General features: G+C 71.4%; 52 protein-coding genes, 1 tRNA gene and 1 pseudogene (2 of these 54 running past the window's edge). 20 read left to right on the forward strand and 34 right to left on the reverse strand.

Going from position 1 to position 56711, the window contains the following annotated elements; translation table 11 throughout:
- The 3 genes in view from DSM26151_RS14455 to DSM26151_RS14465 are tightly spaced (at most 52 nt apart) and all read left to right on the forward strand, a layout consistent with a single transcriptional unit that may run on beyond the window.
- Positions 1-441, forward strand: partial view of an ABC transporter permease gene (locus DSM26151_RS14455; RefSeq protein ID WP_234660220.1) — the final stretch only. 483 nt of this gene lie to the left of the window's left edge; only the last 441 of its 924 coding nucleotides appear in the window; its start codon lies off the left edge, out of view; it ends in the stop codon at positions 439-441.
- Entirely contained in the window at positions 438-1322 is an 885-nt protein-coding gene (gene cobA / locus DSM26151_RS14460) for a uroporphyrinogen-III C-methyltransferase (protein ID WP_234660221.1), read from the forward strand. Before DSM26151_RS14455 ends, cobA begins: the two co-directional genes overlap by 4 nt.
- 52 nt (positions 1323-1374) lie before the next feature.
- Positions 1375-2799 carry an FAD-dependent oxidoreductase gene (locus DSM26151_RS14465; RefSeq protein WP_234660222.1) on the forward strand — a complete coding sequence of 475 codons (1425 nt, stop codon included), beginning with the start codon at positions 1375-1377 and terminating at the stop codon, positions 2797-2799.
- A gap of 151 nt (positions 2800-2950) precedes the next feature.
- On the opposite strand, the gene DSM26151_RS14470 is transcribed toward DSM26151_RS14465, so the two are convergent.
- Positions 2951-3622 (reverse strand): TetR/AcrR family transcriptional regulator, encoded by a 672-nt coding sequence (locus DSM26151_RS14470; RefSeq protein ID WP_234661910.1) that lies wholly within the window; start codon positions 3620-3622, stop codon positions 2951-2953.
- 77 nt (positions 3623-3699) lie between these two features.
- Between DSM26151_RS14470 and DSM26151_RS14475 the strand changes: the two genes are divergently transcribed.
- On the forward strand, positions 3700-4638 hold the full coding sequence (locus DSM26151_RS14475; RefSeq protein WP_234660223.1) for an alpha/beta fold hydrolase: 939 nt from the start codon (positions 3700-3702) through the stop codon (positions 4636-4638).
- On the opposite strand, the gene DSM26151_RS14480 is transcribed toward DSM26151_RS14475, so the two are convergent.
- Positions 4608-5774 carry a glycosyltransferase family 4 protein gene (locus DSM26151_RS14480; RefSeq protein ID WP_234660224.1) on the reverse strand — a complete coding sequence of 389 codons (1167 nt, stop codon included), beginning with the start codon at positions 5772-5774 and terminating at the stop codon, positions 4608-4610. The two genes, DSM26151_RS14475 and DSM26151_RS14480, sit on opposite strands and share 31 nt — an antisense overlap.
- Positions 5771-6499, reverse strand: a complete 729-nt coding sequence (locus tag DSM26151_RS14485) for an arsenate reductase/protein-tyrosine-phosphatase family protein (RefSeq protein ID WP_234660225.1) — start codon at positions 6497-6499, stop codon at positions 5771-5773. Before DSM26151_RS14485 ends, DSM26151_RS14480 begins: the two co-directional genes overlap by 4 nt.
- 78 nt (positions 6500-6577) lie before the next feature.
- Here DSM26151_RS14485 and DSM26151_RS14490 point away from each other — a divergent pair, with 78 nt between their 5' ends.
- The 5 genes from DSM26151_RS14490 to DSM26151_RS14510 are packed head-to-tail and all read left to right on the forward strand — an operon-like array spanning position 6578 to position 13080.
- On the forward strand, positions 6578-8581 hold the full coding sequence (locus DSM26151_RS14490; RefSeq protein WP_234660226.1) for a glycosyltransferase: 2004 nt from the start codon (positions 6578-6580) through the stop codon (positions 8579-8581).
- A complete protein-coding gene (locus DSM26151_RS14495) occupies positions 8578-9747 on the forward strand; it encodes a glycosyltransferase family 4 protein (RefSeq protein WP_234660227.1) in 1170 nt (389 codons plus the stop codon). The genes DSM26151_RS14490 and DSM26151_RS14495 overlap by 4 nt, the downstream gene beginning before the upstream one ends.
- A complete protein-coding gene (locus DSM26151_RS14500) occupies positions 9744-10910 on the forward strand; it encodes a glycosyltransferase family 4 protein (RefSeq protein ID WP_234660228.1) in 1167 nt (388 codons plus the stop codon). Before DSM26151_RS14495 ends, DSM26151_RS14500 begins: the two co-directional genes overlap by 4 nt.
- Complete coding sequence (locus tag DSM26151_RS14505; RefSeq protein WP_234660229.1) at positions 10907-11950, forward strand: glycosyltransferase family 4 protein; 1044 nt, start codon at positions 10907-10909, stop codon at positions 11948-11950. Before DSM26151_RS14500 ends, DSM26151_RS14505 begins: the two co-directional genes overlap by 4 nt.
- Complete coding sequence (locus tag DSM26151_RS14510) at positions 11947-13080, forward strand: glycosyltransferase (RefSeq protein ID WP_234660230.1); 1134 nt, start codon at positions 11947-11949, stop codon at positions 13078-13080. Before DSM26151_RS14505 ends, DSM26151_RS14510 begins: the two co-directional genes overlap by 4 nt.
- Positions 13081-13096: 16 nt before the next feature.
- On the opposite strand, the gene DSM26151_RS14515 is transcribed toward DSM26151_RS14510, so the two are convergent.
- The 5 genes from DSM26151_RS14515 to DSM26151_RS14535 form a co-directional block, all read right to left on the reverse strand.
- On the reverse strand, positions 13097-14248 hold the full coding sequence (locus tag DSM26151_RS14515) for a glycosyltransferase family 4 protein (RefSeq protein ID WP_234660231.1): 1152 nt from the start codon (positions 14246-14248) through the stop codon (positions 13097-13099).
- 94 nt (positions 14249-14342) lie between these two features.
- Positions 14343-14894 (reverse strand): hypothetical protein, encoded by a 552-nt coding sequence (locus tag DSM26151_RS14520; protein ID WP_234660232.1) that lies wholly within the window; start codon positions 14892-14894, stop codon positions 14343-14345.
- Positions 14895-15041: 147 nt separating this feature from the next.
- The gene (locus DSM26151_RS14525; RefSeq protein ID WP_234660233.1) at positions 15042-16193 is read right to left on the reverse strand and encodes an ATP-binding protein; all 1152 of its coding nucleotides are present in this window, start codon (positions 16191-16193) and stop codon (positions 15042-15044) included.
- Between the two features lie 44 nt (positions 16194-16237).
- Positions 16238-16525 carry a PqqD family protein gene (locus DSM26151_RS14530; RefSeq protein WP_234660234.1) on the reverse strand — a complete coding sequence of 96 codons (288 nt, stop codon included), beginning with the start codon at positions 16523-16525 and terminating at the stop codon, positions 16238-16240.
- Positions 16522-17400, reverse strand: coding sequence for a hypothetical protein (locus DSM26151_RS14535; RefSeq protein ID WP_234660235.1), 879 nt, complete (start codon positions 17398-17400; stop codon positions 16522-16524). Before DSM26151_RS14535 ends, DSM26151_RS14530 begins: the two co-directional genes overlap by 4 nt.
- Before the next feature lie 141 nt (positions 17401-17541).
- Here DSM26151_RS14535 and DSM26151_RS14540 point away from each other — a divergent pair, with 141 nt between their 5' ends.
- On the forward strand, positions 17542-18603 hold the full coding sequence (locus DSM26151_RS14540) for a glycosyltransferase family 4 protein (RefSeq protein ID WP_234660236.1): 1062 nt from the start codon (positions 17542-17544) through the stop codon (positions 18601-18603).
- Positions 18604-18614: 11 nt separating this feature from the next.
- Here the strand turns inward: DSM26151_RS14540 and DSM26151_RS14545 are convergent, their stop codons facing one another.
- The 6 genes from DSM26151_RS14545 to DSM26151_RS14570 form a co-directional block, all read right to left on the reverse strand.
- On the reverse strand, positions 18615-19520 hold the full coding sequence (locus DSM26151_RS14545; RefSeq protein ID WP_234660237.1) for a polysaccharide pyruvyl transferase family protein: 906 nt from the start codon (positions 19518-19520) through the stop codon (positions 18615-18617).
- The gene (locus DSM26151_RS14550) at positions 19517-20701 is read right to left on the reverse strand and encodes a glycosyltransferase family 4 protein (RefSeq protein WP_234660238.1); all 1185 of its coding nucleotides are present in this window, start codon (positions 20699-20701) and stop codon (positions 19517-19519) included. Before DSM26151_RS14550 ends, DSM26151_RS14545 begins: the two co-directional genes overlap by 4 nt.
- Positions 20702-20764: 63 nt before the next feature.
- A complete protein-coding gene (locus tag DSM26151_RS14555) occupies positions 20765-22291 on the reverse strand; it encodes a polysaccharide biosynthesis tyrosine autokinase (RefSeq protein ID WP_234660239.1) in 1527 nt (508 codons plus the stop codon).
- A 60-nt stretch (positions 22292-22351) separates the two neighbouring features.
- A complete protein-coding gene (locus DSM26151_RS14560) occupies positions 22352-23728 on the reverse strand; it encodes an O-antigen ligase family protein (RefSeq protein ID WP_234660240.1) in 1377 nt (458 codons plus the stop codon).
- Positions 23729-23858: 130 nt separating this feature from the next.
- Positions 23859-24953: a polysaccharide pyruvyl transferase family protein gene (locus tag DSM26151_RS14565; protein ID WP_234660241.1), complete on the reverse strand. Its 1095-nt coding sequence runs from the start codon at positions 24951-24953 to the stop codon at positions 23859-23861.
- 65 nt (positions 24954-25018) lie between these two features.
- Positions 25019-25963: a glycosyltransferase family 2 protein gene (locus DSM26151_RS14570; RefSeq protein WP_234660242.1), complete on the reverse strand. Its 945-nt coding sequence runs from the start codon at positions 25961-25963 to the stop codon at positions 25019-25021.
- A 193-nt stretch (positions 25964-26156) separates the two neighbouring features.
- Here DSM26151_RS14570 and DSM26151_RS14575 point away from each other — a divergent pair, with 193 nt between their 5' ends.
- Entirely contained in the window at positions 26157-27032 is an 876-nt protein-coding gene (locus tag DSM26151_RS14575; RefSeq protein WP_234660243.1) for a glycosyltransferase family 2 protein, read from the forward strand.
- Here DSM26151_RS14575 and DSM26151_RS14580 read toward each other — a convergent pair whose 3' ends face one another.
- The 5 genes from DSM26151_RS14580 to DSM26151_RS14600 form a co-directional block, all read right to left on the reverse strand.
- Entirely contained in the window at positions 27033-28841 is a 1809-nt protein-coding gene (locus tag DSM26151_RS14580; RefSeq protein ID WP_234660244.1) for an ABC transporter ATP-binding protein, read from the reverse strand.
- Between the two features lie 119 nt (positions 28842-28960).
- Positions 28961-30028, reverse strand: coding sequence for a glycosyltransferase (locus tag DSM26151_RS14585; RefSeq protein ID WP_234660245.1), 1068 nt, complete (start codon positions 30026-30028; stop codon positions 28961-28963).
- Positions 30025-31245, reverse strand: coding sequence for a hypothetical protein (locus tag DSM26151_RS14590; RefSeq protein ID WP_234660246.1), 1221 nt, complete (start codon positions 31243-31245; stop codon positions 30025-30027). The genes DSM26151_RS14585 and DSM26151_RS14590 overlap by 4 nt, the downstream gene beginning before the upstream one ends.
- 5 nt (positions 31246-31250) lie before the next feature.
- Complete coding sequence (dcd, locus tag DSM26151_RS14595) at positions 31251-31856, reverse strand: dCTP deaminase (RefSeq protein ID WP_234660247.1); 606 nt, start codon at positions 31854-31856, stop codon at positions 31251-31253.
- Positions 31857-31876: 20 nt separating this feature from the next.
- The gene (locus DSM26151_RS14600) at positions 31877-33040 is read right to left on the reverse strand and encodes a polysaccharide pyruvyl transferase family protein (RefSeq protein WP_234660248.1); all 1164 of its coding nucleotides are present in this window, start codon (positions 33038-33040) and stop codon (positions 31877-31879) included.
- A 44-nt stretch (positions 33041-33084) separates the two neighbouring features.
- Here DSM26151_RS14600 and DSM26151_RS14605 point away from each other — a divergent pair, with 44 nt between their 5' ends.
- A complete protein-coding gene (locus DSM26151_RS14605; RefSeq protein ID WP_234660249.1) occupies positions 33085-34476 on the forward strand; it encodes a Coenzyme F420 hydrogenase/dehydrogenase, beta subunit C-terminal domain in 1392 nt (463 codons plus the stop codon).
- Positions 34477-34570: 94 nt separating this feature from the next.
- Positions 34571-34641: transfer RNA gene (locus DSM26151_RS14610), tRNA-Gly, on the forward strand.
- Positions 34642-35199: 558 nt separating this feature from the next.
- Here DSM26151_RS14610 and DSM26151_RS14615 read toward each other — a convergent pair.
- The 6 genes from DSM26151_RS14615 to DSM26151_RS15215 form a co-directional block, all read right to left on the reverse strand.
- Entirely contained in the window at positions 35200-36318 is a 1119-nt protein-coding gene (locus tag DSM26151_RS14615) for a class II histone deacetylase (RefSeq protein WP_234660250.1), read from the reverse strand.
- Positions 36315-37415, reverse strand: a complete 1101-nt coding sequence (locus tag DSM26151_RS14620; protein ID WP_234660251.1) for an ABC transporter permease — start codon at positions 37413-37415, stop codon at positions 36315-36317. Before DSM26151_RS14620 ends, DSM26151_RS14615 begins: the two co-directional genes overlap by 4 nt.
- Positions 37412-38866: an ATP-binding cassette domain-containing protein gene (locus DSM26151_RS14625; RefSeq protein ID WP_234660252.1), complete on the reverse strand. Its 1455-nt coding sequence runs from the start codon at positions 38864-38866 to the stop codon at positions 37412-37414. The genes DSM26151_RS14620 and DSM26151_RS14625 overlap by 4 nt, the downstream gene beginning before the upstream one ends.
- 98 nt (positions 38867-38964) lie before the next feature.
- Entirely contained in the window at positions 38965-39945 is a 981-nt protein-coding gene (locus DSM26151_RS14630) for a sugar ABC transporter substrate-binding protein (protein ID WP_234660253.1), read from the reverse strand.
- A 155-nt stretch (positions 39946-40100) separates the two neighbouring features.
- Positions 40101-41054 carry a helix-turn-helix transcriptional regulator gene (locus DSM26151_RS14635; RefSeq protein WP_234660254.1) on the reverse strand — a complete coding sequence of 318 codons (954 nt, stop codon included), beginning with the start codon at positions 41052-41054 and terminating at the stop codon, positions 40101-40103.
- A 512-nt stretch (positions 41055-41566) separates the two neighbouring features.
- Positions 41567-41800 (reverse strand): TraR/DksA family transcriptional regulator, encoded by a 234-nt coding sequence (locus DSM26151_RS15215; protein ID WP_234660255.1) that lies wholly within the window; start codon positions 41798-41800, stop codon positions 41567-41569.
- Between DSM26151_RS15215 and DSM26151_RS14645 the strand changes: the two genes are divergently transcribed.
- Positions 41778-41924 carry a hypothetical protein gene (locus tag DSM26151_RS14645; protein ID WP_234661930.1) on the forward strand — a complete coding sequence of 49 codons (147 nt, stop codon included), beginning with the start codon at positions 41778-41780 and terminating at the stop codon, positions 41922-41924. The genes DSM26151_RS15215 and DSM26151_RS14645 overlap by 23 nt on opposite strands.
- Positions 41925-42027: 103 nt before the next feature.
- Here the strand turns inward: DSM26151_RS14645 and DSM26151_RS14650 are convergent, their stop codons facing one another.
- The 5 genes from DSM26151_RS14650 to DSM26151_RS14670 form a co-directional block, all read right to left on the reverse strand.
- A complete protein-coding gene (locus tag DSM26151_RS14650) occupies positions 42028-43197 on the reverse strand; it encodes an NAD(P)/FAD-dependent oxidoreductase (protein ID WP_234660256.1) in 1170 nt (389 codons plus the stop codon).
- Between the two features lie 41 nt (positions 43198-43238).
- Positions 43239-44294, reverse strand: a complete 1056-nt coding sequence (locus DSM26151_RS14655; protein WP_234660257.1) for a Gfo/Idh/MocA family protein — start codon at positions 44292-44294, stop codon at positions 43239-43241.
- Entirely contained in the window at positions 44294-45064 is a 771-nt protein-coding gene (locus DSM26151_RS14660; RefSeq protein ID WP_234660258.1) for an amino acid ABC transporter ATP-binding protein, read from the reverse strand. Before DSM26151_RS14660 ends, DSM26151_RS14655 begins: the two co-directional genes overlap by 1 nt.
- Entirely contained in the window at positions 45061-45855 is a 795-nt protein-coding gene (locus DSM26151_RS14665) for an amino acid ABC transporter permease (protein ID WP_234660259.1), read from the reverse strand. The genes DSM26151_RS14660 and DSM26151_RS14665 overlap by 4 nt, the downstream gene beginning before the upstream one ends.
- Before the next feature lie 88 nt (positions 45856-45943).
- Complete coding sequence (locus DSM26151_RS14670) at positions 45944-46798, reverse strand: ABC transporter substrate-binding protein (RefSeq protein ID WP_234660260.1); 855 nt, start codon at positions 46796-46798, stop codon at positions 45944-45946.
- Positions 46799-47008: 210 nt separating this feature from the next.
- Between DSM26151_RS14670 and DSM26151_RS14675 the strand changes: the two genes are divergently transcribed.
- The 3 genes from DSM26151_RS14675 to DSM26151_RS14685 all read left to right on the forward strand — a co-directional run bounded on the left by DSM26151_RS14675 (position 47009) and on the right by DSM26151_RS14685 (position 49369).
- Positions 47009-48070 carry a LacI family DNA-binding transcriptional regulator gene (locus tag DSM26151_RS14675; RefSeq protein ID WP_234660261.1) on the forward strand — a complete coding sequence of 354 codons (1062 nt, stop codon included), beginning with the start codon at positions 47009-47011 and terminating at the stop codon, positions 48068-48070.
- 298 nt (positions 48071-48368) lie between these two features.
- On the forward strand, positions 48369-49040 hold the full coding sequence (locus tag DSM26151_RS14680) for a nucleotidyltransferase domain-containing protein (protein WP_234660262.1): 672 nt from the start codon (positions 48369-48371) through the stop codon (positions 49038-49040).
- A 20-nt stretch (positions 49041-49060) separates the two neighbouring features.
- Positions 49061-49369 (forward strand): hypothetical protein, encoded by a 309-nt coding sequence (locus DSM26151_RS14685; protein WP_234660263.1) that lies wholly within the window; start codon positions 49061-49063, stop codon positions 49367-49369.
- Between the two features lie 84 nt (positions 49370-49453).
- Here DSM26151_RS14685 and DSM26151_RS14690 read toward each other — a convergent pair whose 3' ends face one another.
- Together DSM26151_RS14690 and DSM26151_RS14695 are read right to left on the reverse strand one after the other, a co-directional pair.
- On the reverse strand, positions 49454-50623 hold the full coding sequence (locus DSM26151_RS14690) for a M14 family zinc carboxypeptidase (protein ID WP_234660264.1): 1170 nt from the start codon (positions 50621-50623) through the stop codon (positions 49454-49456).
- A 45-nt stretch (positions 50624-50668) separates the two neighbouring features.
- Positions 50669-51817: a M14 family zinc carboxypeptidase gene (locus DSM26151_RS14695; protein WP_234660265.1), complete on the reverse strand. Its 1149-nt coding sequence runs from the start codon at positions 51815-51817 to the stop codon at positions 50669-50671.
- 327 nt (positions 51818-52144) lie between these two features.
- Between DSM26151_RS14695 and DSM26151_RS14700 the strand changes: the two genes are divergently transcribed.
- A complete protein-coding gene (locus DSM26151_RS14700) occupies positions 52145-52804 on the forward strand; it encodes a fasciclin domain-containing protein (RefSeq protein ID WP_234660266.1) in 660 nt (219 codons plus the stop codon).
- A 181-nt stretch (positions 52805-52985) separates the two neighbouring features.
- Positions 52986-54551 carry a molybdopterin-dependent oxidoreductase gene (locus tag DSM26151_RS14705; RefSeq protein ID WP_234660267.1) on the forward strand — a complete coding sequence of 522 codons (1566 nt, stop codon included), beginning with the start codon at positions 52986-52988 and terminating at the stop codon, positions 54549-54551.
- Here DSM26151_RS14705 and DSM26151_RS14710 read toward each other — a convergent pair whose 3' ends face one another.
- A complete protein-coding gene (locus DSM26151_RS14710) occupies positions 54552-55457 on the reverse strand; it encodes a DMT family transporter (RefSeq protein WP_234660268.1) in 906 nt (301 codons plus the stop codon). It abuts the gene before it with no gap.
- Here DSM26151_RS14710 and DSM26151_RS14715 point away from each other — a divergent pair.
- Positions 55425-56608: pseudogene (locus DSM26151_RS14715) on the forward strand (aminotransferase-like domain-containing protein); the annotation flags it as partial. The gene DSM26151_RS14710 and the pseudogene DSM26151_RS14715 sit on opposite strands and share 33 nt — an antisense overlap.
- Positions 56609-56661: 53 nt before the next feature.
- Here DSM26151_RS14715 and DSM26151_RS14720 read toward each other — a convergent pair.
- A protein-coding gene (locus tag DSM26151_RS14720) for an AI-2E family transporter (protein ID WP_234660269.1) crosses the window boundary here: on the reverse strand, positions 56662-56711 show its final stretch. 1084 nt of this gene lie beyond the right edge of the window; the window shows 50 of its 1134 coding nt (coding positions 1085-1134); the start codon falls outside the window, past its right edge; the stop codon is at positions 56662-56664.

A 56711-nucleotide genomic window follows, 5' to 3' on the forward strand; every position in this document is an offset into this window, starting at 1 on the left:
TTCGGGCTGTCGGATGCCACGGTGTACTTCGTCGTGCTCATGGGCGCGATCCCGTCGATCGTGAACGGGCTCGTCGCGGGCGTCGCGCAGGTGCCGCCGCAGCTGCGCCGGGTCGGCACGGTGCTCGGGGCGTCACGGCTCGAGCTCGCGGCATCCGTCGTGCTGCCGGCCGCCCTGCCCGGCTACCTCGCCGGACTCAAGCAGGGCTGGGCGTTCTCGTGGCGCTCGCTCATGGCCGCCGAGATCATCGTGATGGGCGGCTCGATGGGCTTCGGCGTCGGCTCGCTGCTGCAGCAGGGCCGCGACCTGGCCGACCTCGCGAGCGTGCTCGGCACGATCCTGGTGATCCTCGCCATCGGCGTCGTGATCGAACTGCTCGTCTTCGCACCGGTCGAGCGCGGGATGCTGCGCCGCCGCGGACTCACGGGAGGAACCCGATGACCGAGAACCCGTCCGAGAACCGGCCGACGGATGTCGCGGGGCGCGACGCTCACGCGGGCCGCGCCGCCCACGGCCGCGCCGCCCACGGCCGCGCCGACCAGGGCCGCCCCGACCAGGGCCGCGTCGCGCTCGTGGGCGCCGGCCCGGGCGACCCCGGGCTCATCACCCTGCGCGGGCTGCGCGCGCTGGAGACGGCGGACGTGATCGTCGCCGACCGTCTCGGCGCGCGCGCGGTGCTCGACGGCCTCGCCGCCGAGGGTGTGGAGCTCCGCGCCGAGGTCGTCGACGTCGGCAAGCTGCCCGGCCACCACGCCGTCCCGCAGGACGCGATCAACGAGCTGCTCGTCACACTCGCGGAGAGCGGCAAGCGGGTCGTGCGCCTGAAGGGCGGCGACCCGTACGTCTTCGGGCGGGGCGGTGAGGAGCTCGCGTACTGCCGCGAGCGCGGCGTCGACGTCGAGGTCGTGCCGGGCATCACGAGCGCCGTCTCGGTGCCCGCGATCGCCGGCATCCCGCTCACGCACCGCGGGCTCGCGACGACGTTCACGGTCGTCACCGGCCACGACCAGATCCGCGCGCTCGGCGGCGGCCGCGACCACACGGTCGTGCTCCTCATGGGCGTCGGCACGCTCGCGAACTCGGCGATCACGCTCGCACGCGGCGAGCGCGGGGGCGAGTGCCCGGTCGCGATCGTGGAGGATGGGTACGGCCCTCGCCAGCGAGTGACGATCGGCACCCTCGACACGATCGCCCACCAGGCGGCGGTGCGGGGCGTCCGCTCGCCGGCGGTCGTGGTCGTCGGCGACGTCGTGCGGCTCAGCACGTACGCGCCCGCCGAGCTCGCGGCATCCGCTCTCACGGCACCGCCGGCCATCGACTGAACCGCCGCAGACGCCGCCCAGACCTCCCCTGCTCTCCTCCGAAAGGCCCCTCATGACCCTCTCCCTCCGTGTCGCGATCGTGGGCGCCGGCCCGGCCGGCATCTACGCGGGCAACATCCTGCGCCGCCAGGTCGACGAGGCCGGCGGGCAGGTCGCGATCGACCTGTTCGAGTCGCTGCCCGCGCCGTACGGCCTGATCCGCTACGGCGTCGCGCCCGACCACCCGCGCATCAAGGGCATCGTGAACTCGCTCCACGAGATGCTCGACGAGGGCACGATCCGCCTCATCGGCAACGTCGAGGTCGGGCGGGATGTCACGGTCGACGAGCTGCGCGAGCGCTACGACGCGGTCATCTTCGCGACGGGAGCCCTGAAGGACGCCCCGCTCGACATCCCCGGCATCGACCTGCCCGGCTCGTACGGCGCGGCCGACTTGGTCGCCTGGTACGACGGCCACCCCGATGTGCCGCGCGACTGGCCGCTCGAGGCGCAGTCCATCGCGGTCATCGGCAACGGCAACGTCGCGCTCGACGTCGCGCGCGTGCTCGCGAAGCACCCGGCCGACCTGCTCTCGACCGACATCCCAGCGAATGTGCACGCGGGCCTGCTCGCCTCGCCCGTCACCGACGTGCACGTGTTCGGTCGCCGCGGCCCGTCGCAGGTGAAGTTCACGCCGATCGAGCTGCGCGAGCTCGGCGAGGTACCCGACGTCGACATCGTGGTGTACGACGACGACTTCGCGCGCGCCGAGGGCGACGCCCACGCCGAGCACCTGCTCGCGACGAACAACCAGGTCAAGGTCATGACGCGCACCCTGAACGGATGGCGCAAGCCCGCCGACTGGGTTCCGACCGCGTCGCGTCGCCTGCACCTGCACTTCTTCCACGCGCCCGTCGAGGTGCTCGGCGAGGGCCGCGTCGAGGCTGTGCGCTTCGAGCGCACCCGCCCGGTCGGCGACGGCTCGGTCGTCGGCACGGGCGAAATCGTCGACGTGCCCGTGCAGGCCGTGTACCGCGCGGTCGGCTACGCGAGCTCGCCCGTGGCGGGCGTGCCGTTCGATGAGTCGGCCCGCGTGATCCCGAACGAGGGCGGTCGGGTGACGGATGCCTCCGGCGCCCTCGTCGCAGGCGTGTACGCGACGGGCTGGATCAAGCGGGGCCCCGTCGGGCTCATCGGGCACACCAAGGGCGACGCGCTCGAGACCGTCACGAACCTGGTCGCGGATGCCGCGGCCGGCGTGCTCGCCGCGCCCGGCGTCGCGCCGACGGTGGATGCCGCCGGCGGCGACGAGGTGCTCGAGCTGCTCGAAGCTCGCGGCATCCGCTTCACGACCTGGAACGGATGGCTCGCGCTCGACGCGCACGAGCGCGCGCTCGGCGAGGCGTTCGAGGGGCCGGTCGCGCGCGAGCGCGTGAAGGTCGTGCCGCGCGACGAGCAGGTCGGCCTCTCGCGCGACGGCGCGCTCGTCGCCGGCTGAGGCGGCACCCCACCTTGTGACGACAGTCGTTGCGGGTTCGGCGCCGCCCGGACCCGCAACGACTGTCCAGACGAGCGTGGCGGGCGACGGGCGCGGGCGACCGGCGCGGGCGTCCGGCGCGGGCGACCGGCGCGGGCGTCCGGCGCGGGCGTCAGCCGTCGGCGTCGGCGACGGCGGTGAACGCCTCGATCGCGGCGGGGTCTGCGCCCGCGGCGCGCAGGCGGGCGGCGATGCCGCGCCGGGCTCGCGCGTAGGAGGCGTTCGTGCCGCGCATGACCGAGTCGCGGTTGGCGAGGTCGAGGAGCGCGGTGAACTCGAACGCGAGCTGGTCGGCGTCGTCGAGCCCGGGCAGTTCGCCGAGTGAGCGGGCGTGCGCGAGGGATGCCGCGAGGTATCCGCTCCAGTCGGCGAGCGCGCGGTCGATGGCGTCGCGCACCGGTCCGGGCTTGGCGTCGAAGTCGGCGGCGGCCTCGGCGAAGAAGCATCCGCCGGGGAACACGCGATCGCGGGAGTAGGCGAGCCACCGGTCGGCCAGCTCGAGCACCCGACCGAGCCCGCGCGGCAGTTCGCGCGCAGGAGTGATCACGGTCTCGACGAAGCGCAGGCGCGCGGCCTCGACGGTCGCGAGCTGCAGCCGCTCCTTGCTGCCGAACAGCGTGGCGACCCCGCTCTTCGACACGGATGCGGCCTCGGCGATCCGCCCGATCGAGAGCTGGTCGAGCCCCTCGACCGACGCGAGGTCGACCGCCGCGGCGAGCACCTGGCGACGCGACGCATCGCCGCGGACGCGCCGGCCGTCGACGGCTTCGCTCGAGATTCCCATGCTCACGCACTCGATTTTACGCACGAACGTTCGTATACTCAACGCACGACCGTTCGTATTCATTGATCGGAGTCACCGTGACCACCATCGCCGAGGCGGCGACCAGCGCAGCACTCCTGAGCCACGTCGCCGCGATCCGCGCCGCCGAACTCGTCTCCCCCGAAGCATCCGCTGCCGCGGCCCTGCCGCTCTTCATGCGCGTCGGCAGTCGCCTGCCGGTGAGGTCGGCCGATCGTGCGGTGCACGAGGCGGCGCGGCGCGGCGTCATCCGCGTGCGGGGGCGCGACCTCGCGACCTACGAGTGGGGCACCGGGCCCGACACGATCCTGCTCGTGCACGGATGGCGCGGCCGCGCCTCGCAGTTCGCGCCGATCGTGCGCGAACTGCGCGCCGACGGGTACCGCCTGCTCGCGTTCGAAGCGCCCGCCAATGGCGCCTCGCCCGGACGCCGGACCGACATCCGCGACTGGCTCGGCGCGATCGCAGCCCTCCAGGCCCGCGAGGGCCGCTTCCACATGATCATCGGGCACTCGTTCGGCGCGATGGCCGCACGTGCCGCCCTCGCCGAGGGCACCTCCGCCGGAGGGCTCGTCGCGATCGCCGGCCCGTCGCGCGCCCGCTTCCTCATCGACGCCTTCACGCGGCGCGTCGGCCTGAGCCCGGCCACCGCCGACGCCCTCGCCGCGCGCTTCGCGCGACGCATCCTCCCCGACGTCGCCGATCCGTGGGCCCGGTTCGACGGGGCGGCGAACCCCCTGCCCGAGCGGATGCCGGTGCTCGTCGTGCACGACCGCGGCGACCGAGAGGTGCCCGCGAGCGAGGGGGTCCGGCTGCACGACGCGCACGGCGCGCGCTCGCGACTCGTGCTCACCGACGGCGCCGGGCACAACCGCGTGCTCGGCGCCGACGCGACGCTCGACGCCGTGACCGCCTTCGCGACCGGCGGCCCTCACGGCGTGGATGTGCTGGGCAGCGCCGCGGGCCGTCAGTCGCGAGCGGCGAGCACGCGCTCGTAGACCGCGAGGTGCGCGCGGGCGACCGCGGCGTCATCGAGCAGGCCCGGCGTCGCGGCGGCGGCCCCGGAGAGATGCGCGCGAAGCGCGGAATCCCGGTCGAGGCGGCGCAGCACACCGGCGAGTGCGTCGACGTCGCGCGGCGGCACGAGGAGCCCGTTCACGCCGTCCGAGACCCACTCGGCGGGCCCGCCCTCGTCGGCCGCGACGACCACCCGCCCGGCGGCGAGGTACTGCAGCACGTTCTGCCCGAGCGGTTCGGGGCGGGTCGAGTACTGGACTCCGACCTCCCAGCCGTCGAGGAGGCGCGGGACCTCGTCGACGTGCCCGAGCACGTCGACCTGCGACCCCACGCCGAGCCCGTCGGCGCGACGCTGCAGCTCGGCCAGGTACCCCTCGTGGCCGAACGGCGCACCGCCGGCGAACTGCAGGCGGATGTCGCGACCCGCGAACACGCGCGCGAACGCCTCGAGCAGCTCGGCCTGCCCCTTCCAGGGGTCGATGCGCGCGAGCATGCCGATCGTCTTCAGCGGTGTGTCGGCCCGGACGAGCAGGGCGGCGCCGACCGTGAGGCCGGACGCGCTCGGTACGACCTCGGCGATCGCCTCCGGCCGGAGGTAGGGCTGCGCGGAGTCGAGCGTCGCGCGCGAGTTCGCGATGACGCCGTCGGCGCGCGGCAGCACCACGCGCGTCATGAGCGCGTGCCCGGCCCCGCCGAGCGCCTCGGGCTCGACGAGGTCGCGCAGGTGCACGACGAACGGCGTGCGCGAGACTCGCGCGGCGAGCGCGCCGTAGGCGGCCGCGCGAGCGGTGTTGGCGTCGACGAGATCGGCGGATCGGAAGGCGGCGGAGGTGCGCGTCGCGACGGCCTGCACCGCGAGCCGCACCCCGAAGCCGAGCGCGGCGAGCGCTCCGCCCGAGCTCGCTCCGGCCGGCTGCCGGATGCCGGCGACCCGCCGTGCCACGCGCGGAGGCACCGCGTCCCACACGTTCGGGCCGGGCCCGAGCGGCGGCGTCTGCAGCGCCGCCGCCCAGTCGGGCCGAACCTGCAGCATCCGGATGAGCGCGAGCTCGGCGCCGCCCGCGGCATCGGTGTGGTCGAGGTGCAGCACCCTCAGGCGGCGCTCCTGCCCGATCACGTTCCGCGCCCGCCGAACCAGCGGCGGCGCCGGCGTTCGGGCTGCGGCGGGCCGCCTCGCGAAGCTGCGGAGTGGGCGCCGCCGATCCCCTCGAACGAGAACGCGTCGGGATCCGCCACGGTCGCCAGCACGGCGTCGACCTCGCTCGGCGGCAGCCCGAACAGGGTCGCCGCGATCGCAGCCAGCGGCGGCACCTCCTCACGGGCCATCGCGCGGTACGCCTCGTCTTCGCGGCCCTGCGGGTCGGTGATGTCGCCGTCATCGGTCGCGCCGAGTTCGCGCCGACCGCCGAACGCCGCGACGCGCGCCCGGAGTTCGTCGGCCGACGCCGGCGCCGGCGACGGCCCGAGCCGTCGGGCGATCCCGCCGGCCTCGCGGATCGTGAACGTCGAGCGGAGCATCGACGGCACCATGCCGAGCACCGCGTCGCGATGCGCGACATCCGCCGTCAGCACCAGGTCGGCGGCCCGGATGTCTCGTTCGTCGATCTGCACCGCGCGATGCGCGCGCCCGTCGGCCCCCAGGCGCTCCGCGATCGCGCGCGTGCGGCGGCGCATGGGCTGGCCCGCGGGCGCCGCGAGGCCGGCGCTCGTGACGACGACGCGCGGCGCGGCATCCGCCGACCGAGCCTGCTCGACCCAGGTGCGCAGGAGCGCGGCCGCGAGCGCGGACCGGTTGATGTTGCCGGTGCAGACCACGAGCACCCGGAACTCGTCGGAATCCATGCGCGATCACCCCAGCTCGCCACGACCGGGGAGCGGGGCCCCGGATAAGGTTTCTCACAGGAGTCTAGAGGGGGTGCGGTGCGCGTACTCAGGGTCTCGCACAGCGCCGTCGTCGACGAGTGGCGCGGGCGCGAGCGCGCGCTCACCGCGCTCGGCGTCGACGTCGAGCTGTGCAGCGCCCGCCGGTGGCACGCCGGCGGCACGCCCGTGACCCTGCACGCGCGCCCCGACGAGCGCGTGCGCGGCGTGCGCACGCTCGGGCGGCATCCGGCGCTCTTCGTCTACGACCCGGTGCCGCTGTGGCGAGCCCTCGGCGAGCGCTGGGACGTGATCGACGTGCACGAGGAGCCGTTCGCGCTCGCGACCGCCGAGATCCTGCTGCTGCGTGCGCTGCGCGGCCGGTCGCGGCGCACGCCCGTCGTGCTCTACACGGCCCAGAACCTCCGCAAGCGCTACCCGATCCCGTTCCGCTGGCTCGAGCGGTGGGCGCTGCGCGCCGCGTCGGGCGTCTCGGCATGCAACTCCGAGGCGGCGCGCATCGCCGAGTACAAGGGCTTCGTCGGTCGTGCGCGAGTGATCCCGCTGGGTGTCGACCTCGACCAGTTCCGGCCGGCGGATGCCGCGGGAACGCCCGGCGGTCGAGGAGGCGCGCCGGCGCCGTATCGAGACCCCGACCCGATCACCGTCGGCTTCATCGGCCGGCTCGTGCCCGAGAAGGGCGTGCTCCTGCTGCTCGACGCCCTCGCGCGCGAACCTCGCCTTCGCCTGCGCGTCGTCGGGACGGGCCCGCTCTCGTCCGAACTGCCCGCTCGCGCGGCATCCGCCGGCGTCGCCGACCGCGTCGAACTCTTCGGCGCGGTCGAACCTGCCGACATCCCCGAGGTGATGCGCTCGTTCGACGTGCTCGCCGTGCCCTCGCTGCCGACGCCGTCATGGACCGAGCAGTTCGGGCGCGTAGCCGTCGAGGCGATGGCGTGCGGCATCCCGGTCGTGTCGAGCGACGCGGGCGCACTGCCCGACATCGTGGGCGGCGCCGGGCTCGTCGTGCCCACGGGCGACGCGGGCGCACTCGCCGAGGCGCTCGTCGCGGCATCCGGCCCCAGCGCCGCCGAACTCCGGGCAGCGGGCTTCGCCCGGGCCGAGGCGTGCAGCTGGGGTGCGGTGGGGCGCGACTACCTCGACCTGTACCGTTCGATCGTGCACGAGCCATCCGCCGCCCCCGAACCGGCGCCCACGCTCGAGGTCGTCGTCGTCGCGTACGGGTCGCCCGAGCTGCTCCGCCGCGCGCTCGAACCCGTCGCGGGCCTGCCGGTCACCGTCGTCGACAACTCCTCGCTCCCCGCGATCCGCGAGCTCTGCGACGGGCTCGGCGTCAGGTACCTCGACCCCGGGCGCAACGGCGGCTTCGCCGCGGGCGTGAACCACGGCCTCGCGAACCGCCTCGCGCCCCGCTCCGACGTGCTGCTGCTGAACCCCGACGCCGAGATCTCGGCCGACGACGTCGCACGACTGCACCGCGCGCTGCGCGCGCGCCCCGACCTCGCGAGCGTCGGACCCGCCCAGGTCGACGAGCAGGGCCACGACGCGCGCGTCGAGTGGTGGCTGCCGTCGCCGTCGGGCACCTGGCTCGAGGCGCTCGGCCTCGCGCGGCTCCGCCGCGACCCGTCGTACGTCATCGGCTCGGTCATGCTGCTGCGCGCCGAGGCGCTCGACCAGGTCGGCTGGTTCGACGAGCGCTTCTTCCTCTACGCCGAGGAGGCCGATTGGGCGTATCGCGCGCACCGCCTCGGGTGGCGACACGAGCTCGTGCCGTCGGCGCGGGCCGTGCACGTCGGGGCGGGCACGGGCGGCGATCCGCGGCGGCGCGAGGCGCACTTCCACGCCTCCCAGGAGCGCTACCTACGCAAGCACTTCGGCGCGGCCCGATGGCAGTGGGCGCGCGCCGGGCAGTGGCTCGGCTCGATGGCCCGTGCCGTGGTGCTCCCCGGCGAGCGCGGGCGCGCCGCGCGGCGGCGGGCGGCCATCACCCGACTGGGGCCGGTGCGGGTCGAGGCGCGGTTCAGGGGGGATGAGGCCGCATGACCAGGGTCGTTCAGATCGTGCCGTTCATCGGGCCGGGAACGGGGGTCGCGGGAGTGGCCTGGCACCTCGACCAGGGGCTGCGAGAACTCGGAGCGGACGTCGAGGTGTTCACCTTCCAGTCCGCACGCCGCGGGCGACCGACGTCGCGGTCCGCGCGCAACACGATCCTCGCCCGCATTCGCGGCGGCTGGCGCATGATCTGGTTCAGCACCGTCGGCACCCGTCGTGCGAAGCAGTACCTCGCCGAGCGCCCCGACGCGATCTCGATCTGCCACAACAACGTCGTCGCCGGCGACATCTACGTCAACCACGGCCTGTTGCTCGCCTCGATGCGTGCCCGGGGGCGCTCGTTCTGGGGCATCTACCGCAACCCGGTGCACGACTTCATCTACCTCCGCGACCGGTTCCGCTATCGCGGACACGCCCACCGTGTCGCGGTCTGCCTCTCGGAGGGGGATGCCGCCGACCTGCGTGCGACGTACGGCCCGATCGGGCCGCGGATCGAGGTCATCCCGAACGGCGTCGACCTCGACCGCTTCCGACCTCCCACGCCGAAGGAGCGAGCGGCGGCGCGCGCCGAGTTCGGTCTCGGCCACGACCAGCGCGTCGGCGTCTTCGTCGGGCACGAGTTCTCGCGCAAGGGCCTCTCGTTCGCGATCCGCGGGCTCGCCTCCGGACCGAGCGCGCTGCTCATGGTGATCGGCGGCAACGACGACATCATCGCCGAGGCGCACGCCGAGGCGGTCGAGCACGGCGTCGGCGACCGGGTGCTGTTCCTCGGCGTGCGCAAGGACCTGCCGAACCACCTCGCAGCCTGCGACTTCTTCGTGTTCCCGAGCGCGTACGAGGCGAACGCGCTCGTCGTGCTCGAGGCGCTCGCGAGCGGGCTGCCCGTCATCGCGACACCGGTCGGCTTCGCGCCCGAGGTCATCCACGACGGCGTCAACGGCTACCTCGTCGAACGCGACCCAGAGGCGGTGGGCGCCCGGATGGAGGAGCTCGCGACGCTCGACGACGAGTCGTTCGCGGCCCTGCGGCTGGGCGCGCGCGCCTCGGCCGAGCGCTACGGATGGCGCGAGGTCGCCCGCCGGTACCTCGCGCTGGTCGAGCAGGTGCAGGCTGAGCGCAGCACCGATTCCTCCGCCGCGGAGCAGGCGAGCGGATGACGCGGATCGTCCAGATCGCTCCGACCATCGAGCCGGGCAGCGGCGTCGCCGGTGTCGCATACGCGCTCGAGCAGGAGTTCCGCGCGGCAGGCGTTCACGTCGAACGCTTCACGGCCGCAGACGCCGGCCGCACGCTCGTTCAGCCGCACCGCACGAGGTTCGGCCTGCACCTCGCACGCGCGGGCAACGTCATCTGGTTCAGCACGGTCGGCACGCGGCGTGCGAAGCGCTTCCTCGCCGCGCGGCCCGATGCGGTCTCGTTCACGCACAACGACGTGATGGCGGGCGACGTCTACGTCAACCACGGCCTGCTCCAGGCGGCCATGCGCGCGCGCGGCAACTACGCGTGGCGGATGGTGCGCAATCCGGTGCACCTGTTCACCGCGCTCCGCGACCGCATCCGCTATCGCGGCCGCACGCATCGCGCCGTGGTCGCCCTCACGGGCGAGGAGGCGCGCCTGCTGACCGAGGTCTACGGCCGGGTGCGGCCCCCGGTCACCGTCATCCCGAACGGCGTCGACACCGAGCGGTTCGGCCCGGGGGATGCCGCGGGGCGGGCCGCCTCGCGCGGCGAGCTCGGCATCGCGCCCGACGCGACGGTCGCGATCTTCATCGGGCACGAGTTCGAACGCAAGGGCCTGCACTTCGCGATCGAGGCGCTCCGGGTGGCACGGGGCGTCGTGCTGCTCGTCGTGGGCGGCTCGCCCGAGATGATCAAGAGGGCCGGTGCGCAGGCCCGCCGGGCGGGCGTCGCCGATCGCGTGGTCTTCGCCGGTGAGCGTTCCGACCCCGTGCCGCTGCTCCGCGCGTCCGACGTGCTCGTCCTCCCGAGCGCGTACGAGGCGAACGCGCTCGTGGTGCTCGAGGCGCTCGCGTGCGGCGTGCCGGTCGTCTCGACGCGCGTCGGCTTCGCGCCCGACATCGTGGTCGACGGCGAGAACGGGTTCCTCATCGAGCGAGATGCCGCGCCGCTCGGCGCACGCCTCGCGGAGCTCGACGCGCTCGACGCGAGCGCCCGCGATGCCTGGCGCGCGCGTGCGCGCCGGACCGCCGAGCAGCACTCGTGGCGCGAGGTCGCCGCACGCTACCTCGGGCTCGCCCGATCGATCGAGGCGCGGAAGGCGGCGGAGCGTTCGCCCGGCACGAGGGCGGGCACCGCGTGAGCCCGCCGCTCCGGATCCTGCACGCCGTCCGCTCGGACGGCTTCTCGGGCGTCGAGCAGTTCGTGCTGCGCCTCGCGCGCGTCCAGGCGGCCGACGGGCACGCCGTGCACGTGATCGGCGGCGACCCGCCGCGCATGCGCCCCGGCCTCGACGCGGCGGGCGTCGCGCACACGCCGGCGGCGCGCACGTTCGAGGTGCTCCGGGCGGTGCGCGGGCTGGCCGACGAGGTCGACGTCGTCAACACGCACATGACGGCGGCGGATGTCGCGACCGTCGCCGCCCTCGCGACCCGGCGCCGCGCCCGTCGCCCTGCGGTCGTCGCGACGTGCCACTTCGCCCGACCACGGGGCCGGGTCGGTCCGGTGCCGATCGATGCGCTCGTGCGCGGCCGCATCGACGCGCAGATCGCGATCTCCTCGGCGGTGGCCGTCGCGGTCGACGGCGCGAGCACCGTCGTCCACACCGGCATCGACCCGCGACCGGCGGGCGATCCGGCCGCGCGCGAACGCACGGTGCTCATGGCCCAGCGCCTGCAGCCCGAGAAGCGCACGGATGTCGGGGTGCGTGCGTTCGCGGCATCCGGGCTCGCCGCCGACGGCTGGGCGCTCGACATCGCCGGCATCGGCCCGGAGCGGGAGCCGCTCGAGCGCCTGGTCGACGAACTCGGCATCGCGGCATCCGTGCGCTTCAGCGGGTACCGCACCGACCTGCCGGAGCTGCTCACGCGCGCCGGGATGCTGCTCGCACCGTGCCCCGTCGAGGGACTCGGGCTGACCCTCCTCGAGGCCATGGCGTCGGGCCTGCCGCCGGTGGCGGCCGACGCGGCCGGGCATGTCGAGCTGCTCGCGGGCCTCGACGATCGGGCACGATTCCCCGCGGGCGATGCGGATGCCGCGGGCGAGCGACTGCGCTCGCTCGCCGCCGACCCCGGCGCGCGTGCCGCGCTCGGTGCCGCCGCACGCGACCGCCAGCAGGCGGAGTTCTCGCTCCGCGCGCAGGCCGACGGCACCGACGCCGTCTATCGGGAGGCCATCGGATGACCGATCTCGTCGTGCTCTCGCTCGAGCGCTGGGACCAGGTCTGGCGGCGCAACCAGCACCTCGTCGCGGGGTTGCTGCGCACCGACCCTGGGCTGCGCGTGCTCTTCGTCGAACCGGCCGCCGACCCCGTGCACGACCTCGCGTCGCGCCGGCGGCCCGGCACCGGGCAGGGCGTGACCGAGGTCGGCGACCCGGCTCCCGGGCGGCTCTGGACCTATCGCCCGACCAAGTGGCTGCCGCGGCGGTTCGACGCGCGCGCCGATGCGCGGCTCGCGGACGGCGTCGTGCGCGCCGCGACATCCCTGGGCATGGAGCATCCGCTGCTCTGGATCAACGACCCGGGCGCCGTCGAACTCGCCGAGCGCACCGGTTGGCCGACGCTGTACGACATCACCGACGACTGGCTCGCGGCCGACCGGTCCGAGAGCGAACGCGCTCGCACGGCCGCGACCGAGGCCCGGCTGCTCGAGGTGGCCCGCGAGGTCGTCGTCTGCTCACCGGAGCTCGCGCGTCGCAAGGGCGCGACGCGCCCCGTCACGCTCATCCCCAACGGGGTCGACGCGGCCGCCTACCGGCGGCCGGCGGCTCGCCCGACCGACCTGCCCGCCGGCCGCACCGCGCTCTACCTCGGCACCGCCCACCCCGACCGCATCGACGTCGCGCTGTGCGAGGAGACCGCGCGCGTGCTCGCCGCGGCGGGCGGCGGCACGCTCGTGCTCGTCGGCCCGAACCTGCTCGGCGAAGCGGCGACCGCGCGCCTCGAGGCCGCCGGCGTTGTGCTGCTCGGCCCCCGGCCGAGCGCCGACGTCGTCGGCTACCTGCAGCACGCCGACGTGCTCATCGTGCCGCACGTCGTCACACCGTTCACCGACAGCCTCGACCCGATCAAGCTCTACGAGTACCAGGCCGTCGGGCGGCCGGTCGTCTCGACGCCGGTCGCGGGGTTCCGGGATGTGGCAGACGCGCGGGTCACGGTCGCGGAGCGGGATGCGTTCCCGGCGGTGGTCGGCGCGGCCGTGGCGACGGCCTCGGCATTCCCCCACGGTGCGGACGGTCCGGCGAGCGACTGGAGCGAACGCGTCCGCGCGATGGCAGAGGTCTTGGCCCGCCTCGCCGGCACCGCCGCGTGATCTCCAGCGGTGCGGTTCAGAGCTCGTCGAGCGCGCGGCGGAACAGGCTCCAGGCCCGATCCCAGTCGTGCACCAGTGCACGCTGTCGAGCCGCCACCTGGAGATCGCGAAGCCTGCCCCGATCCGTGGCGATCGCTGCGATGGCCTCCGCGAGCGCCCCGGGATCATTCGGCTCGACCAGGATGCCGGCGTCGCCGACCACCTCCGGCAGGCCGCCGACACGGCTCGCGATGATCGCCAGGCCGCTGGCCATTCCCTCGCCGGCGGTCAGCCCGCTCGCTTCCGACCGCACGGAGGGCACCACCATCACGTCGGCATCTCGGATCAGGTCGGGCAGTCCGGCACGATCGACGAAGGGGATGAACGTGACGTCGGCCCGGCCCGCACGTGCGAGCTCACGAAGGCGGCGTTCGTACGCACTGAGAGCTGCCTCGCGGGCGAACCCGGGGCTGCCGACGATCGTGTACTCGACCTCGAGATCGGAGAGCGCCGCGGCAGCCCGAAGGAGCACGTCGGGCCCCTTGAGCTCGATCGTCCGCCCGACGTAGATGACACGGAGGGGGCCGGATGAAGCGGATGCGGCCATGGGCCGGGGTCGGAACTGATTCGTGTCGACGCCGTTCGGCACCACCCGAATGCGGGCCCGGATGCTGCTCGGAAGCTGCGCTGCGGTCCGCGCGGCCAGCCACGCGCTCACGCAGACGATGAGGTCGGCCCTGCCGAAGACCCGGCGGGCCTCGAATCGGGAGTACGTCCGCATCAGCTCGTTGTGGATGAAGATGGCCGTGCGATGACCGGAGCCATCGAGCATCGACGGGAGCACCGGTGCATTGTGGCCGATGACGATTCCGGGTTCGAGTCCGCGTATCGCCTCCGCGGCGGGCCCGTAGTACCGCCGGGTCCCACGGCGAGGGCGGCCGAGGGCCCCGGCCGCGAGGTCGCGGTAGCGTTCCGCACGGCTCGGCCTGGGCTCACCGTGATACTCGACCGGCCCTGCGGAGGGGTAGCGCGGCGTCATCGTCGACCGGTCGAGCACCACGAGATGGCGGTACGGGTCACCCGCGAGCGCCGAAGCCGTCGCCAGGCCGTTCACCACGGTCGGAATCGCCGAACCCGTCCTCGGTGAGAAATGATCACCCGGGGTGATGGCGTGGATGATGTCGGTCACTGCGCGCTCGACCCGACGCCGAAGGTGTCACGGACGCGCCGAAGCCCGGCGGACCGTCGCGGTCCACCGGGCTCCAAGCCGTCGCGCGTCGCGATCAGGGGGTGCCGAAGCTCAGCACGCAATCCTTCTGAGCCTCGGTGAACGCGTCGCAGCTGCTGCCCTGTGCCGGCGGAACTGCGGTGACCGAGGCGGCCGCGTTCTCCGAACCGCCGGGACCCCCCGTGATCGTGTAGGTGATGAGGAGCGCACCGTTCGAGCTGTTCGGTGCGTTCTCCGTGATGATCGCGATGTTGGGGAAGAAGGAGTTCGGCGGAACGTCGAACGAGGAGCCCTGCACCGTGCAGCTGTCGAGCTCGATCACGGTGACCGCACCGAGGCTCTGACCGTCGAGCGTGGCGGAGGTGATCGTCACGGTGATCTGCACGTTGAACTGGTTCTCGATGCTCGCCGCGAACGCGTAGCCCTTGTACGTGGGGTGCGCGTTGCCGGGCAGCTTGCAGCCGCCGCCGTCGAGCGTGAGGACGCCGGGGGATGCCGCGTACGCCGGAGTCGAGACGGCGAGCGCCACGACAGGGACGGACCACGCCGCTGCCTTGGCGACAGTGCGTCGACTGATGCCGGGACGCTGTTCTTCGAGGTCGCTCATGACAGACCCTCCTATGCTGTGTGGGGTGAAGCGCTCGCTGTGTGAGTGAAGTCGCGGATTTTGGGTTTCCCAGCACACTCTAAGGCTTCCGGGCTCCGCCGTCGACCCCCAGGGCCCCCGCATTCGGGGGGTAACCTCGATAATCGCTCAGCTTCGGACGAGCAGCTTCGCATCCAACAGGTCGCCCAAGGCCTCGGAGATGACCTCGTCGACGTCGACCTCCGCGGGCGGGGCCGGGAGGTCCCGCCGGACCGCCGCCTTCAGTTCGGCCTGGTCGAGGCCGTCCGCCGCGAGCCAGAGCGCGGGCCCCACGCCGGCGAGCACCATGAGCCTCCCCGACGCGAGCACGACGAGTGCGTCGTCGAAGATCATCGCGTCGACGAACGTGCCACGCCAGTACGCGTCCGGACGGTCCTCCGCAGCCGGCCCCTCGTCCTCGTCGAGCACCTTCCCGGAGCAGTCGCAGCCGCGTTGCGTCAGGCTCGCGACATCCATCACGACCGGCGCGGTCTCATCGCGCGACGCGAGAAGGTCGTCGATGAGCGTCGGTATCGACGCCGCCTCGGAGTACACGACCCGTCGGACGCCTCCGGTCGAGCGAATCGTCTCGATGAGGGTTCCGAGCGGCCGATCGAGCTCGAACAGGAAGCTCGACTGCGCGACGAGTTCCGGCAGGGCGTCGAGCATCGACACCGCTTCGAAGTACGGCTCCGCGACCTCGGGTCGCCGGTCGAGCAGGACGATCGCGGCCAGTTCGAGCTCGGCGGGCGGCAGTCCCTTCAGGGCGAACGCGGATGCGGGCTCGGTCGCCTTCACCCCGGACGGGGTGACGATGGAGAGGGGCTTCGGGTAGGGGAGGACGGAACCGTCGGCACGCAGTGCGAGCGTCTCATCCGTCACGTAGCCGAACACGCGGCCGAGTTCCCGAGCCACCGTGGTCTTCCCGCGGCCCGAGGGCCCGACGAAACCGACCACCCTGCCGTCGTCGAGCGCCACCGCGGCCGCGTGCAGCATGAGCGCCTCCCCACGCAGCCCTCGAATCGCCTCGAGCGTGACCTGCGAGGTGATCCTCTGGGCGAGCGCCTCCGGCGAGTTCGCACTCACCTGCAACGATCCGTCCACCGGATCGGAGTCCGCACGGACGCCCGCCGTGAGCACGCGGGTCGGCTCCCCGTCGGCGTCGTGCGCGACGTCGGCCCAGTGCGCGGTGATCGCTGCCTGATCGGCGGCGCTCAACGAGTCATCCAGCTCGATGCGGACGTGGCTCGTCAGGGCGAGCACGTCGAACGCGGTAGGCATGATCGGAAGCCTATCCGCTGATTCCACGACCATGCCCGACCCGCTCATGCCTCGCCAGGGAGTCGCGCATCACCCGACACGAGCAGGCCCAGGGCCACGAGTTCCGCGACGAAGTGCTCGACATCCGCCCGCACCTCGTCGGGCGCCGTCCCGGTCGCTCCGGCGACCCGGTCGACGATGGTCGCCGGCTGCCCGGTGCAGGCCTGTTTCCAGATCAGCCCGGCGATGCCGTCGAGTACCACGATCGGGCCCGAGGGGAGCACCGCCGCGTAGCGGACGCCGTCGTGCACGAGCTGCGACGTCGCCGGGCTCGGTCGATACGCCGAGGTCATCGGGCCACCCCCTGGCGGTGCAGCCGCCTTCGACCGGCCCGAACGGCCTCGCGCGCCGCCACGACCGGGCGCCGCACGAACTCGACCGCGATCTCCCACTTCGTCGGTCGGCGTCCGAGTCGGTGCGCGAGGTGATCGACGTTGACGAGCGGCGCTCGACCCACGATCCGCAGTCGCGCGCGCAGGCCGCGCGCCGCACGGATCCGCGCCCACCACTCGAGCGACCGCGGGCCTCCTTCGGACACGACCTTCCACAGCAGGTACTCGCGCTCCCCGCGGTATCGCTCGAGGTCGCCGGTCGCCGCCGCGAAGGCGACCTCGGCGTGCAGCCGGGCGACCAGGTCGGTCATCGCGGAGCGCTGCGACGCATCCGCCCCGTCCCAGACGACGGGGAGGTCGCGTCGATGGCCGCCGGGCGCGCGGGCCGCGTTCAGCACGAGCAGCACCCGCTGCGCCGTGACGCTCGGAACCTCGCACGTGACCCCGGCGATCTCGAGTCGCCCCCGATCCGCCCAGAACGCGTCGAAGGCCGCCGTCGGCGCTGCCGAGATGCCGGGGAAGCTCCGGTGGACGTCGACGTAGCCCCACTGGTCGTGCAGGTACGTCTGGGCGTGTCCGAACGGCGAACCGTTCTCGAACGTGCTGTACACAGACCATCCGCTGCGCGTCAGGGCGCGGTCGAGCATCGTCACCTGGTGAGGGCGCACCATCACGTCGACGTCGGTGCCGAACGGCCCGGCTCGCAGGGACGGATCGACGGCGGCACCCTTGATGTGCAGGATGTCGGCGCCGACCCGGTCGGCGATGTGCTGGACGGCCGCATGCCCGAACTGCAGGCGCACCTGAAGCGGCACGCCGACCCGTGATCCGTCCACGCTCCTCCGTCCTCCCCGATCAGCGTAGCGACGCCGAGCTTGCTCAGGGCGCCTCGCGCCGGGCGAGGTCCGGCCGTCTAGATTGAACACATCGCCCGCCGACGCCGGCGACGAGGCTGCTCCCGGAGGGACCCGACCACGATGACCCCCGCCCCCCGACTCACGATCGCGACGATCGCCACCGGAGCCCCGATGGGGGCGCAGGCGTACCAGGAGCAGGTGGCCGGGCGCGCGGCATCCTCGCTCGCGACCGTCGACGAGCGGGAGTGGCGGTACCGCAGGCTCGTGTTCCGCTCCATGCGGTCCGAGCTCGATGGGAACCGCCGCCTGCCGCTCGGCCGGATCGCGCGCGCGTCCGCTGCGCAGCGCCGCGCCCTCGGCCGGGCGATCTCCGCCGGCGATGCCGTCACCCATCGGATGAACCTCGAACTGCCGCCCTCGCCGCACGGCGACGTCATCACGATCCATGACGTGGTCGCCTGGCGCTTCCCCGACGAGTCCGCGCCCGTGCCGGCGGCGATCGAGGAAGCGCGACGTGCCGCCGCGGTCGTCTGCGTCTCGGAGTTCAGCGCGCACGAGGCGGTCGAACTGCTCGGCATCCGCGACCCGCACATCGTGCACAACGGCGTGGACCCACGATTCTTCGACGCCGAACCGATCGATGCCGCGACGCGACGCGCCCACGGGCTGCCCGAGCGGTACATCCTGCACGCGGGGGGCGCGACGCTGCGGAAGAACCTCGAGGCCTTGGCCGTGGCGTGGCCGCTCGTGTTCCGGGAGCGCCCCGATCTCGAACTGGTTCTGGCCGGCCCCCCGCATCCGCGACGCACCGCGCTCTTCGACCGCATGCCCGGCACGCGCCTCGTGGGCCGGCTGCCCGACGAGATCATGCCGGGGCTGGTCTCGGGCGCCGAGGTCGTCGTCGTGCCGTCGCTCTACGAGGGGTTCGGCCTGCCCGCCCTCGAGGCGATGGCGGCGAACGTGCCCGTCGTCGCCGCCGCGACGAGTTCCCTGCCCGAGGTCGTCGGTGATGCCGGCATCCTCGTCGAGCCCACGGGGCCGGCGATCGCAGCGGGGCTGCTGGATGCCACGGACGGATCGAGCCTCGGCGCGCTCATCGCGGCGGGACGGTCCCGCGCCGGCGAGTTCACCTGGGAGCGGTGCGCGGAGGCGCATGCCCGCGTGTGGGCGTCGCTGGCCTGAGCGATCGGCGCCTACCCGCGGCCCGAGAGCACGCCGAAGGCCCCACCGGGGAACCGCGGGAGGTCGGGGAGCACGTCCCTCAGGCGTGCGATCGCGCGCTCGAGGTCGTCGCACGCGCGCTCGACGTTCTGACGCCGTGCGATCGATGCGCCCTCGAGAAGTCCGGCGAGTCCCCGACCCGCATCGAACCCCGTGAAGCGGCTCGAGCCCGGCGAGATCACGGATTCGTAGTCGTGGAACTTGAACGGCCCGCCGCTGAGCGGCGGCTCCAGCATCGTCCACGTCGCCGGGATGCCGTACGCATCGGCCGTCACGAGTCCGTGCAGCGACGTCGTGACCACCGCCTCGGCCGACGCGATCTCGCGGACGACCCGCGCCGCGGGCTGGTGCACGTTCACGACGTGCACGCGGAGATCCACCGAGTCGGCCATCGACATGAACGGCTCGTGGGAGCGGTGGTGACCGTGCGGCACGAGCGCGACATCCCACCGGGCCTTCGGCCGTTCGCGGCGCCGCGCCACGAGGATTCCGGGGTCGCCGAGCGCGACATCCTCGGGCGCCCCGATCAGCTCTCTCGTGAGGTGGCCTCGCACGGCGAGCACCTCGGCGTGCGGGAGGGGATGCGGGCGCCCGTACATGAGCCCGCTGCCCCAGATCGCGCCGGCGAAGTCCTCGGGCAGGAACTCGAGGATGCTCCCGACGCCGGCGAGCCGGGCCTTCGCGGCGACGCGGTGCACGGGCGCGATGCCGTACTCCGGCAGCAGCCAGGGCGTCAGGTCGTCGCCGAAGTTCGGGTGCCCGTCCCACCAGGTCGCGGGAACGACCACGCCTCCGCGCCACATCGCCGGTCGCGTCGCCGCTGCCGCGAGGCGGCGCACCTGGCGCATCCGTCGCCGCCGTGGGGTCGAGTAGGTCATTCCGTCTCCGTCGCCCGTCGATCAGGTGCGTGGTCGGCACCGAGCATGCGTTCGTAGCGGGCCACGTAGTCCTCAGCGACACGCCGCCACGTGAACTCGCGCACCCGGCTCCTGCCCGCCTCGATCATCCGCTCCCGCAGCTCCCGGTCGTCGACCACGCGCCGGATGGCCGTACGCAAGGCGGCGATCTCGAGCGGGTCGACGAGCAGTCCGTCGACTCCGTCGGTGACAAAGCCGGGTGCGCCGCCGCGGTCGGTCATCACGAGCGCCGCCCCGCTTCGCCATGCCTCGAGCGCGACGATGCCGAACGCCTCCGTCCGGCTGGGCACGACGACGGCCATCGCTCCGGCCATCGCGTCGGCGACGGCGGCCGGCGCGAGGCGGCCGGCGAGTTCGACACGATCCTGCAGTCCCCGTTCGTCGACGAGTGCGCTGAGACGTTGCCGTTCCGGCCCGTCTCCGACGATGACGAGACGGATGCCTGCGCCGCCGGCGTCGCCGGCATCCGCTTGATCGTCGTCGAATCGAAGCCCCGCCATCGCGTCGATGAGCAGGTCGAACCCCTTCGTGCGTCCCAGCCTGCCGACGGCGAGGAGGTACCGGCCCTCGAACGGGCTTCGGCCGGCGTCGCCCGACAGGGAAAGGTCGACTCCGTTGGGCACGACCTCGCCGCCGACGAGGCCGAAGCGCGCGCGCAGGTCGTCGAGCACGAAGTCCGAGGGTGCCGTGACTTCGGAGGCGGCACCGACCGCGCGTCGCAGGGCGGTGCGCAGGACGGCCGAACGTTCGAAGACGGCGTGGTCGTCGGCGACCGTCTCGCCGTGCGAGGTGACCATGAGAGGGAGCCGATACAGCCGGTGCAGGCCGAACGCGTACGCACCGTTCGGCCCGAAGCAGTGCACGTGAACCAGCGATGGCCGGAACTCCGCGCGAGCGCGTGCCCAGTGACGCCACGCCGCGGGGAAGGCGGCCGCGAACCGCGCGATTCCGCCCGGCGTCGCCGAGGGCAACGGGGTCGGGAGGTAGCGGACCGTCACGCCGTCGATCTCGTGCACGCTCGGACCGGTGCCACGGTCGACGGACCACACCTCGACCGCGCAACCCAGCCCCGTCAGCTCGCGGGCGACCTGGCGGACGTGCTCCTCGACGCCGCCGACATGGGGTGCATACGAGGAGGTCACCAGCGCGACGCGTCGCCCGCGCGCGTCCTCAGGGCGACGGTGCGGTTCCGACCCGCCCACGCGTCAACCGCGCTGGTCCGACGGGGGCTCCGTGACGAAGTCGTCGGAGGCGTCGGAAGCGTCGGCCGGCGGAGAGGCAGCCTTGCGCGAGGACTTCGGCGCGTCGGCGCGAGCACCGTCGGGCGCTGCCACGGAAGCCTTCGACGTGTAGTCGTGGCGGTACTCGTACGAGTAGGTCGCGGCATCCGCGCCTCGGAGCGGGGACTTGTTCAGCACGATGCCGAGTGCGCGCCCGCGTGCCTTCTTCAGCGTGTCGAGTGCCTTCTCGAGGAGGTCGTACGTCGTCTTGCCGAGCGTCACGACGACGAGGGCTCCATCGGCCTGATGGGTCAGCACCGCACCGTCCGTCACGGGCAGGAGGGGCGGGGCGTCGATGATGACGGTCGCGTGCTTGGTCAGATCCGCCAGGAGCGTGTGCATGCGCTCGGAACCGAGCACCTCGCTCGGGTTCGGGGGAACGCTGCCTGCCGTGAGGACGAGCAGGTTGTTGGACTTCGCGGTGCGCTGGAGCACCTCGGAGAGCGCCGCGCGACCGGCGAGCACATCGCTCAGGCCCGCCCCGCCCGGCAGCCCCATCGTCTTGGCGACCATCGACCGACGCAGGTCGCCGTCGACGAGGACGACCGTGGTTCCCGCGGCCGCGAGCGTCAGCGCGAGATTGCACGCGATGGTCGACTTGCCGTCGCCCGGCAACGGGCTCGTGACGACGATCGTCTTCGGCGGGTGGTCAACGTCCATGAACTGCAGGTTCGTCCGCAGCGCCCGCAGCGCCTCGGAGACCGCGAACGTGCCGTTCTTGCCGGTGTTGTTGGCGGCCGAGGCGTCGACCAGGCGGTTCTCGGCGTCCATGCTCGGAACGAACGGGATCGTGCCGACGACCGCGACGCCCGTCTTCTGCTCGGTGTCCTCGGCGTTCCGGATGCGGCGGTCGGCCGCAGTCCGGATCATGGCGAACGCGACGCCGAAGCCGAAGCCGAGCACGCCGCCGACGATCAGGGCGGTCTGCACGTCGGGGAACGCCGGAGATGTCGGCACCGAGGCGGAGGCGCGCGAGATCACCTCGACGGGCGCCGCGCCGGTCGCGCTGCTCTCGGCCTCGACTCCCTCGACCACCGTGGCCAACGACCGGAGCCAGGCCTCGGCGAGCGCCTTCGCGTCTTCGGGCGTCGATGCCTCGGCGCTGGCGCTGAGGATGACCGTGCCGTCGGCGTTCGTGACCTCGACGCGCTCGACGAGTTGCTCCGGTGTCGTGTCGAGGTCGAGGTCGTCGATCACGCCCTGCGCGACATCCGTCCACCCGGCGATGATCAGGTAGGACGGCACGCGGGAGCGGGCGACGCTGTCGCCGAGCGACATGCTCCCCACATCGGCGCCCTGCCCGGTCGACTGCACGAGCCCGCTCGCCGATGCGACGTAGACCGGGGTCTGCAGCAGGGTCCAGCCGTAGCCGGCACCGATGCCGACCAGCGTCATCAGGACGATCGCGATCCAGTGCCGACGCAGTCCGCGGAGGTAGTCGCGCAGTTCCAAGTGGACTCCTCCGTGTCGTGCCGCCGTCCCGCGCAGAGTGCGGACCGTGTGCGAATTGCGTCAATGGTATGTCAAGCGACTTCCGGCCGGTCCGATGGCCGCGAGGTCGGCGTCGGCGTCGTGCCCGGGGCCGGCACGCTGCTCGCGCGCCATCGCACCGAGGCAGATGCCGGCGATGACGAACGGGATCGACACCTGCGCGGCCACCCAGAACAGGTCGAACTGCGCCTGCACGATCCGGCTCAGCACGACCGCGACCGCCAAGGTGCCGAATCGCGGGTCGACGTGCCAGAGCACGAGCAGGATGCCGATCCACATCACGATGAACGCCGCGAGGCCGAGGACGCCCGCGCTCGCCAGTACCTCGAGCTCGCCCTGCGGCGGTTGGTAGCCCAGGTTCCCGGGCTCGCGCCAATAGCGCAGGCCGTGCCCGAAGATCGGCGACTCGCGCCAGTAGTGGTAGACCTCGCGGAACCAGTCGAGTCGCTGGAACACCGAGTTGTGCTGGTTCTGCGACTGGACCTGCTCGACCACCATCGTGACGATCAGCCAGGCGGCCGGAATGAGGAGGAGCAGGACGAGGATGCGCGAGCGCCTCGACGTGCTGCGCCGGATGACCGCGATCATGATGGCCGCCATGAGGCCGATCAGCGCCTGCCGAGACTGCGACGCGACCACGCCGGCGACGAGCAGCCAGAACGCGAGCCGGGACCATCCCTTCGTCCACCCGACCCAATCGGGGTTCAGGTACGCGACGATCGCCGCGAACGCGAACACCGTGCCGACGAAGTTCTTGTGCATCGGGAACGGCCAGGTGGGCGAGGCCGGCCCGAAGTCGCCGATCGCGTAGCCGGCGACGGCGTCGACGAGGGTGATCACGGCGATCGCGCACGCGGTGAACACGAGCACCGAGAGCGCCGTCCGCGCGTAGCCGGCAGCCCCGAGCGCCCACCCGACGATCAACGCACCCGACACGAGCAACCAGGCGTGGAACCATTCGAACGTGTTGGCGAGGTACGGGTTGACGATGACGGTGAGCAGCGTCGCGAACTGGTACAGCAGGTTCAGCCAGAGCAGTTGCCGGAGCGGCCTGCTGTACGGTCGCTGCCCCAGGAGCAGTGCCGTACCGAAGGCGGCTGCGAGTGCGGCGTCGGAGACCGAGAGGTCGGTGCCGCCGATCCCGATCCGCTGCGGGATCATCAGACCGGGCATGGCGAAGAGCGCGATCGCGAGTGGTTTCGATGCGGTCAGCGAAGCGGCGATCACGAATGCCGCGATCACGATGGCGAGCATCGCGCCGCCCACCGCGCCCCGGTCGAGCAGGAAGTACGTCGCCGTGACCGCCGCGAAGGCGTAGAGGAACCAACGCCACGCACCGGACCACCATTCGACGGTCCGGAGACGCCGGATCACCCGGCGCTCGCTCGTCGAACTCATGCTCCGGTCCTTCGTGAGATTGGCTTCAGTATCGCAGGTGACTGCGCCGAGCCACCACGAGGTTCTCCATCGTCATCCCGCGTATCGTGGCGCCCAACGAGGCGCCGGCGATCGATTCGCCGAAGCCGGCTCAGCTCCACCCCGTGCGGCGGAGTGCCGCCGCCGCCGCGTGGAGGATCCGGTCGGGCACGACGCGCCTCGCGGTTCGGCCGAGCACAGTCCACGGGTGCGCCTCCTGTCCGACACGGTATACATGCCCGTCATGTGCCTTGGACAGCTGGTCCGAAAGCAGGTCCAGCAGAACCGTTGGATCGGAGAGTCCGGGCAGTCGATCGGACACCGATGGTGCGTGAACGGCGTCCTGGCCAGTGAACGTGAGGCAGCGCTCGATCAGGTCCTTCCGAAGGCTCAGGTGCTTCTCCGGGTTCGCCACAGGGTCATCGGGTGAGAACCACGCGAGAGCATCGCCGAAGTCCGCGGCCGCGGCCGAATGCACGAGCTCTTCGAGGCCTCGGAAGCGGTGGTGCTGATATGTGCCGCCGTTGGTCACGAGGAGCGCCGGGGTACCCACGGCCAGCGATGGCAGGACCGAGTGAAGGCGGGATGCGACCACAGAACTGGCGGATTGATAGAAGTACAGGAAGAGCTCCGCCAGGGCGAATCTGCGTTCGACGGTCATATCGGGATCGTGCGCCACCGAGAGCTCCATGACCGGGCGAGCGGTCCGCCGCCGCAGCTCAGCCACCTGGTCGGGCGAGAGGTCGACCGCGAGGACGAAATCGTGGCGGGGCACCTTCGCATCACGTTGAAGCGTCAGGGTCATGCATCCCGAGAAGTAGGAGTCCACGCCGATCGACTGCAGGTACTCGCGCGTGGAGTGGTCGCGGGCCCCGACGGGACCGAAGGTCGCGAAGAACTCACGGCTCTCGGGTGAACCGACGCGCTCTCGCACGGTGGCATCCGACACCTCGAAGTACATCGAGACGAGCAGGGGGGTGAGATTCGGCGGAGGCGGCCAGGCGCCGCCCCACATCCACCAGCCGTTCAGGATGGCGTCGACACCCTCAGGCACCTTCGCCAGCCCTTCGGGCAAGGCGTCGCGGTCGAGGTAATGATCGACTCGCGGAAGGAACTGGCGAGCCGCCACGCTCTGGATCTCGTCGCCGATGTTCGCGGTGCGATACGAGAGAAGGCCGAAGCTTCGTTCCGCTGTGGCCTGCGCCATGAAGCAACCTCCCTCAGAGCACGCCGGGCAGAACCATCGTGACTGCCACCGAATCTACCAGCGGGTCACGGTGACACGGCGCTTCGGTTCGGGTCCGAGAGCGCCCGACGCAACCGCTCGGCGGCCCGGCCGGAACGACGCGCAGGCGTCGGATTCCATCGCGCCTGGCGAAGCGCCGCGCCGGCTCCGAACGCCAGCCCGACCGCCACGACCGCAAGGCGCTCCAAACGTCGCCGCAGGCCGGTCACGCGACGCACGCCGCGAAACTGCCCGACGATCCAGCTGCGGAGACGGCGGCTACGCCAGCCTTCGTACCTCGCCAGCAGGACGAAGTGATTGCGCCTGCCGTAGAGCTTGTAGCGGGTGTCGAAGCGGGCGCCCTTGACGTGCGGGGCCGGCCGGTGGTCGACGATCGCGTCAGGCAGGAAGACCGAACGACCACCGAGCTGCTTCACCCGAAGGAAGATGTCGGTGTCTTCCCGAAGGGCAGTCCCCGGGTAATCGTCGCGGAAGCCTCCGAGCTCGCAGAGCACCTCTCGGGTGAAGGCCATGTTCGCCCCGATGCCGTGATCGACCTCGCACGGTTCACGGCGCAGGGCGGCGAAGCCGTCCGTCAGTGATCCGTCGGTGAGCAGACGGCCGATCTCGCGGGGATACTCCTCTTCGCCGGGAAGGCCGTTGCACGTCCTCCCCACGGTGGCATCCGCGCCGCTGTCCTTGAAGCCGCGGAGCAGCGCGGGCCCCCACCCGCCTCGGACCGTGACATCGTCATCGAGGAACGCGATGACCTCACCACGGACCGACAGCAGCCCCCGGTTCCTCGACCTCGTCATGTGACCTGCAAGTTCCGGGGCATGCACGTAGCGCAGCGGGATCCCACCTGACTCCGGCGAGGAAGCGACGCGGGATGCATCCACCACCACGATCTCGTCGATCGACTCGGGCGCAGCCGCGAGTGCATCCAGACACCGCTGCAGGAACTCCGCCCGCTCATACGTCACGATGCACACCGAGAGCGTGAGTGATGGCATCGACGCTCCTCGTGACGGCCGGCAGTGCGTCAAGTATCCCCGACCGGGCTGGAATCGCGGCATCGTGGATGCGTGGGTCCCACGCTGCGCACGCGAGCGTTCATCGCGCTGCTCGGTGCCTGAGTCCCTTCGAGGAGGATCTCGGGCGTACCCGCTCCGCTAGATTGACGGAGTGCTCGCGTTCATCACGTCGCTGCGGCATCCGCGCAACAGCGCCGACTACCGCGCGGTGGAGGCGTTGCTCGCTGATTCCCTGAACTCCGTGCGTCGCCAGGAGCACCCTGACCACCGCATCTGGGTCGTCGGCAACCGCCGCCCGGCCAACCTCCCCGACGACGTGAACTGGGTGGGCGTCGACTTCGCTCCCCCGAGCGAGCTGCGCGGTCCGCAGACCGGGCGCGAGGCGGTCCTGCTCGACAAGGGCACGAAGCTCGCGATCGGCCTCGTCGCGGCGTCGGCCGAGCGCCCCGATCACGTCATGCTGTTCGACGCCGACGACGCGGTGTCGAAGCGGCTCGCCGGGCTGTCGGCTCATGCGCCCGAAGCCGACGGCTGGCGCGTGGTCGACGGCTGGCGATGGTCGAGCGAGCGTCGGTCGATCCGGCGGCAGCCGGAGCTCCACCGCCACTGCGGCACGGCGTTCGTCGTGCGACGCGAGCTCTACGACGTGCCCGACGGACTCGGCACCGACGCGAGCCAGGAGGAACTCCAGGAGGCGTTCGGCGACCGCCTCTCGCGGCACATCGGATCGCACAGGTACCTGAGCGACGACCTCGCGGCGGACGGGCATCCGCTTCGCCCGGTCGAGTTCCCGGCCGTGCTCTACCGCGTCGGTACGGGAGAGAACCATTCCGGGGTCTCGCTCGGCGGGTTCGGGCGACCGATCGGCCGGACGGTGGCATCCGAGTTCGGCGTGCCCGCGACGCGACTCACTCCTGCCGGGCTGTTCCGATCAGTGCTTCCGAGCCGCCGGGCGCTCGAGCGGGTGCGAGGCCTCAGGTCGATCGTGGGCGGCTCGGGTCGCGGCGACGCCGTCCGCCGCGCCTGATCAGTCGAGTTCGCCGAGCTCCACGAGGCGTGCGAAGTCGGCGTTCGTCGCGCGGACGTCGTCGAACGTTCCCTCCGCGTCGACGCGTCCGCCCTTGAGGAACACCAGGGTGTCGGCATGCCGCACGGTCGAGAGCCGGTGCGCGACGATGAGGATCGTCAGCGAGCCCTGCAGCGCACCGAGCGTCTGGGCGATCTCGTGCTCGGTGACGTTGTCGAGCGCCGAGGTCGCCTCGTCGAGCACCAGGACGCGCGGACGACGGTAGAGCGCGCGCGCGAGGCCTATGCGTTGACGTTGGCCGCCGGACAGGCGCACACCGCGCTCGCCCACCACCGTCTCGAGTCCCTCCGGAAGGTCGGCGACGAGCGCCTCGAGCTGCGCCATCCGGATGACCTCGTGCACCCGGTCGAGCTCGATGTCCTCAGCGGGGACCCCGAACGCGATGTTCGTCGTCAGGGTGGAGTTCAGGAGGAACACGTCCTGCGGCACGACGCCGAGCTCGGCGTACCAGCTCGCGGGGTCGGCGGCGATCGAGCGGCCGCCGACCAGCACCTCTCCCTCGGTCGGCTGGAGGAGGCCGAGCACGATGTCGAGCAGGGTGCTCTTGCCCGCGCCGCTCGAGCCGACGAATGCCGTCGTGCGATTCTCGCGGAGCTCCAACGAGATCCCCTGCAAGACGTGCTCGTCGGTGTCGGGGTAGTGGAAGCCGAGGTCGCGCAGCACGATGTCGCCGGAGAACCGTTCGGTGCTCCGCGGACGCTCGTCGTGCACCCCGCCGGCCGCGAGCTCGTCGACGGCCTTGGAGATGATGTCGAGGCCCGCGCGCCCGGTGCGGATGGTCGCGAGGCCGGCTCCGATCCGGTTGAGGCCCGGGAGCGCGCGAAGGGATGCCGCGGCGAACACGCCGAGCACGGTCAGCGCCTCGGCGGGCGTGCCTGTGGTGAAGAGGATGATCGAGATGCCGAGGATCGCGACGACGAACCCGATCTCGAGGAGGTACCTGGGCGCATCGGAGAGGATCCCCATGACCCGCGCCGCCCTCGCGCGGCGCAGCCGCGCGGCGCGGAAGCCGTCGATGAAGGCGTTGGCGCTCGAGGTCAGGCGCGCTTCGCGGAAGCCGTCGAGCCCCGGGAGGAGGAACTGCCACGCCTCCAGGCCGGCAGCGGCAACCTCTTCACCGAGGCGGTATTGGCGTCGCCGGAGCAGCATCTGGACGCCGAACACGAGCACGCCGAAGAGCACGACGGCGAAGATCGTGACCGTGACCGAGGTCAACAGGAGCACGACCACGATGCCGAGGAGCACGACGATGTCGGAGACGAGACTGACGACGTTGAGCAGCACGGCCGCCGCCTGGCCGGTGGCGTCGTTGATGTTGCGGTAGATCTCGCTGATCCGTCGCGAACGGTGATCGGCGTACGGTGCGAGCGCGTAGCGTCGCGCGAGCTCGGCGGCGGAGAGCGCGGAGATCTTCGTGGTCCTGCCGAGCAGCCACCAGCGGAAGAGGATCGCACCGATGCTCTTCACGATGAACACGATGGTGATGATCCCCGCCATGACCGGGATGATCGAGGAGATCTCGGTCGTTCCGAGCGCATCGGAGATCGACTGGGTGAACCAGTTGTCGGTTTCGCCGGAGAAGAGCTGGGTGAGCGGCACCATCGCGGCGACGCCGAGCGTGTCGAGCGCAGCGAGGACCAGCGAGGCGCCGATCGTGCCGAACACCCAACGCTTCGGGTCGGCGCCGGCCATGTCGAGCATCACGCGCAGCTGCGCCGTGAGGCTCCGCTCGCGCGCGATTCGTGCCATGGTCTCCTCCGCACCTCGCCCACGATCTCGGACGGGCGGGCCCTCCGCATCCTATCTTCGACCGCGCATGCGACCGAGAACGGGGATGCGGCGGACGGCGCGCGGCGCGAGGTCGCCGGTCAGGTGCGCTCGAGCACCGCCGCGATGACGGAGGTGAGCCGCGCGATGTGCGCATCGCGCCGGAACCGATCGCCCCACTCCCGAACCCGATCGGGATCGAGCCCGCGCGCGGCGCGGATCGCGTCGGCGAGGTCGCCGACGGTGGCGGATACCGCGTGCGCGCCGCTCACGCCGGGACGCACGGTCTCGAGGTATCCGCCCGCAGCGATGGTCGCGGCCGGCGTGCCCTCGAGGGCGGCTTCGAGCACCGTGAGGCCGAAGTCCTCGCGACCGGCGCCGAGCACCACGGCTGCGTGCCTGTAGACCCAGCAGAGCTCGGCATCGGTCACCCGACCGAGCCCGTGCACGCCCGACTCCGGGGCGTCGACGGCGTCGGACCCGGCGCCGACGACGACGATCGCGAGCCCCGCGTCGCGGGCGGCATCGACGGCGAGCGGCACGTTCTTGTATCCGCGGTCGCGCGCGACCACCACGGCGAACTCGGCGGGCAGGTCGCGCGCCGGCGCCGCGGCATCCGTCGCCACCGGCTCGACCGGCGGGTGCACGACGGTCGAGTCGAGGTCGTAGGCGGCCCGGATGCGCTCGCGCGTCACCTCGGAGTTCGCGACGATCGCGGTCGCGCGGGCCATCGCCTCGCGGTCGCCGCGACGCAGGATCGGGGTGCTCGCGGCGAGCCCGGCACGACGTGCGGCACTGAGTCGAAGGCGGTAGTCGTCGGCCGCGTAGAGCCAGCGGGCCGGGCTGTGCACGTAGACGACGTGCGGCATCTCGTAGCGGAAGCGGTGCGCCCAGCCGCTCGACGACGCAAGCGCGACGTCGCCGCCCGCGACCGTCGTGCGTGCGGCGATCGCCGGCAGGGCCGGCAGCATCCGCTCGACCTGACCGGACAGGGCGCTGGGAATCGAGGCACGGACGTCCATGCCCGCGAACGCGGCGAACGTCGACTCCGGGCGGTACGCGAGCGTCACGACCCGGTGGGCGTCGAACCCCGTGATCCACTCGGCGACGACGCGCTCGGCGCCGCCGACCTGCACGAGGTAGTCGTGCGCGAGGACGAGATCGGTCACGCCCGCTCCCCCCGCGCTCGCGCGAGGCGAGCCGCGCCGCGCGATGCGGACCGGGCGGCGCGTCGGACCGCGGCCACCGTCTCCCGGCCGCGGGCCGCCGCGCGCCAGGACATCGGGATGCCGATGCGCTCCTCGTAGAGCTCGACGATCGCCCGCGAGCTGGGCTGCGACCTCGGCTGCATCGTCCGGCCGAGGGCCTCGCGCAGGTACGCCTCCGGCCATCGCGGGTCGTCGGGGACGTCGAAGACGCCTCGGTAGTGGTCGAGCTCGCCGAGCACGTCGAGGGTCAGCATGGTGCGCCGGCACTTCCAGCACGTCGAGCAGTTCGTGCCGTCCGTCGACTCGGTGCAGACGTCGAGCCGATCGTACGAGTGCGGCACGCGAGCAACCAGCGCGGTCTTCTGCGCGCGGTCCAGGTCGGTGCCCGACGGCTGCAGGAGCAGCGACCCGCAGGAGAGCGCTGGGAGGAGGAGCGGATCGGCGTAGGAGAGGTCGTAGATCGGGGTGCTCGCGACATCCGGGTAGGGCACCGACGATGCGTACAGGAAGCGGCGGATGCCGCCCGCGAGCAGGTGGGCGACGGCGGCATTGCGCATCGTGTGCGTCTGCTGGAATCCGAGCCCCGGCGCGGTGTAGAGGTCGTCGAGATTGGAGTCCACATCGAGGAGAGGCAGTCCGATGGTCGACGCTCCGTCGCGGATCGACGCCAGGCGACGTCGGTAGAGCTCGCGTCCGCGGTCGCCGCGGCCGTGCGAACCGACGTTGTTGTAGACGAGGTGCGTGAGTCGCAGTGCATCCGGGACGTCGGGTGCGAAGTGGTGGCGGGCCAGCGTCGCGTAGGAATCCACCCCCGCGGAGTAGGCGGTGACCACCGCGTGCCCCGCCGACTCCAGCGGATGCGCGAGGTCATGGGCCTCGAAGCGGATGCCGGCGAGCTCAGGCCGCACACCGCGAAGGATCGCGGGGACGTCGTGTCGGAGGTTCCAGACGAGCTCGTCGGTGACCGGTCCCTCGACGACGAGGTCGCGGCGGAGCCGCATCGCGGGCATGAGCACCGCAAGCACCGCGGCATCCGCTCTCGAACTCACGAACGCCGACGCCGACTCCGGCAGTGAGAACCACAGGCGATCCACGCCGTCGACACCGCCGAGACCGACCTCGTAGGTGATCCGCCCGCCGCCCGCCGTCACGACCGGCTCCCCGACGACGATGGTCATCTGTGCTAGCTCCCGACGGCACCGGCGTCGGTCACGCCGACATCCGCTCGGCTGAAGTTCTGGAACGACCGCGACGCGGTCGGGCCGCGCTGCCCCTGGTACCTGCTCGCGTAGGCCGGCGACCCGTACGGCCGTTCGCTCGGCGACGACAGGCGGAAGAAGCAGAGCTGACCGATCTTCATGCCCGGCCAGAGCTTGATGGGCAGCGTCGCGACGTTGCTCAACTCGAGCGTGACGTGGCCGGTGAAGCCGGGATCGATGAACCCTGCCGTCGAGTGCGTGAGCAGGCCGAGGCGGCCCAGTGAACTCTTGCCCTCGAGCCGGGCCGCGACGTCGTCGGGCAGCGTCACCGCCTCGAACGTCGACGCGAGCACGAATTCGCCGGGGTGGAGGATGAACGCCTCGTCAGGGCGCACGTCGATCAGGTGCGTGAGCTCGGGCTGGTCTTCGGCCGGATCGATGAAGGGGTACTTGTGGTTGTCGAACAGCCGGAAGTACCGGTCGAGGCGCACGTCGATCGACGACGGCTGGATCATCGCGGGGTCGTACGGGTCGAGCCGGATGCGCTCACGATCGAGTTCGGCCCTGATGTCGCGATCCGAGAGCAGCATGCCCTCAGCGTACCGAGGCCTCAGAGGTTCGCGACGAGGTAGGCCCTCGCCCGCTCGCGCTCGGCGTCGAGCACGCGGTTGACCCGGTCCCAGTCGGGCGCGAACACGCGCTCGTCGATGCCGGCGGCGGATGCGTCGGCACGATGGTGCTCGAGGCCGAACACGCCGAGCAGCGACTCGAACCGCGCCGCTCCGCGCCTGGCGTTCGCGTGCACGACGAACGGCCGGTTGAACAGGATCGAGAAGACGCAGCCGTGGTACGAATCGGTCACGACGAAGTCGGCTGAGGCGATGCTCGCCAGCCAGTGCTCGACCGAGGGCCGGTCGAATCGGGCGCGGTCGGCGGCGTACTCGGCGTAGGAACGCGGGGCCTGCGTCGGCAGGAGCTCCATCGGGGGCGCCCCGACCCGCTCGGCGATCGCCCGCTCCGCGCGGAGCATGTCGTCGGTCGCGTCGAGCCGGTAGATCAGGGTTCGGCCGGCAGCCGGCGCCGTGGCCGGCGCCGTGGTCGTCCGGGATCGCGCGATGAGCCCCCGGTAGTGATCGGGCGTGAGGAGCATGGTCGGGTCGAGGTGGCGTTCGGCTCGCACGCCGAACTCCTCGGCGCAGATGCGGATGCCGGACTCCTCGCGCACCGAGATCGCGTCGAACCGGCGGATCAACTCGGTCGCTCGCGCACGCTCGGCCTCGCTGTACTCGTCGATGTCGTCGCGCCCGAACGACGCGGCGTAGGAGATCCGGCGCGGCCGGTCGCCGTGGAACTCCTCGATGACCTCGAGGAACTCCTCGGGGATCTCCGCGTAGGCCGCGCGCCACACCTGGTCGCTGCCGACGACGAACGTGTCGAACCGGCGCGCGAGCCGGGCGCGCCCGCGCGCCGTGTCGGCTCGCTTCACCGCCGACGGTGTCGAGAGGTGTCGCCTGACGAAACGCTGCTGCGGTGCCAGCACCTCGCGCGGTGCTCGCCAGCCCCAGTCGACGCGCGCGGGAAGCAGCATCCGCACCGCCCGTCGCACCGCCCAGACGCGATGCAGTGCCCGCCGCCGAAGGGGAACGGGGTCATCGGTGTCGACGAACGCACGATGACCGAGGTCTCGGATGGCGCGCTGCAGGGCGTACGCCTGGATGATGCCGCCGTAGTTGGTGTGGAGGGGCAACGTCTTGATCAGTACCCTTCGAGACACGGGGTCGACGGTATCAGCGCGGGGCCCGCCGAGAAGGGGGCCGCATGACGCACGGCATCGAACGGGTCGTCGAACGAGGCATGTGCATCGGGTGCGGCGCCTGCTCGGTCCGGACGTCGGGCGCGATCCCGGTCACCATCGGGCGCCACGGCGTCTACGAGGCCCGGCTCGACGGGGTCGACGAGGCAGCGGTGCGCACCGCCAGCCGCGTGTGCCCCTTCTCGGACGACGCGAAGAACGAGGACGTCCTCGCCCGCGAGCGATTCCCCGACCTGCCGAAGGACGACCGCCTCGGTGCCCACCTCGAGATCGTCGCCGGGCGCCGCACCTCGGAGCAGGAGATCGTCGGCAGCAGCTCGGGCGGCCTGACCTCGCTGCTGCTCGAGGAGCTGCTGCGCGCCGGGCTCGTCGACGGCGTGCTGCACGTCGGGCGTTCCCCCGGCGATCCACGGTTCTCGTACACCGTGTCGACCGCGCCCGAGGAGATCGAGCAGAACCGGAAGTCCATGTACTCGGCGACGACGCTCGCCGACGTCGTCGCCGGCATCCGTGGCGACGGCCGGACCTACGCGGTGGTCGGCGTGCCGTGCTTCATCAAGGCGCTCCGCCTGCTCTCGGACGAGCTCCCCGACCTCGGCGCGCAGTTCGGGGTGTATGTCGGCCTCGTCTGCGGCCACCTCAAGTCGACGTTCTTCGCCGAATCGCTCGCGTGGCAGGCCGGCGTGCCGCCGACCGAGCTCGATCGGATCGACTTCCGGGTCAAGAACACGGATCGCTACGCCTGGGACTACGACTACGACGCCGTGAACGCCGACGGCACGCACCACCTGCGGCGATCGGCCGACACGATCGACGGCGGGTGGGGCTTCGGCGCGTTCCAGCCCGAGGCCTGCAACTTCTGCGACGACGTCTTCGCCGAGGGGGCGGATGTCGCCTTCGCCGACGCATGGCTGGGCCGGTACGCCGCCGACTGGCGGGGCACCAACGCGGTGGTCATCCGCGACGAGCGCGTGCGGCACCTGCTGCGGTCGGCCGCGGAGCGCGGCGACGTGGAGCTCGAACCATTGTCCGTCGAGGATGCCGCACGGTCGCAGGCCGGCGGCTTCCGGCATCGCCGCGCCGGCCTCTCGCTGCGGCTCGCCGACGACCTCGCCGCCGGGCTCAGCGTGCCCGTGAAGCGCGTCGAGCCCGACCGCTCCGCGGTCTCGAGGAGGCGCGCCGCCGTGCTTCGGCAGCGGCGCCGCATCTCGCGACTCTCGCTCGTGACGTTCGCGGACGCGCGCGAGGCGGGAGACTACGAGCGCTACGCGGGGCCGATGCGGCGAGCCATCCGTCGGTATCGGATGCTCGACGCGTGGTCGCAGGGAGCGAAGGCGCTGGCTCGCCACGTCGCGCGGCCGGTCGTGCACCGGGCGCGACGGATGCTTCGGCGGTAGCCCCACCGGCTCCTCGACGGGTGCGAATGGGGTGGTCGCGCTTGCTATGCTGACTGCGTCGCACCCGGAGTCTTCGACGCCGCGGATGCCACGCGCCGATGTAGTTCAATGGTAGAACTTCTGCTTCCCAAGCAGACAGCGCGGGTTCGATTCCCGTCATCGGCTCTGATCAGGGGTTTCTCCCGGTTCCCAGACCGCGACTTTCGATCGCAAACGGCCTTCGTAGTCACTTGACGGTCACAAGTTCCGAGCCGAGCGCCGCCGAGCTCCATCTGGTAGTCGATGTCGCGCTAACCGATGAAGAGCGGGGGCTGCAGGGAGATGTGACGAGCGCTCACGCAGGCACGGTACTTGCCGGCGCGGACCAGGCGTCGCGAGCACCGGTGCCGTGCGCAGAGCCGCTTCACCGCTCAATGCGGCATTCGACAGCCCGACCAAGTCGGTGGCCGCGAGCGCTGCGACGATGCCCGCTACGGCCGGGCGGGTGGGCGTCTGAGGCCGTGCACTTCCCCGGGTCGCGTGCCGGTCGACGTGCGGCGCTCGGCCGCCGGATGACGTGCCTCTGCCCTGCGCCAGAGTGCCGTCCCCCGCTGCCCCGCAAACACACGCCACCCCGTTTCCGCCGTGTCGAGGTCCTGTCCCGGTGGCGAGGCGACGGGTATCCCCGCCGCAGCCCTGGAGCAGGCGAGTCCGGGCTGCGACGGGAGTCGAAGTGCGAGCTGGTCAGACGACCAGACCGAGCTGCCGGGCGAGCACCTCGGCGTGCGAAATGACCTCGTCCTGCCACGACTTCAGCGGGTGCGCCGGCGAGTTCTCGAACGAGAATGCGTAGGGGTCGGGCACACCGGTCTCGTGACCGCTCATTGCCTCGAGTACGGCGAGGCCGCAGTACGGCACGTAGACGGCGGAGTAGCCGCCTTCGTGCGAGAACACGATGCGGCCGCCGCTAAGTTCGTCGGCCAGTTCGACGAGGGTCGTCGCCATGGCCCGGTACGCGCTCGCGGTGACCGTCATGCCGCCGAGCGGGTCGACGGCGGCGGCGTCGAAGCCGCTCGCGACCATGATCAGCTCCGGACGGAACCCGCGCAGCGCCGGCTCCACGACCCGCTCGAACGCGGCGAGGTACGCGCCGTTGCCGCTGCCCGCCGGCAGCGGGAGGTTGATCGTCGTGCCGGCGGCTTCGCCCCGGCCGATCTCCTCGACGCGCCCGGTGTCCTGCGGGAAGAGCGAGTCCTGGTGCAGCGAGACGGCCAGGACGTTCTGGTCGTCCTCGTAGATGCGCTGGGTGCCGTTGCCGTGGTGCACGTCGTAGTCGACGACTGCGATCCGCTCGACCCCGTGGTGGGCCCGGGCCCATTCGACGGCGATCGGGATGTTGGCGAAGAGGCAGTAGCCCATCCCGAGGTCGCGTTCGGCGTGGTGGCCGGGCGGCCGAACGAGCGCGTAGGCGTTGTCGACACGGCCCGTGAGCACCGCGTCGGTGGCGCTGATCGTCCCGCCCGCGGCGAGGAGCGCGATGCCGTACCCGCCCCGGCCGAAGGGCGACCACCCGTCTCCGGCGTCGCCGACGCTCTGCTCGCTCTGGCTTCGGATGTGCTCGAGGTGGCGCGCGGTGTGCACGCGCAGCACGTCCTCCTCTGTCGCCGGTCGCGGACGCAGCGGTGTGAGGCGTTCGATGAGTCCGCTGACCTCGACGAGGCTGTTGAAGCGTGCCTTCGACTCCGGTGACTCGAAGTTGTGGAACGGCTGGACCATAGGCCCGGGCGGCACGATCCCGGCGAAGGTGCCCGTGTCGTGCCAGGCGTAGCGCTCGTGCCAGACGTAGCCGGTGTTGCGGGTCATGCGTGTCCTCCGGGTCGGGTGGCGGCGAGGTCGGTGTTGGTGCGGTCGCCGTCGTCGTGACCGCTGCCGCCCCCGCCGCGGTCCCCGCCACCGCCGTCCGAGGCGGCCGCCGCCGCGGCCTTCCGCCCGAGCTGCCCCCACGCGCGCTTCAGCGTGCGCTGGATCGAGCTGTCGAGCGCCACGGCGACGACCAGAGTGGCGCCGACGAGGATGGTCTGCACGAACGGAGAGACCTGCAGGAACACGAGCCCGTTGCTCAGCACCTTGAAGAAGAGGAGGCCGGCGACGACACCCGAGATGCGGCCCATGCCGCCCTCGAATGCGACGCCGCCCAACAGCACCACCGTCAGCGCCTGCAGTTCCATGCCTGAGCCGATGACCGGGCTGGCCGACTGCACCTTGGCGGTCAGCATGACCCCGGCGATGGCCGCCGCGATCCCGGATGCCACGAACAGCCCGAATCGGCGTCGGCTGACGTTGATCCCCATCAGGTGCGCGGCACGCTCGTTGCCGCCGATGGCGAGCACCTCCTTGCCGAGCCGGTTGCGGCGGAGGAAGTACCAGCCAAGCGCGACGGCCAGGATGAGCAGCACGATCTGGATCGGCACCGGTCCGATGGTGAACGTGCCGATGGCCCGGAAATCCTCGGGGAGACTCGATCGCTGCACGGTCTTGCCGCCGGTGACCAACTGAGCGAATCCGCCCCAGATGCTGAGGAAACCGAGTGTCACGACGATCGGGTTCAACCGCAGGTAGGCGATGAGGAACCCATTTACGGCACCGGCGAACGCGCCGAGAGCGAGGGCGACAGCGAGGCCGAGCAGCGTGCTATTCGTGGCCGCCATGGTGAGGGCAGCGGTCACGGCGGCAGCGGATGCCACGGAGCCGACCGAGAGGTCGAGGGATCCCGACATGACCAGGAACGCGAGCGGGATGACGATGATCCCGAGCTCGGCGGACTGCAGGAGGATGTTCTGCGCGTTGCCGAAGCTGAAGAAGTTCGGGTTCAACAGGGCGAAGAGCGCGATCAGCAGCAGCAGTGCCGCGAAGATGCCGTTCTTCGCGACGAAGAGCGTGATGGAGCTGGTGGGCCTCATGAGGGGATCCCTTCCGTGTGGAGGCTCGTCGCGTCATCCGCGAGTCTGAGCAGGGTGTCGAGCAGGTGCTCGTCGAAAGCGTCAGTGCGCGCGATCTCGGTGGCGCGGTCGCCGACGAGCACGTACGCGCGGTCGCAGAGGCCGGCGATCTCGTCGGACTCGGCGGAGGCGACGATGACCGCCGTGCCCGACCGGGCGAGCGCCCGGACGGCCCGGGCGATGTCGGCCTTGGCGCCGACGTCGACGCCCTGGGTGGGCTGGGCGAGGAACAGGACCTCGGGGCGCTCGGCGAACATCCACCGGGCGAGCAGGTGCTTCTGCCGGTTGCCGCCGGAGAACTCGTCGATCGGCTCGGTGGGCGCCGGGCCGACGATCCGTAGGGCAGACCGGGCGGTGTCGTAGCTCGCCGACCCGCTGCGTCCGTCGATCCACCACCCCCGCCTGCCGGAGCCATACCAGGGGAGGAAGACGTTCTCGGCGGCACTCAGCCCGGAGACGAGGCCCTCGCGCTCCCGGTCGGCGGGCACCAGGTGCACGCCGTTCCGCATGGCCTGGAGGGGGCCGGTGACCTCGCGTTCGGAGCCGAGCAGCGTGTACCGTGCCCTGCCGTGCATGCCGAAGAGCCGCTCGATCAGCCGGAACTGCTCGCCCGCGGCCATCCCGAAGAGGCCGACGACCTCGCCACGACGGAACGCGAGTCGCTCGGCGCCGTACTCCACCTCGAGCGCCACCTCACCGGCGACGCCCTCGGTGCGCTCGGCGGCGACCATCTCGGGCGCGAGGGTCCGTGCGAGCCGTTGCGGGGTGAACGCCCGCGCCGGCTCGTCGGCGACGAGACGCCCGGCGGAGAGGATCATGATGCGCTCGCATACCGAGAGGATGTCGGGCAGCCGGTGCGAGACGTAGATCACCGTGACGCCGTCCGCCGAGAAGCGGCGGATGAGCCGGTGCAGCGCGTCGGTCTCGTGCTTGCCCAGCGCGGCGGTCGGCTCGTCGAGCAGCAGGATCCGCATGTCGCGACCGAGCAGGCCGCGCGCGAGCCCGACGAGTTGCCGCTGCCCGAGGCTGAGGCTCGCGACCGGCAGGTCGAGGTCGAGGTCGGCGCCGACGCGCTGCAGGGCACGTTCGGCAAGGGCCCGGCGGTCGCTGCCGCGCTGCGCGGGCTGGGCGAGCCATAGGTTCTCGACCACGCTGAGGTTCGAGGCGAGGGCCGGTTCCTGGTGCAGGATGGCGATGCCGAGTTCGGCGACCTGGCGCGGCGTGATGCCGCTCGGCACCTCGTCGCCGTCGAGCAGGAACGAACCGCCAGTCGCGCGGACCACGCCAGCCAGCACGTTGAAGAGCGTCGACTTGCCGGCGCCGTTGTGCCCAAGCAGGCCCACGATCTCGCCGGCTCCGATCGACCCCGACACGTCCGCGAGCGCGCGCGTCGCCCCGAAGTCGACGGTCATACCGCGCAGCTCCAGCCGGGGCGCGGCGCCCGGCCCCGGGGCCGGCGCCCCCTGCGGCGTCGGTCCCGGGGTGCCCGATGCGACGGACGACATGGCCGCTACCGAGGGTCCACGTAGAAGTCGGCCGCGTTCTCGGGCGTGACGCGGGTGGACTCGATCAGGATGTCCTCGGTCGCGGTGCCGTCGGCGGCGGCGATGAGCAGCTCGGCGTTGGCCTCCGCCAGCTGGCGCGCGGGGAGGATGTAGCTGAGGCGCCAGATCGAGTCCTCGATGGTGACGATGTCGAGGATCTCGTCGGTCGCGTCGAGCGCGCCGAGCAGCATGTCGGGGTCGTCAGGTGCGACGCCCTGGTCGGTCAGGTACTGGTACGCGCCCTGCAGCGGCTCCGACGCCATCCCGAGCCAGATCTTGGTATCGGGTTCGGCGGCGAGCTGGCTCTGCGCGGCGGAGTAGCCGCCGTCGAGGTTGATGACCGAGATCTCGTTGATGCTGACATCCGCACCGCTGTTCTCGAGGCCCGCGACGATGCCCTCGCTGCGCTCGCGCCCGAGGTCGGTTTCCCAGTAGCCGAGGAGCGCGACGGGCTGGGTGCCCCCATCGCCGTAGTTCTCGATGATCCACTCGCCCGCCTCCTCGCCGAGGCGAACGCCGTCCTCGTAGTTGTCGAGGAGCACGCCGAACGAGGTGCCCTCCCAGGTGCCGGCGTAGCCCAGCACAGGGATGCCGGTGGCCTGCGCTTTCTCGGTCACCGCGACCATCGAGTCGGACTGCACCGGGTAGCCCATGATGGCCTTCACGTCGCCGCGCTGGATCCAGTTCTCCCAGTCGTTGACCTGGGTCTGGATGTCCCAGGCGGGGTCGTCGCTTAGGAACTCATACCCAGCCTCGGTGATGATCGGCTCCATGATCTCGAGCTGGTCGACCCAGATCGGGATGTCGAGTCCAGCGAAGCTCATGGCCAGCGCGCCCTTGCGCTCGCCGCCGTCCGCCGCGGGCTCGGCGCTTGCCGCGCACGCGGAGAGGGCGAGGATGCCGGCGAGGCCGAGCGCAAGGGCGGCCGTGCGGGAGGTCGTCTTCATTGGTGCACTCCTGACGTTCAATGGGGGCGCGACGCCGAGCGCGTCGCTGCCGTGTGCGTGACGGTACGGCATCGCGCGCCGGGCCCTCTCCGTAGGAATGCGGAGGAATCGGAAGACTCCGCCGATTCGCTATCATGCCGAGACCCGCGAGCGCGTCAGTGCAGCAGGTGCTCGAGGGACGCCTCGGGCACCTGCTCCGGCCGGAACAGGCCGTTCCGGATGGCGCTGGCCACCGCCTGCGCACGGCGGGCGCAGTTGAGCTTCGCGAGGATCCCGGAGATGTGCGTATGCACGGTGCGCACGCCGACATCCATCGACCCGGCGATCTCGTCGTTCGACGAGCCCGTCACGAGCCGCGTGAGCACACGGATCTCGGTCGGCGTGAGGCCGAACGGGCGGTCGATGGACTCCTCCATCACGACCAGCGACCGCACGCCGGGGTGGGTGTCTTCGCTCTGGCGCCGCACCACGATGCGGGACCAGTTCCGGTCGATGTTCCAGAGGAACGCGACCTCGCTCTGCGGCGACTCGAACAGCGGCGTGATCGCGGCGAAGAAGTCGTCGCGGTCCGTCAGCGAACTCGGTTCCCGGCCGGCGAGCGGGCGCGTGCCGCGCTGCTCATCGAGCACGCTGGCCCGGGCGCTCGCGGGCACGGCTTCGAGGTCGAGCGCGGTGGCGTTGAGGGCGTGTCCGAGCAGCGACGCGAACGCGAGGCTGCGGCGCCGGAGGTCGAGCGTGTAGAAATCGGGCTCGAACGACGAGAAGTTCGCGAGACCCACGTACCGGCCGCGATGGTTCAGCTCGAGTGTGAGCCCGTCGTGATACCCGGCCGGCCTGAGGTGCTCGAGGAAGATATGGGAGTGGCGGAAGCTACCCGGATGGTCGCGCTCGGCGCTGATCGTCGGCGGGAGGTCGTCACCCTCGAGCACAGGCGACCACACGGGCACGGGCCAGTTCTTCGGGAACTCCTCGGCCATCACGCGGGCGACCTCGAGAGGATAGCCGACGCTCGCCATCTGGCGGTGGCGATCCATGCTGCGGTCGAACACGAGCACCTGCGCCGCGTCGTACGGCAGGGCGTTGCGGATGCCGAGCAGGTGGCGACGCATAAGCTGCGCGGTGCTGAGCGGGATTGGAGCGTCGGAGACCCGTCGAGCCGCGGAGCGGATCACCAACTGGCCAGGCACGGCACTCCAGCGGTGGCCGTCAGCGGCCTCGATCGGCTCCCCATGAAGCGATCGTAGCGGGGCCCCCGTTCACGAGCCCTGCTATCGCCCCCCCGAGGCACCCTCGGGCGTGTGCAACGATTGCGATGATCGATCGCCTTTGATTTCCGCCAGTCCCGAGCACCGCCCATGACCCATTCAGTCCACCATCGAATTGCGGCAACTGGACTCCCGGCATGTCGGACGCGCGGACGGCGCCCGAGGCTCGTCGTCGAGCGGCGTGCACTGATGAGCTCCGTCGCCAGTCCCTGCGGACCCCGACGAGGAATAAGTCACAAGCAGTACCGCGCATAGCCTCGCCCGACCGCGATCAGTCGTAGATGAGGGACGGAGCGCGACATGAGTCATTCACCACCCTGAATCGGAGGCCGGAGCCCAAACCCAGGCCGAATCGGTCACCCGGTCCCAGCACGACTCTGGCAATCGACGCACGCAGCCACGTACGGAATCGCTTCCAGCCGGCCGGCGGCAATCGCGGATCCGCAACGGGCGCAGATGCCGAAGGTGCCGGCAGTGAGCCGGTCGAGCGCATTGATGATCTGCTTCAGGACGAGGCGGTGTGCCGCGGCCGTCTGGTACGCGATGGGATCGACACCCGGGAGGGCCGTGGTTCCAGTCCACGAGCGCATCCTGTCGTTCGGCCCGCTCGAACGGCACGACCCGGTCGCCGCCGTGGATATCACCCGCCAGCGCGTCGGTTCGCTGCACCACGGCAGGTTGTGGCCCCTGGGCCACCGCAACGACGCCGGATGAGCCGCAAGGTAGTGGTGCCGCTCACGGCTTCATCGCTCAACCGCTGCGGCGGCCGCTCTGGTCGGGGTGGTGGCCGAACCACCACCCCGGCAACGGGATCGGCCTACGAGACGGGTGACCAGGCACCGGTTCCGACCGGGTCGGGCACCGCTGCGGTGTCGAACCGGTCGACGCGGAACGACGCCAGGACCGGCGACGGCGCGCCGGTGAGAATCTCCTCCGCGAGCAGCTCTCCCAGGACCAGGCCGAGCGTCGCACCCGAGTGAGTGAACAGCGTGAACAGGCCGTCGATGCCCGGTACCGTGCCGACGACGGGCTCGCCGTCGCCGGGGATCGGCTTGAGACCCGCGCCCACGCGCTGCGCGGTCAGCTTCGGGTTCCCGGCGAGCACCTTCGACGCCTCGTCGAGCAGGCCCTGCACGGACGCCTCGGGCACCGTGATCGACCCGTCGTCGCCGACGAGCACGGACTGCTCCGCCCAGTCGGCGTCGAGCACGAGCCGGCCGTCGGGCGTGGGCCGCACGGCCACCCGCGGCGTGTTGAGCACCGTCGTCACCTGGACGTCGACGGGGTCGGTGAACAGCACGAACGCGGCGGGCGTGGCATCCGGCACCGTAACTCCAAGCGCGGCGAGGTGCGCTGGAACCGACCCGCCGGTCGCGAGCACGACGCGGTCGGCGGCCAGGCGGGTGCCGTCGCCCAGGACCACGCCGGTCGCCACGTCGTCCTGCACGTCGACCCGCGCATCACCGGCATGCTCGATCACGCGCGCGCCCTCCGCGACGGCGTCGGCGACGAGCGCCGCGATGAGGTCGGGCAGGCTGACCCAACCCTCGCCGGCGTTGAAGATCGCACCCTCCTCGGCGACCGCGTCGGCGTCCACGTCCGGGGCGACGGCAGCCACGTCGGCACGGTCGACCCAGACGGCGTCGTAGCCGCCGTCCCGCTCGAACGCGAAGGTCTCGCGGAAGCTCTCGCCCGGGCCGGCCCACTTCATCGCCCCGTCGAAGCGCAGGTAGCCGCGGCTCTCGGGGTGGCGTGCGCTCCACGTGCGGTAGCGGTCGAGCGCGATGAGGCGCAGGTAGTGGTACTCAGCCGAGCGGTCGCCCGACGAGTTCAGCCAGGCGATCGAGCGCCCGGAGGCGCCGTCCGCGAGCGATCCGGCGGTGACGAGCGTCACCTGCGCGCCGCCGCGGGCGAGATGCGCCGCAGTCGACGCGCCGAGGATGCCGCCGCCGATGACGACGACGTGCTTCGATTCATTTGCGGTCATGGTTCCAGTGGTCCTTCTCGTGGTCTCTGGGTCGTGGTGGGTTAGGCGGTGGCGGATGCCGCGGCGTGCGCCCGCTCGATGAGCTCGAGCACGGCGACCGCGTCGGCCGGGTCGACGGGCACGGGTGCGCCGTCGCGGATCGCGGCGGCAAGCAGGCGGTAGAACGTGCCGTAGTCGCCGCGTTCGGTGGGCACGGGACGTGCGGCGCCGTCGACGCCGAGCCTGCCCCAGCGGGCCTCGGCGGTCTCGCCGAAGCCCGGGCTACCGGGCAGCGCTCCCGCGATGAGCGCGGGCTCCTGTCCATCGAGGCCCCAACTCGTGTACCCGGCGCGCGAGCCGAGCACGTGGAAGCGCGGGCCGAAGGCCGGCGCGACGGCGTTCATCCAGAGGTGCGAACGCACACCCGACTCGTGCCGCAGCGCGACGAACACGTCGTCGTCGGCCTCGGCGCCGTGGCGCCGTCGTTCGGCCTCGACGGCCGTCAGCTCGGCGACCGGGCCGAACAGCTGCACGGCCTGGTCGATGAGGTGCGTACCGAGGTCGTAGAGGATGCCGCCACCCTCGGCGACCGTCGCCTCGGTCTTCCACGAGGCGGCCGGCTCGGGCTTCCACCACTCGAAGCGCGACTCGAAGCGGCGCACCTCGCCGAGCTCACCGGCCTCGACCAGCCGCCGCACGGTTCGGAAGTCGCCGTCCCAGCGACGGTTCTGGAACACAGAGAGCGTGCGTCCGAGCCTGGCCGCCTTCGCGATGAGCGCGCGGCCCTCGTCGGCGGTCACCGCGAACGGCTTGTCGACGACGACGTCGAGCCCGGCGTCGAGTGCGGCATGCGCGAGTGACGCGTGTGTGCCGCTCGGCGAGCCGATCACGACGAGATCGAGCCGGTCGGCGGCCGCCCACAGCTCGTCTACGGTCGCGACGGTCGAGGCCGTCGGATGCCGCGCCTCGACGGCGGCCCGCCGGCCCGGGTCGCGCGTGACGATCAGGTCGAGCGAGTAGGCGGGGTCGGCGTCGAGGAACGGAGCGTGGAACACCCGGCCGCTCGTGCCGAAGCCGACGACGGCGGTGCGGATCGGCGAGCCTGCGACATCCGTCATCACAGCACCTCGCTGAGGAATCGGCGCAGGCGGGGGGATTGGGGGTGGTCGAAGAGGTCGTCGGGGTGGCCGTGTTCGACGACTCGGCCTTCGTCCATGAACACGACCTGGTCGGCGACTTTGCGGGCGAAGCCCATCTCGTGGGTGACGACGAGCATGGTCATGCCGCGTTGGGCGAGGCCGGCCATGAGGTTGAGCACGCCCTTGACCAGTTCCGGGTCCAGGGCGCTGGTGGCCTCGTCGAAGAGCATCACCTCGGGCTCCATCGCGAGGGCGCGGGCGATCGCGACGCGTTGCTGCTGCCCGCCGGACAGGTCTCGGGGCCGGTGGTCGGCGCGGTCGGCCAGGCCCACCTCGGTGAGGCGTTCGTGCGCGACCCGGTTGGCTTCGGCGCGTGAGAGGCGCTTGACGCTGCGGAGGGCGAGGGCGACGTTCTCGAGTGCGGTGTGGTCGGGGAAGAGGTTGAAGTGCTGGAACACCAGGCCGATGCGGCGACGGACCACGTCGGGCTTCTGGGAGAGCACGCTCTCGTCGGCGAGGAGCACGTCGCCGCGGCTGGGTTCGTGGAGTCGGTTCACGCCGCGCAGCAGGGTTGACTTGCCCGACCCGGACGGGCCGATGATGCAGGTGGTGGTGCCGGGTGCGACGGTCAGGGTGACGTCGCGGAGGACTTCGATGTCGCCGTAGGCCATGCTCAGGCCCTGCAGTTCGAGGCTGGAGCCGGCGTAGAGGTGCCCGTCGGTGACGGGGACCGGGGAGGTGTAGGTCATGAGTTCTCTCCGTAGGTGAGCGAGACCGGGGCGCCCTTGTGCTGCTCTTCGACCTCATCGAGGCCGCTCTTGGGCGGGGTGGGCTTGCGGCGCCCGGTGCGGAACCGATCGTCGAAGTAGTTGACGAGGTGGGTCAGCGGCACCGTGATGATCAGGTAGAACAGGCCGGCCATGACCAGCGGCGACAGGTTGCCGGTGAGGACCGCGGCGTCTTGGCCGACGCGGAACAATTCGCGTTCGGACACGAGCAGGCCGAGGAAGTAGACCAGGCTGGAGTCCTTCACGATCGCGATGAACTGGTTCACCAGTGCCGGCAGGACCCGGCGCACGCCCTGCGGGACGACGACCAGGCGCATGGCGTTGCCGTAACTCATGCCGAGCGCGCGGCACGCTTCGAGCTGGCCGCGGTCGACGGACTGGATGCCGGCGCGGAAGATCTCGCCGATGTACGCCGACGCGATCAGGCTCAGCGCGAGGATGCCCAGCGGGTACGGGGAGGGTCCGAAGATCTGCTGGCTGGCGCGGGCGAAGCCCTGGCCGATGAGCAGGATGGTCAGGATCGCGGGGAGGCCTCGGAAGACGTCGGTGTAGATGCGGGCGGGCACGCGCAGCCAGCGCGAGCGCGAGATGCCCATGATCGCGATGATCATGCCGAGCACGACGCCGATGACGGTCGCGGCGATCGAGATGACCAGGGTGTTCACAAGCCCGACGCCCAGCAGCTGCGGGAACACCTGCCACATCGCGTCGAAGTCGAGGAAGGTGGCGACGAGGTTGTCGAGCCAGTCCATGATGTGCTCCGTTGTTCAATAGAGGGGAGGGTCCGGTGCGGGCCGCGCAAGTGCCGTGGGGCGGCCCGCACCGGAACGCAAGCTGGGGCTACTCGCCCTGCTCGCTCGAGGGCAGGTACTGCTCGGGCATCGGCGAACCCGGGAACCACTTCTCGTAGAGTTCCTTCCAGGTCCCGTCCTCCATCGCCGCGGCGAGCGCCTCGTTCAGAGCGGCCTGGAACTCCGTGTTGCCCTTGGCGATCGCGAACCCGGCAGGTGCGTCGAACGACGGAATGTCGATCGCGTTCACAAGGCCGTACTGCTCGGCGTAGGCCTTCGCCGCCTCGTAGTCCAAGAAGTGCGCATCGATCGAGCCGCTGTTGACGGCCGAGATCGCCGCGTTGTTGTCCGGGAAGCGGACCAGCTCGGTCTCGGTGAAGTTCTTCACCGCGTACGCCTCCTGCAAGGTGCCCTGTACGACGCCGAGACGCTTCCCGGCGAGGTCATCCTCATCGTCGATACCGGCGTCCGGGTGGCCCATCACGGTCAGGTAGCCCGCGAGGTACCCCTCGGAGAAGTCGACGGTCTGCTTGCGCTCGTCGGTGATGCCGATTGCCGCGACGCCGACGTCGAACTGGCCGTTCGCGACGGCCGCGAGCAGGCCCGAGAAGTCCTGGCCGGTGAACACGACGTCATCGATGCCGACGCGGCCCGCGACATCCGTGAACAACTCGACGTCGAAGCCGGTGAACTCGCCCGACTCGTCGGTGAAGGTGTATGGCTTCGCGTCGCCGAGGCTCGCCACGCGGATCTGGCCGGGGGTGATCAGGCCGTACGGGTTTTCATCGGCGTCGCTCGTCTCGGAGCTGCCTGCGGCGCCGCTGGCGCAGGCGGAAAGGACGAGGGCGGTCGCGGCGGCAACGGCTGCGATGGCCGTGCGCCGGAGGAAGGTGCGCTGGGTCACGGTGAATCCTTCGTTTCGGAATGTGCGGTGTGCGGTGCCGGATGGCATGGGTGGTGCTGCGGTGGTGCTCAACGCTGAGTCGGGCTGTTTTGGCCCGGGTCTTGTTGAGACCGGTCTCAGTCGCGTAGATTGAGACCGGTCTCAATGCGTTTCCGGCACACTAACCGCCGTCCGAGACATCCGTCAACACCTTTTCTTAGGAGTGCTCGTATGCCGGTGGATCCGCTCAACGGCCGCAGGGAGGTCACGGTCAGCGACGTCGCCGCAGCAGCGAAGGTGTCCAAGGCGACCGCGGCGCGGGTGCTCGGCGGGTACGGCGCGGCGAGCGAGGCCGTGCGCGACCGCGTCCAGGCCGCCGCAGATGAGCTCGGCTACCACCCGAACGCGCTGGCGAAGACCATGACCACCGGCAGGTCGAATTCGATCGGCATCATCGTCGGCGACATCGAGAACCCCTTCTTCGCGCAGGCGACCAGGGGTGCGGCAGATGTCGCGAAGGCCGCCGGGTACGACCTGATCCTGCTGAACTCCGATGAGGAGGCCGACGCCGAGCAGAACGCGATCTCGGTCCTGCTCGCCAAGCGCGTCGACGGCATCCTCGTCGCCCCGGCGTCGACCACCGATCCCTCGAGCCTCCGCGAGGCGGTCGAGCGCGGGCGCCCGCTCGTGCTCTTCGACCGCGTCGCCGACGGCGTCGATGTCGACACGGTCGTCGCCGACAACCTCGCCGGCTCCCGCCAGCTCACGCAAGTGCTGCTGGATGCCGGACACAGGCGCATCGCATTCGTGTCGACCATCGCACACTCGAGCGGGTACCGCGTCGGCGACCGTCTCGGATCGAGCTCGGTCGACGATCGGGTGCGAGGGTTCGTCGGAGCGCTCGCCGACGCGGGCATCGACGACCCCGGCCGATTCGTGCACCTCAACGCCCGACGCGATGGCGTGGACGCGATCGTGCGCCGGCTCATCGACGACGGCATCACGGGGATCGTCGCCTCCGACAGCCTCATCGGGCAGGCCGCGTTCCGCAAGATGCGCAGCCTCGGCATCCGGATCCCTACGGACGTCTCACTCGTCGCCTTCGATGACGCGGACTGGACCAGCCTTTCCGCTCCAGCGCTGACCGTCATGTCGCAACCGATCCACGAGTTGGGCGCCGAGGGGGCCCGGCTGCTCATCCGTCGGATCGCCGGTGACCGCGCTCCGACCGAGCACGTGGTCCTTGCGCAGCGGCTTGTCGAACGGGAATCGGTCGCACCGCCGCCCGCGTGAACCTTCGGTGCGCGCGGGCTGATGCGGGAATCGAGTGACGCGGGCAGCCCAGACCGCTCGGCTGCGGATGCCCCTCGGCTTCATCGCGAGGTCGACACCAACTTATGGGAGCCAACCCATGCGCAACACGTAGGCCGGAAGGTACGAGTCCCGAAAGCCCTGTCCGACGAGATGTCCGGTGAGCGGGACTCATCTGCGACATCGGCTGCTGTGGAGGAATGCCGAGGCTCCACTTATCGGTAGTCACTTGATGTAATCTGTAGTCACTTGATGCCGATTCCAGTCGGAGAGGTGGGCGGTGGATCTCAGCCATCCCGAGTATGTGGTCCTCGGCGAGAACCGCGCCCGGATCCTGCACCGCCTGGCCGTGCTCGCCGAGCCTGCGTCCGGTCGCCGGATCCACGAGCTCAGCGGAGTGCGGGCGCTTCGCACCACCCAACGAATCCTCGATGACTTGACCACCCTGGGCCTGGTCGACATGCAGAAGATCGGCCCTGCGAACGCGTACACGCTGAACCGTGGCCATGTCCTGTGGGGTCCGATCGGGGAGATCCTGACCACTCGCGCCGTCGTGGCATCCGCTGTTCAGGAGGCCGTCAGGGAGGTGACCGCCGGCGTCGTCGTCAGCGCCGCGCTCTACGGGTCCATGGCACGCGGTGAGGCCGGGCCGGAATCCGACGTCGATGTCCTCGTCGTCTGGGAGGACGAGACCGCCATGGATCAGCGCGATGCGGTGCTCGAGGCGCTTGATGAACGGGTCCGTCGACTGACGGGCAATCGCGTGCAGGTTCTTGCGGTCACGGGCGCGGAGCTCGCCCGCCTCGTCGAACACGACGATCCACTCGTCGCATCGATCGGCAGGGACGGTCAGACCGTGACCGGAGTCGAGATCCGAAGACTTCTCGGCACGCATGCGAGAGCGTCCGGGCGCGCCCCGAAGGCGACCGACCGAACCGGGGAGGTGCCCTGATGCCCCCGCGCACACGGAAAATGACCCGCACCGAGGTCCGCACCCGCGCCCTACACGCCCACGCGTTCCTGACCGCTGCCGGCGACTCAATCTGTGGCGCCGTCCTCGGCGAACGCGCCGCCGGCCAGGACCACGGCGACGCAGTCGCGATGCTGCGCCGCACCGAACCGGGCAAGCGGCTTGCCCAGCACCTCGCGCGGCTGATCGACTCGAAGACCGAGACGCAGTACTCCCCGCTCCTGCTCACCGAAGCACGCGCCGCAGACCTACTCAAGGCCGCACGGCGACTCGTCGACGGCATGGACGACGTCCTCCGCACACTCAGCTGACAGAGCGCCGTTGGCGACTGTTTCACGATCTGTGATGTGCCGAGGGCGGCCCGGGTTCACCGGACCGCCCTCGTGTGCGCCGAATCAGTCGGCGGGCTGGAAGATCCGTTCGGGGATCTCTTCGTACGCTTCGGGATCGAGCGACTCGACCGATCCGTCCGCGACGGCGGTGATCAGGCCCTTGAGCCCGGTCTCCACCTGCTTGGTGAGGAACCCGTTGCGCTTCTGCCCGTCGGACTGGGTGTTGCTCGACGTCTCGAACAGCACCGTCGCGCTGCCCCGCAGCGCGAACGAGCCGAGCGCGGTGCCGGGCAGGTTGGTGTCCTGCGGGTACAGCGTGAGGTGGCCGAACGCCGAGTCGCCGCGCTCCTGGAGCGCGTCGTAGACAGCGACGTTCGCACGCCGCGACGCGTCGTAGTCGAAGTTCGGCCAGTCGCCGAACTGGGTCGGGTCGGCGATGAACCGGCCCGAGATCGACAGCGTCGACATGTTGTCCGTCCCCACCTGCGAGTAGCACGGCCACTGGTTGTGCAGGTCGACGAAGTAGTCGACGACCCCGAACTCGTCTTCCAGGCCCGCGTACACGTCGCGCAGGGTCTGCGCCTCCGGCGTGATGTACCAGCCCGTGCGCGCGCTGTTGCCCGGGAAGTCCTCCGGTGCCGGAACGTAGTCGAGATCGGGGTTGAAGTCGCGGTTGACATCGAAGCCCGGCGTCGCCGACCGGTAGTTCCATGCGGGCTGCACGCCCGCGAGCTGCGGGAAGTCCGCGACGACGTCGTCCCACGTCATGTGGTTCTGCCGGGTGTCACGTTCGCCGCCGTCGACGTTGAGCCGAGGGATGGCGACGATCGTGACGTTGTCTCGGATCGCAGCAGCCTCTGCGGAGTTGCCGCCGAACTCCTTCAGGAGGGAGAGCAGCGCTTCCGTGCCGTGGTTCTCGTTGCCGTGGATCTGGGACTGCACGAGGACGACGGTGTCACCCGTTCCGACCCGTGCCTGGTAGATCTCGCGACCCTGGTTGCTGTATCCGGCGACATCGACCTCGACGAGGCCCTTGCTGGTGGATTCGATCCGCTCGAGTTCCTTCGTCAGTTGCTCATGGCTGACGAAGCTGGATCGCGGGCCCGCGGTCTCGGTTCCGCAGTGGGAATTCACGGGGATCGCCTGCGCGGCGGGTACCCCTGCGATCACGGTCGCACCGACGAGCGCTGCGCTCGCGATGGCGGAGGCGGTGATTCTGGACTTGGTTCGCATCGTTCACTCCAATTCGAAGTACGGTTCTGGTTCCGTCGCGCCGGCTCAGTAGCCGATGGGGATGACGCCGTTGTCGGTCTGGTAGCCGGTGACGGGCGCGTGCGGGATCTCGTCCCAACGCGACGCGTCCTCGGCCTGGACCTCGCCGGTGGCCATGCCCACGAGCAGTTCCTGCAGCGCGAGCACGTTCTGCTTGATCGACTTGCCGCGCGCCTTCTGCCCGAGGCTGCCATCGCTGGTGTTGCCGCTGGTCTCGAAGAAGATCGCCGGGTTGGAATGCCCCTCGGGGTTCAGCCCGTCGTGGTCCAGGCCGAGCATCATCGCCGAGACCACACCACCCTTGATATCGATCTCGAGGCTGCCACCGACCTGGTACCGGTCGATGTTGACGTACCCGTACTTGGACAGCTCGTCGAACACGTGCACCTGCATCTGACGCGTGAGCACGTCGTACGCGCCACCCTCGATGCCCGGCAGCGTCGGACCGCCCGGAGCCAGCGAGATGCCCAGCGAGAACGTCACATCATCACCCGTGCCGTACTCGCGCTTGAGGCCCTGATGGTGGATGTCGATCGCGAACGCCGGATCGACCATCGTCCAGTACTCGTAGAACGCCTCCGACTCGGCCGCGGCGAACTTGCCCACACCCCAGTCCCGGTTCAGGTCGATCCGCTGCGCCGACCCGTCCTGCAGGATCGTGTGCCGGATGTTCAGCTCCGACCCGTCCGGGTTGTACATCGGGATCACGTGGAACGTGTACGTCTCACGCAGCAGCTTCCACTCCGGCGACCCGTTCGTGCCGAGCTCCTTCAACACCGACAGCAGCGACTCCGTGCCGTACGGCTCGTTGCCGTGGATGCGACCCTGCAACCACACCGCCTCGGGCCCGTCGCCGACCGTGGCCACGTACAGGTCCCGGCCCTGCTCCGACATCGACACCGCGGTGCCCACCTCGGCGAGGGTCTGCACCTCGACATCGAACCGCGACGTGCGCTCGATCCGATCCAGCTCGGCGACCAGACCATCGAAATCGACGATGCTCGAGATATTCGTCTTGCCCTCGGTCGAGGGGAAGTTCGGACCAGCGAACGCGGGCGTACCCGCCGCGAACGGAACCGCCACCGCCAAAGCGGCGGTGGCAGCGATCGTGGTGGTGCGTCGGCGGGTGAACTTCGGGGTGGTACCAGTGGTCATCCTTGACTCCCAAATGCAGTCGAAATGCCGGTGAAGGCGGCACGAAGCCCGGTGAGAACGGGTTCCCACAGGGCCATGACCGCGAGCCTAGGAACGTTTCAATCACTCCTCAAGGGACACCCGTCCATATTGTTCAACGATCTCGCTACCGCTCGTCCCCCCTCGGGGGTGGCCGCCGAATTCGCGACGAGTTCCCACGGCATCCAATCCGATCGCTTCGGGCGCGCCGAAGACCCGGTACACGCCGATTCCACGACGTGCAGCGCTCCCGAGTCGGGAGCGATCGCAGCTCGGGCCGCCACGCGGCTCACGACACCAGGAGGAATCATGCTCGCCACCAGGAAGACGCTCACAGCCGGACTCGCGCTCGCCTTCGCCTCGGCCCTCGTGCTCACGGGGTGTTCGACGGCGACGTCCGACACGGCGGATGACGCGCCGACGGCCGAGGAGACGACGCCCACGGAGGAGTCGATGGAGGAGATGGACCCGGCCGCGAACCTCGTCGGGGCCGGCTGCGCCGGGTACGCCGAGATGGTGCCCGACGGCGACGGCTCCGTGGCCGGCATGGCCGAGGACCCGGTCGCGGTCGCCGCGTCGAACAACCCGCTGCTGACGACGCTCACCGCGGCGGTCAGCGGGGGCCTGAACCCCGACGTCGACCTCGTCGACACGCTCAACGGCGACGAGTTCACGGTGTTCGCGCCGGTCGACGACGCGTTCGCCCAGCTCGACCCGGCGACGGTCGAGACGCTGCAGACCGACAGCGAACTGCTCACCACGATCCTCACGTACCACGTGGTGCCCGGCCAGGTCGCGCCCGATGAGATCGCCGGCACCCACACCACGGTGCAGGGCTCCGACGTCGAGGTCACCGGCAGCGGCGACGACCTCATGGTCAACGACGCCTCGGTGATCTGCGGCGGCGTCATGACCGCGAACGCGACCGTGTACCTCATCGACACGGTGCTGACGCCTCCGGCGTCCTGATCCGCCGGTGGGCGGCCGATCGTCGGCCGCCCACCGACCTGAGGCACGGCGTGTCCGTCGAGTGGTCTGGGGGGCTCGACGGGCACGCCGACCGGGTCGGGCTTCGACAGGTTCGGCTGACGCAAGGCGCAGGCTCGACCATCGCAAGGCGCAGGCTCGACCGACGAGAGAGGTGAAGCGGATGTCACGCAGAACGCGAGCCGGCACGGCGTGGGCCGCAGTGGCCGGCGTCGTCGGCGCCGGCGTGTTCCTGGCCGTCACCTGGGCGGTCGGGCTCTTCGGCCCGCCCGGGTCCGATCCGATCCTGGCGGTGGGCGCGTTCGTGATCGACATCACGCCGCAGCCGCTGAAGGAGTTCGCGATCGCGACGTTCGGCTTCTACGACAAGATCGTGCTGATCGCCGCGCTCATCGTCGCCGCGATCGCCGGTGCCGCGATCGCCGGCATCCTGCAGTTCCGCCGGCCCCCGTGGGGTGTGGTCCTGCTCGCTGTCGCCGTCGGCGCATCGATCGCCGCGATCCTCACCCGTGGCGGCGCCACGCCCCTCGCCGCAGTTCCGCCGCTCGTCGGCGGTGCCGCGGGGTGCGCCGTGCTCGCGCTGCTCGCCGCGCGGCTCCGCCGCTGGCGGTCCGCAACGGATGCCACGGCCACCGCTGCGCCGACCGGCGACGAGCGCACGCTCGCCCGCCGCTCCTTCTTCGTCATGTCCGCGGTCGCCGCCGTCTCGGCGGTGGCCGTCGGCGCCGGCGCGCGCGTGGCGGAGGGCGCCCGCTCGTCGATCACGGCGATCCGGCGAGCGCTCCGACTTCCGGCACCCGAGGCGACCGTCACGGTGCCCGAGGGCGCTGATCTCGGCATCCGCGGCCTCTCGCCGCTCTACACCCCGAACGACGAGTTCTATCGCGTCGACACCGCGCTCACGGTTCCGCAGGTCGACCCGACGACGTGGCGGCTCGTCGTCGACGGTCGGGTCGACGAACCCTTCGAGCTCTCGTTCGACGACCTGGTCGGCATGGGGCTCGACGAGTACTCGATCACGCTCACCTGCGTCTCGAACGAGGTCGGCGGCGACCTCGTCGGAACCGCCCTCTGGTGGGGCGTCCCGGTCCGCGAGATCCTGCGCCGTGCGCGCCCGCACGGCGATGCCGACATGGTGCTCTCGCACAGCATCGACGGGTTCACCGCGAGCACGCCGCTCGCGGCGCTCACCGACGACGGACTCGATGCGATCCTCGCCGTCGCGATGAACGGGGAGCCGTTGCCGCTCGACCACGGCTTCCCCGTGCGAATGGTGGTGCCGGGGCTCTACGGCTACGTCTCGGCGACCAAGTGGCTCACCCGGCTGCAGGTGACCACGTTCGCCGAGGACGAGGCGTACTGGACGCCGCGCGGGTACTCCGCGCAGGCGCCGATCAAGTTCTCGTCGCGCATCGACACCCCGCGACCCGGCACGAGCGTCGAAGCGGGCCGCGTCGCACTGGCCGGCGTCGCGTGGGCGCAGGGCGTCGGGATCGACCGGGTCGAGGTCCGCATCGACGAGGGCGAGTGGCAGGCCGCGACGCTCTCGGTTCCGGTCAACGCCGACACGTGGGTCCAGTGGGCGCTGCCGTGGGATGCGACGCCCGGCACGCACTTCGTCACCGTGCGCGCGGTGAACGCGGCCGGCGAGGTGCAGACCGCGGATCGCGCCCCGATCGCCCCGGACGGTTCGACCGGGCGTCAGCGCGTGCTGCTCACGGTCGTCTGATCACGGCGTCCCCGCGCGTCTGCGCACCGCGAGCGCGGCGCACCCGATGACGGCCGACCCGCCGATGATCGTGGTCCAGCCGATCGGTTCGTGCAGGATGATCGCGGCCCACGCGATCCCCATGACGGGTTGCACGAGCTGCACCTGGCTGACCCTCGCGATCGGTCCGATCGCGAGACCCCGGTACCACGCGAAGAAGCCGAGGAACATGCTCACCGCCGCGAGGTAGCCGAACGCGAGCCACTCCGCGGCATCCGCGGTCGGCGGTTCCGCGACGAGCGCAGCCCCCGCGACGAGGACCATCACCGGCGCGGCGAGCACGAGCGCCCACGAGACCGTCTGCCAGGAGCCGAGCTCGCGGGCGAGCAGGCCGCCCTCGGCATAGCCGATCGCGGCCGCGATGACGGCTGCGAAGAGCAGCAGGTCGGCCCACCCCACGCCCGCGAGGCCGCCGCCCTCGATCGCGGCGAAGGCGACCGTGACGACCGCGCCGAGCGCCGCGAAGAGCCAGAAGGATGCCGCGGGGCGCTCGTGCCCGCGGATGACGGCCATGACCGCGGTGGCGCCCGGGAGCAGTCCGACGACGACGGCCCCGTGACTGGCGGGCACGGTCGTCAGCGCGAGCGAGGTGAGCATCGGGAAGCCGATGACGATGCCGCCCGCGACGACGGCCAGTCGCAGCCACTGCGGCCCGGACGGGCGCGGCTGGCGGGTCAGTGCCAGTGCGAGGGCGGCGAGGGCGGCGGCGATCACGGCGCGACCCGATCCGATGAACAGGGGCGAGAGACCGCCGAGCGCGACGCGCGTGAACGGAAGGGTGAAGGAGAACGCCGTGACGCCCAGCAGGCCCCACCAGATTCCGGATCGGTGCGAAGCCCGCTGACCGTGCAGAAGGCGATGCGCCACCTCGTCGAACTCGGACTCGTCGAGGCCCGACCCGGTGTCGGTTCCTTCGTCCGCGGCATCCGGCAGCCCCACGCCGTCGACTACGGGTGGCAGACCGCCGCGCGCGGCGCGTCCGCCGTGCCGTCGCCCGCGCCGCGCGCACCGACACCGCGATCCAGCGCTCGCCCGCGGCCGGGCTGCCCGAGCTCCAGGCGTGGTTCGCCGGCGAACTGGCATCCGCCACCCCCGCCGGGGTCGCACCGGCCGCGGCACGCGACGTGACGATCGTGTCGGGAAGCCAGAGCGGGCTGAGCTCGATCTTCCGCTCGCTCGTCGGGCACGGCGCGCCGCTGCTGGTCGAGTCCCCGACCTACTGGGGCGCCATCCTCGCCGCCGAGCAGGCCGGCGTCGCCCTCGTCCCGATCCCCTCGGGCCCGCCGGGTCCCGACCCGGACGACGTCGACCGGGCCCTCGAGCGCACGGGCGCCCGGGCGTTCTACGCCCAGCCCTCCTTCGCCAACCCGACGGGTTCCAGCTGGGCCCCCGAGACCGTCGCGGCGGTGCTCGACGCCGTCCGCCGGCACGGCGCCTTCCTCGTCGAGGACGACTGGGCGCACGACCTCGGAATCGACGCGGCACCGCGAACGGTCGCACCGCACGATGAATCCGGACACGTGGTCTACCTGCGCTCCCTGACCAAGAGCGTCTCGCCGGCGCTGCGCGTGGCGGCCGTGGTCGCGCGCGGGCCGGCACGCGACCGGATCCTCGCCGATCGCGCGGCCGAATCGATGTACGTGAGCGAACTCCTCCAGGCGGCCGCCCTCGACGTGGTCACCCAACCGGCCTGGCGCACCCACGTGCGCGGACTCCGCGACGTGCTCCGCGGCCGACGGGACCTGCTCATCGGATCCCTCCGCGAGCATGCCCCGGGCGCCGAGATCACCGCCACCCCGACCGGCGGGCTGAACCTGTGGGTCCGGCTCCCCGACGGGACCGACGTCGACGCGCTCGTCCGGGAGTGCGAACGCCGGGGCCTGATCATCGCCTCCGGCGCGGAGTGGTTCCCCGCCGAGCCCACCGGCCCCCATGTTCGACTCAACTACTCGGGCGAGAGCCCCGAACGCTTCCCCGACGCGGCCCGCATCCTCGGAGCCGTCCTCGCCGCCACCTGAAGCCCGGCCGGCCCGCCGGCCCTGGACCGACGGACCGGCCCGGCCGGATCGGATCACCCCGGCCCGGCGCGCCGCTCCGCCCGCCGCGCGACGCGCTCGGACT

Source organism: Agromyces marinus (genome assembly GCF_021442325.1).
In the GTDB taxonomy this organism is placed as follows: domain Bacteria; phylum Actinomycetota; class Actinomycetes; order Actinomycetales; family Microbacteriaceae; genus Agromyces; species Agromyces marinus.

What these genes read in the sequence shown, in the direction of transcription:
- DSM26151_RS14560 (WP_234660240.1), bottom strand. Translation starts at nt 23,728, where the DNA reads ATGAGTTCGACGAGCGAGCGCCGGGTGATCCGGCGTCTCCGGACCGTC.
- DSM26151_RS14605 (WP_234660249.1), top strand. Translation starts at nt 33,085, where the DNA reads ATGACGCACGGCATCGAACGGGTCGTCGAACGAGGCATGTGCATCGGG.
- DSM26151_RS14695 (WP_234660265.1), bottom strand. Translation starts at nt 51,817, where the DNA reads ATGACCACTGGTACCACCCCGAAGTTCACCCGCCGACGCACCACCACG.
- DSM26151_RS14665 (WP_234660259.1), bottom strand. Translation starts at nt 45,855, where the DNA reads ATGGACTGGCTCGACAACCTCGTCGCCACCTTCCTCGACTTCGACGCG.
- DSM26151_RS14615 (WP_234660250.1), bottom strand. Translation starts at nt 36,318, where the DNA reads ATGACCCGCAACACCGGCTACGTCTGGCACGAGCGCTACGCCTGGCAC.
- DSM26151_RS14655 (WP_234660257.1), bottom strand. Translation starts at nt 44,294, where the DNA reads ATGACGGATGTCGCAGGCTCGCCGATCCGCACCGCCGTCGTCGGCTTC.
- DSM26151_RS14495 (WP_234660227.1), top strand. Translation starts at nt 8,578, where the DNA reads ATGACCAGGGTCGTTCAGATCGTGCCGTTCATCGGGCCGGGAACGGGG.
- DSM26151_RS14705 (WP_234660267.1), top strand. Translation starts at nt 52,986, where the DNA reads ATGTCACGCAGAACGCGAGCCGGCACGGCGTGGGCCGCAGTGGCCGGC.
- cobA (WP_234660221.1), top strand. Translation starts at nt 438, where the DNA reads ATGACCGAGAACCCGTCCGAGAACCGGCCGACGGATGTCGCGGGGCGC.
- DSM26151_RS14660 (WP_234660258.1), bottom strand. Translation starts at nt 45,064, where the DNA reads ATGACCTACACCTCCCCGGTCCCCGTCACCGACGGGCACCTCTACGCC.
- DSM26151_RS14500 (WP_234660228.1), top strand. Translation starts at nt 9,744, where the DNA reads ATGACGCGGATCGTCCAGATCGCTCCGACCATCGAGCCGGGCAGCGGC.
- DSM26151_RS14685 (WP_234660263.1), top strand. Translation starts at nt 49,061, where the DNA reads ATGACCCGCACCGAGGTCCGCACCCGCGCCCTACACGCCCACGCGTTC.
- DSM26151_RS14520 (WP_234660232.1), bottom strand. Translation starts at nt 14,894, where the DNA reads ATGAGCGACCTCGAAGAACAGCGTCCCGGCATCAGTCGACGCACTGTC.
- DSM26151_RS14625 (WP_234660252.1), bottom strand. Translation starts at nt 38,866, where the DNA reads ATGACCGTCGACTTCGGGGCGACGCGCGCGCTCGCGGACGTGTCGGGG.
- DSM26151_RS14540 (WP_234660236.1), top strand. Translation starts at nt 17,542, where the DNA reads ATGACCCCCGCCCCCCGACTCACGATCGCGACGATCGCCACCGGAGCC.
- DSM26151_RS14620 (WP_234660251.1), bottom strand. Translation starts at nt 37,415, where the DNA reads ATGAGGCCCACCAGCTCCATCACGCTCTTCGTCGCGAAGAACGGCATC.
- DSM26151_RS14590 (WP_234660246.1), bottom strand. Translation starts at nt 31,245, where the DNA reads ATGACCATCGTCGTCGGGGAGCCGGTCGTGACGGCGGGCGGCGGGCGG.
- DSM26151_RS14580 (WP_234660244.1), bottom strand. Translation starts at nt 28,841, where the DNA reads ATGGCACGAATCGCGCGCGAGCGGAGCCTCACGGCGCAGCTGCGCGTG.
- DSM26151_RS14650 (WP_234660256.1), bottom strand. Translation starts at nt 43,197, where the DNA reads ATGACCGCAAATGAATCGAAGCACGTCGTCGTCATCGGCGGCGGCATC.
- DSM26151_RS14530 (WP_234660234.1), bottom strand. Translation starts at nt 16,525, where the DNA reads ATGACCTCGGCGTATCGACCGAGCCCGGCGACGTCGCAGCTCGTGCAC.
- DSM26151_RS14675 (WP_234660261.1), top strand. Translation starts at nt 47,009, where the DNA reads ATGCCGGTGGATCCGCTCAACGGCCGCAGGGAGGTCACGGTCAGCGAC.
- DSM26151_RS14565 (WP_234660241.1), bottom strand. Translation starts at nt 24,953, where the DNA reads ATGGCGCAGGCCACAGCGGAACGAAGCTTCGGCCTTCTCTCGTATCGC.
- DSM26151_RS14470 (WP_234661910.1), bottom strand. Translation starts at nt 3,622, where the DNA reads ATGGGAATCTCGAGCGAAGCCGTCGACGGCCGGCGCGTCCGCGGCGAT.
- DSM26151_RS14510 (WP_234660230.1), top strand. Translation starts at nt 11,947, where the DNA reads ATGACCGATCTCGTCGTGCTCTCGCTCGAGCGCTGGGACCAGGTCTGG.
- DSM26151_RS15215 (WP_234660255.1), bottom strand. Translation starts at nt 41,800, where the DNA reads ATGCGCTCGTGGACTGGAACCACGGCCCTCCCGGGTGTCGATCCCATC.
- DSM26151_RS14485 (WP_234660225.1), bottom strand. Translation starts at nt 6,499, where the DNA reads ATGGATTCCGACGAGTTCCGGGTGCTCGTGGTCTGCACCGGCAACATC.
- DSM26151_RS14465 (WP_234660222.1), top strand. Translation starts at nt 1,375, where the DNA reads ATGACCCTCTCCCTCCGTGTCGCGATCGTGGGCGCCGGCCCGGCCGGC.
- dcd (WP_234660247.1), bottom strand. Translation starts at nt 31,856, where the DNA reads ATGCTGCTCTCGGATCGCGACATCAGGGCCGAACTCGATCGTGAGCGC.
- DSM26151_RS14700 (WP_234660266.1), top strand. Translation starts at nt 52,145, where the DNA reads ATGCTCGCCACCAGGAAGACGCTCACAGCCGGACTCGCGCTCGCCTTC.
- DSM26151_RS14690 (WP_234660264.1), bottom strand. Translation starts at nt 50,623, where the DNA reads ATGCGAACCAAGTCCAGAATCACCGCCTCCGCCATCGCGAGCGCAGCG.
- DSM26151_RS14630 (WP_234660253.1), bottom strand. Translation starts at nt 39,945, where the DNA reads ATGAAGACGACCTCCCGCACGGCCGCCCTTGCGCTCGGCCTCGCCGGC.
- DSM26151_RS14545 (WP_234660237.1), bottom strand. Translation starts at nt 19,520, where the DNA reads ATGACCTACTCGACCCCACGGCGGCGACGGATGCGCCAGGTGCGCCGC.
- DSM26151_RS14635 (WP_234660254.1), bottom strand. Translation starts at nt 41,054, where the DNA reads ATGCGTCGCCACCTGCTCGGCATCCGCAACGCCCTGCCGTACGACGCG.
- DSM26151_RS14525 (WP_234660233.1), bottom strand. Translation starts at nt 16,193, where the DNA reads ATGCCTACCGCGTTCGACGTGCTCGCCCTGACGAGCCACGTCCGCATC.